The following is a 57,671-nucleotide window of genomic DNA, read 5'->3' as shown; positions in this document are numbered from 1 at the left end:
GGCGATCCGATGTCCGCCATGTCCGAACGGGGACACCCCGTCTCCGGCGTCTCCGCCTTTAGGAAGAGCACTCTCTGCAAGGATTCGGTCATAGTGAGACTGGTCATGGACCCGCAGGATGTCCGCTTCTGCAGCCGGCGCAGCATCGATCTGCTTCAGGGAGTCGATGAGTCCCGACGCTGAGATCAGCTCATGCATCCGGCGTTTGGTATCTGGGTGTGCCACATGGTGCCCGATCGGCTGGGTCAGGGAGTCGGTGCTGGGCGGGAGCAGCCCTCCACTCCCGGTGTCGGTCCAGCCATAGAGCGTGTTCCATATGTACCCCATGGTTGACGTCATGAGGTCGTTCCTCTCTTCTGGCCTGAGCGCCGGTGTTCGGCTGGTCTCAGCATCCGGCCGCGCTGCGGCGAAGGCATCGGCAGTTCTACTGATTTGAGTGAGCTCTTTCACAGGACACGGTGATGCTGGGCCTTCGAGGACTCAGCGCAATCAGGCCTCAGAGTGGGTGTCTTGGAACGCCGCTCGTCCGCCACGTGCGCCTGAGCGCGCAGCGATTTGTGGGTCATGGGGTCCCCAGCGTGCTGACCGCGCGATGCTAATCTCGGGCCATGCCGGTTCGTCACACTCGCCGCGCCCGCGCTGCGCGCCGGCGGAGCAGACGCGTCGCCGCCTCGGGCAGCGACCTGACTCAGGAGCAGTGGTTCCGCATCCTTGAGGCCTGGGCATGCTGTGCCTACTGCGGCACCGAGGGCGCTCCGCTCCAGAAGGACTGTGTCTCCCCCATCTCGCGGGGTGGCCGCTACACGCTGGAGAACGTCGTGCCGGCCTGCGCGTCCTGCAATGCGAGCAAGTCCAACGACGAGGTCACCTCCTGGATACGACGACGACGGCTCGACGAGCCGGCGTTCCTGCGACGGTGGGTCGAGATCACCCGCGCGCTGCGCGCGCAGGACGCGCCGAGCTGATCACGTCGCGTCCCCGAACCCATGTCATGGGGCGCTGAGGTCGGCGTGCTCGAAGGCTCGCGCCCGTGTCCCACCCCTGTGACAGAGTGGTCACGTGAGCATCTCCAGCACGAACACAGCCCGCCCTGACTCCTCCGCCGCCGAGCGTGATCCGGCCTTCTACACCGAGGCCCGCGAGCGCCTGGCCGCCCTCGCCGGAGCCGAGGTGGACTTCCGGGACGGCCAGTTCGAGGCGATCTCCGCGCTGGTCCAGGATCGACGCCGGGTGCTGGTGGTACAGAAGACCGGCTGGGGAAAGTCAGCGGTCTACTTCCTCGCCGCGCACCTGCTGCGCAGCCGCGGACGCGGGGTCAGCCTGATCGTCTCCCCGCTGATCGCGCTGATGCGTGACCAGATCGCCGCCGCCACTCGCGCCGGGGTGCGCGCCCAGGCGGTCAGCTCGGCGAACGCCCACGAGTGGGACTCCATCATGGAATCCCTGCGCAACGACGAGCTCGACGTGCTGCTGATCTCCCCAGAACGCCTGGCCAACCCGCGCTTCCGCGACGAGGTGCTCCCCGGGCTGCTGCAGCGCATGGGCATGCTCGTGGTCGATGAGGCGCACTGCATCTCCGACTGGGGTCACGACTTCCGGCCGGACTACCGGCGGATCGGGGAGATCGTGCGCAACCTCCCCGCCGAGGTCCCGGTGCTGGCCACCACCGCCACTGCGAACTCCCGGGTGGTCGATGACATCGCTGCCCAGCTCACCCCTGCGGGGGAAGCCTCGGGCGAAGCCGCCGCAGCTCAGGAGCCTGATCAGGAGGTCATGGTGCTGCGCGGCACGCTCAGCCGCGAATCCCTGCGCCTCGGCGTGCTCTCGCTGCCGGATTCCGAGCAGCGCATCGCCTGGCTGACCCAGCACCTGAAGGACCTCACCGGCAGCGGGATCGTCTACGCGCTGACCATCTCCCAGGCCACCGATCTCGCCGCGCACCTCAATGCCCACGGCTATCAGGTCGCGGCCTACACCGGGCAGACCGACCCGGATGAGCGCCAGCAGCTGGAGCAGGCGTTGAAGGACAACACCGTGAAGGCCCTGATCGCGACCAGCGCGCTGGGCATGGGATTCGACAAACCCGACCTCGGTTTCGTGGTCCACCTCGGCGCCCCCTCCTCCCCGGTCTCCTATTACCAGCAGATCGGCCGTGCCGGACGCGCCGTGGACAGCGCCGACGTGCTGCTGATGCCCGGCAAGGAGGACATCCGGATCTGGGAGTACTTCGCCCAGGCCTCGATGCCCACCCAGGAGCGCGCCGACGCCGTGCTCGGAGCCCTCTCCCCGGAGACCACGCTCTCGGTCGCCAAGCTCGAGGCCATGGTGGAGATCCGCCGCTCCCCGCTGGAGCTGCTGCTCAAGGTCTTAGAGGTCGACGGCAGCGTCCGCCGGGTCTCCGGCGGCTGGCTCTCCACCGGGCGCCCCTGGACCTACGACGCCGAACGCTATGACACCATCCTGGCGATGCGCCGGGCCGAGCAGCAGCTCATGCTCGACTACGAGCGGCTCCCCGCCGGGGTCTGCCGGATGGTCTTCCTGGCCCATGCCCTCGACGACGAGGAGGCCCAGCCCTGCGGTCGCTGCGACACCTGCGCAGACACCTGGTTCCCGCACGACGTCTCCCAGTCCGCGCTGTCCGAGGCCAAGGACAGCCTGGACCGGGTCGGTCTGGAGATCGCCCCACGCAAGCAGTGGCCCACCGGGCTCAACGCCCTGGGCATCGGACTCAAGGGCAAGCTGCCGGCGGAGGCGCAGGCCCAGCCCGGACGGGCCCTCGCCCGGCTGAGCGACCTCGGCTGGGGCACCCCGGTGCGCGAGGCGCTCCAGGGCGCCGACGCCGAGGTCTCCGAGCAGCTGGTGCGCGGAGCGATCCGGGTCCTGGCTGAATGGGGCTGGGCGCGGCGACCCGACGTCGTCGTCTCGATGCCCTCACGGAGGCATCCGGTGCTGGTGGACTCCATCGCCCGGGCGCTGGCCCAGGTCGGACGGCTGCCCTACGCGGGGGCACTGGAGTGGGCCGAGGGTGGCCCCACGAGCACTCCGGACACCAACAGCGCCTTCCGGCTGGCCGGACTGCTGGGGAAGTTCGCGGTGCCCTCGGCGCTTGCCGAGCAGATCGACGGCGCCTCGGTGCTGCTGGTCGATGACGAGGTCGTCTCGCGCTGGACGCTCACCGTGGCCGCCCGGGAGCTGCGCGGCGCGGGGGCGGCCGAGGTGTTGCCCTTCGCACTGGGCATGCGTGGCTGATCCGGGCTGATCCGAGCCGCCTCCGCGTGCTGCTGCGCGGGCGGTGATCCTGGATACTCCCAGGTCCAGCCACCAGGATGAGGACCATTGCCGGAGGTCAGCTACCGGCCACCGGCAGCCCCTGAGGAAGGACCACCTGTGAACTCGCAGACCCCGCACACCGCCCACGAGCCCTCAAACACGCACCGCTCGGTCTGGCTGGACAGCTACTCCCCCGAGTCCATCCCGACCGACTCCTTCACCGAGGGTGCGCACTATGACACCGTCGTCGCCGGAGCCGGGCTGACCGGGTTGACCACGGCGGTGCTCCTGGCCCGAGCCGGGCACAAGGTCGCGGTGCTCGAGGCCCGGGCGGTCGGCGTCGTCGCCACCGGCAACACCACCGCGAAGCTCTCGCTGCTCCAGGGCACCACCCTCTCCGACATCCGCAAGCACCACTCGGCTGAGGTGCTCCAGGCCTATGTGGACGGCAACCATGAGGGTGTTTCCTGGTTGGTGCGCTACATGCAGGAACACGGGGTGCCGTATCAGCAGCGCACGGCCTACACCTATGCCACCACCGAATCCGGCCTCTCCGCCGTGGACGCGGAGTTCGCCGCCTGCCAAGAGGCTGGGCTGCCGGTGACCTGGACCGATCAGACCGATCTGCCGTTCGAGGTCAGCGGGGCCGTGGCCCTGGCAAAGCAGACCCAGTTCCACCCCATGGAGGTGCTGGCCGCTCTGGCCGCCGAGCTGCGCGAACGCGGCGGGGAACTCATCGATGGCGTGCGGGTGACCGGGGCAACCTCGAACGGACCTGACGGTGACTCAGCAGGCACAGGTGCCGCAGCAGGATCCCACTCGGGAACTCCGCGGGCCTCTGCCGAGGACGACACCGAGGGCTCCCCGCTGGACCCGGCGGTGGATGAGGCGCCGCTGACCATCGAGACCTCACAGGGACCGGTGACCGCGGGTCGACTGATGCTCGCCACCGGGGTCCCGGTGCTCGATCGCGGCGGCTACTTCGCCAAGCTCAAGCCCCACCGCTCCTACGCGATGACATACCGGGTGCCCGGGGCTCCGGTCAGCATCCCGAAGGGCATGTACCTCAGCGCCGACACCCCAGGCCGGACCCTGCGCACCGTCCCGGTCCATGGCGAGGAGCTGCTGCTGATCGGCGGCAACGACCACGGAGTCGGCCGGTCACCCTCAGAGCGCGCCGCCGTGGATGACCTCGAGGCCTGGACGCAGGAGCATTTCCCCGGCGCCCAGCGCACCCACGTCTGGTCCGCCCAGGACTACCGCACGGCGCAGTACATCCCGTTCTTCGGCACACTGCCCCGCGGCGGCGGTAAGATCTACCTGGCCACCGGATACAACAAGTGGGGCATGTCCAACGCGGTGGCCGCCGCCCTGGCCATCTCTGCGCAGATCCTCGGCGGGCATATGGCCTGGGCCGAGACGCTGAGCGCACGTGCGGTCACACCCTCCGATGTGTTCACCGGGATCAAGGACAACCTCGAGGTCGGCGGAACCCTGGTGGCCGGCTGGGTCGGCGCCGAGCTTCACGCCCTGCCCGAGGATCTCCCTGCCGAGGGCGAGGGCCAGGTGGGCCGCGATCACGGGAAACCGGTCGGGGTCTCCACCGTGGACGGTCAGACCTGCAAGGTCTCCGCCGTCTGCCCCCACCTGGGTGGGGTGCTGAAGTGGAACGACGCGGCCCTGTCCTGGGACTGCCCGCTGCACGGCTCGCGCTTCGCCGCCGACGGGGAGCTGCTGGAAGGACCTGCGGTCACGAATCTCTCGCGACGGTGAAGACCGAGGGTTCATCGACCTGGAAGTCCCGCGGGTAGGAGGCCTGGGCGCCCACGCGAGTGGTTGCCGAGGCAGCAAACCGGGCGGCGATGGCTGATGCCGTCTCCAGGCTGTCCCCGCAGGTGATCCGCCCGAGCAGGGCGCCGGTGAACGCGTCACCCGCGCCGCTGGTGTCGACTGCCTGGACCTCCACGCTGGGCACCTGGACCGTCGCGTGGCCGCAAGCGTGGATGCTCGCCCCGGCCGCCCCGCGGGTGACGATCAGGGTCTCCAGGCCCAGCGCGGCTGCGAGGTCCTCAGGCTGAGAACCAGGCTCCGCCGCGCCGGCACCGGCCAACAGCGCGGCGGCTTCACCCTCGTTGACGATCACCAGGTCCACATCGCGCAGATCCAGCGGCTGCCCCGGTGACGGGGACGCGTTCAGCGCGACCTTGACCCCCGCAGCGCGGGCCCGCGCGGCGGTCTCCAGGACGGTGGCCAGCGGGACCTCCAGGCTGAGCAGGATCCACTCCGCCTTCTCCAGCAGGTGCTGCGGGCAGTCCTGCGCCCGGAGTTCCGCGTTCGCGCCGGGGACCACCACGATGGTGTTCTCCCCGTCGGTGCGCACGGCGATGAACGCCGTCCCCTGAGCCGCGCGGCCCGGGGTGACGGCGTCGACGTGCACCCCGACCTCGCGCAGCGAGCGCACCGCCTCGGCGCCGGCGGCGTCGGACCCGCAGCGCGCGATCAGATGCGCCCGGGCGCCGACCATCGCGGCGGCCACGGCCTGGTTCGCGCTCTTGCCGCCGGTGGCGGTCTCCGAGCCGGTGGCCAGCAGCGTCTCTCCAGGCTGCGGGAACTCCGGAAGCTGCGCGGTGATGTCCCGGTTCACCGACCCCATGACCAACAGCGTCATCTCTGTCCTCTCAGGGCCGCAGCCAGTTCGTGGAGAACGGGGGCGGCGGCCACGCTGCTCAGGAGAGCGAGAGGAAGAGCTTCTCGAGCTCCTCCACGGTCAGCCCGTCCTCGGTCTCTGCGGCACGCTCAGGGTCGGTGACGCAGAACTGCATCGCCGAGGAGACCACGCTGAACCCAGCCCGGTCCAGGGCGGTGGACACCGCCGCGAGCTGGGTGACCACATCGCGGCAGCTGCCGCCGTTCTCCACGGCGTTGATCACCGAGTCCAACTGACCGCGGGCCCGCTTCAGACGGTTCACGATCTTGCGCTGAGTCTCCGGATCGGCTTCTCTCATGGTTCTCTCCCTGCTCCTCGCACTGATTGGTCTCTATGATGCCAGCTGATCGCCGCGCCGGCGGTAGAACAAGGTCCCGAGCAGCGCCACGATGGCCACTGCTGCACCCACGCCGTAGGCGAGCGGCAGCTCCTGAAGGAACACCACCACGCCCATGGCCAGCACCAGATACCCGAAGGCCTTCTTCAGCGCCTTCTCCGGAACGTGCTTGCCGATCGCGGTCCCGATCAGGGCGCCGATCACGGTGATCACCGTGATGATCAGCACCGGACCCCAGTCGATGCTCACCGAGGTCAGATAACCGGCGAGTCCGGTGAAGGACTTCATCGAGATGATCAGCAGCGAGGTGCCCACCGCGGCGGGCATCGAGAGCCCACCCAGCAGCACCAGCGCCGGGACCACCAGGAAACCTCCCCCGGCGCCGACCATGCCAGTCACCAGCCCGACCACGAGTCCTTCGATGATGATCTTTCCCAGCGGCAGCTTCTTCCGCGGCGCCCCGGCCGGCTTGGCCCGGCGGTCCAGGATCATGGCCAGCGCGGTGGCGACCATCATGATGCCGAAGGCCACCATCAGCACGACGCCGGGCAGCCGGCTCCCCAGCAGTCCGCCGCCGAAGGCTCCCGCCATTGCGGCTCCGCCGAAGATGAATCCGGTGCGCCACTGGACGTTGCCCCGCTTGGCGTGAGCGACCACGCTGACCGCCGAAGTGACTCCGATGATGAACATCGAAGCGGCGATCGCTTCCTTCGGCGGCATCCCGGCCACATACGTCAGCAGCGGGACCGCCAGGATGGTGCCCCCGCCGCCGAGCAGGCCCAGCGATATGCCGATCCCGACGGCGAGGATCATCGCCAGGATGAGGCCGGTGCTCACCCCCGCGGCGCCTGGATCTGGGTGGAGCGTGGGATCCCCGCCAGGAACTTCTCGACGGTCGGGTCAGCTTCCACCTTGTTCCACGGCATCTTGTTCAGCGCCGCGGCCATCGCACAGGAATCGGTGAGCGCGGAGAAGGTCAGCCCGGCACCGATCGCGCCGGCCAGGTAGCCGACCTTCGGTGAGATCAGCTTCCCGCCCAGGAACCCGGTGAGCACCAGCGACCCTGCGACCATCCGGACCTGACGGTCCATGGCCCAGCGCTGCTGACCACGGTGCGTGTGCTGGCTGTGCTGTGCTTCCATAGCGACGACGCCGCCCTCGAGCACCCGTGCGGAGTCCACTCCTGCGGCGCGCAGGTGCTGCAGGGCCTGGTTGGCGCGGTTGCCGGTCTGGCAGATCAGCACCACCTCGCAGTTGAACTGCTCGGCCAGGGTCTCCTTGTTCTTCTGCAGCAGATCCAGCGGGACGTTGTGGGACCCGGGGACCCGCAGCGACTCATGCTCCGCGGGGGTGCGGACGTCGACGAGCAGCGGGGCGTCCTGTGAGCGGAGCTTCTCGGCAAGTTCGGTGGGGCTCATCGGGGATGCGGCCGCCGTCGTCGTCGGGGTGGTGGTCGTGGTGGTGTTAGCCATAGGGCTGGTGGTTCCTCTCGAGAAGTGTGCGTTTCTTGTCAGACCAGAACAGCTGGTCAGTGCGATGTGTTCCAGTCCGACCAGCCGGCGTAGCTGCCGACGAGTTCGCGAACGTCGTGGCCGGCCCGGCGCAGCGCGCTGGCTGCCACGGAGTTCCGGACACCGGACTGGCAGTATGTGACGATCGGGCCGCTGGCAGGCAGCTGATCCTGGTGCCACAGCACGCGTCCGGCGCTGAGCTGCTTGGAGCCGGGGACGTGGCCTGCGGAGTGCTCGGACTTGTTGCGCACATCCAGCAGCAGTGCCGGCTCGAAGTCTTCCAGCTCTGCGGGGGTGATGGTGGCGGGCTGGGTCTGCGGCAGGTCAGCGAGGCTGATCGTGTAGCCCTTGACCGCATCGATGCCGACTCGCATCAGGTGGTTGCGCATGTCCTCGGCCTGATCCTGATCCTCGGCCAGGAGGATCAGGGGCTGCTGCTCCTTCTCCGGGTCGTAGGCCCAGGCGCCGTAGCTGGCGAACTTGCCGCCGGCGGGGATGTTCAGTGCGGCGAGGACGGTGCCCTTCTTGACCTCGTCGTTGGTGCGGGTGTCCACGAAGATCGCACGGTCCTCTTCCAGTGCGCTGCGCACCTGGTCCGAGGTGAAGGCCTGCAGCGGGCTCAGCGGGCCGAGCACTGCGGGGCCTTCCTTGTTCTCGCGCTTCATCCGACCGAAGTAGGCGTGCGCGTCTGGCTGGCCGTCGAGGAGCTCATCGATGAAGCCCTGCTCGTCGTCGTTGCGCAGGTGCTTGCCCCACCAGGCGTTGGTGCGCTCGTAGCCGACCGTGGTGGCAGGCAGCGCGCCCAGCGCCTTGCCGCAGGCGCTGCCGGAGCCGTGGCCGGGGTAGACCAGCACGTGATCGGGCAGGGTGAGGAACTGTTCCTTCAGGCTGCGGAAGAGCTGCTTGGCCCCCTCGAAGCGGGTGTCCACTCCCCCGGCTGCCTCATCGAGCAGGTCGGGGCGGCCGAGATCTCCGGCGAAGACGAAGTCTCCCGAGATCATGTAGCCGGGATCGTTGCTGAAGGCGCCGTCGGTCACCAGGAACACCAGGTGTTCGGGGGTGTGACCGGGAGTGTGGCGGGCCTCGATGGTGATGTTGCCCAGGGTGATCTTGTCCCCGTGGTTCAGTCGGGTGGCGTCGAAGCCGTACTGCCAGTCCTCGCCGCCTTCGCCGGAGACGTAGGCTTCCGCGTCAGCCGCGGCTGCCAGCTCGCGGGTGCCGGAGAGGTAGTCGGCGTGAATGTGGGTCTCGGCCACGGCGGTGATGCGCATGCCGTGGCGCTCGGCGAGCTCGAAGTATTCGCTGTTGTCGCGGCGGGCGTCGATGACGATGGCCTCACCCTTGGACTGGCAGCCGATGAAGTAGCTGGCCTGGGCGAGGTCCTCGTCGTAGATCCGTTCGAGAAGCATGAGATCCCTTCCTGTGAAAGTCAATGGATACCCCGGGGGGTATGTTCCCACTCTGACACATACCCCCTGGGGTATACAAATCTGCGTGGGTCAACCCGATTTCTGGTCGGCCCCGGTGTGCCGTGTGTGCGCCGCATGTGCGGTCGTGTGCGCGGTCGCGTGTGATCTGAGAGACGAAGTTCACACGGAGGAAACATGAGCCGGTACGCTGGTGATCTGCCCTCCCCCGGGACCGCCGAAGCGGCGACCTGCGCGCGGACGCAGCAATCTTGTGTATCTACCTGATTCCAGCGACAGCCCTCGGGCACGTCGGCGGGGTCAAGGCGGCACTGAGCACGCCAGAGCCGACACCGGAGGATCCCCACATGCCCGCGAAGAAGCACGACGCCGAGCAGCCGCGCGCCGCCCAGACCGACGCCCAGCCTGAGAGCCCCTCCGCGGCGGGGTCGCCGGCCGCAGGGTATGCGGCAGCGGAGATCCCGGCGGCAGGGTCGCCGGCTCCCGCGACGGCCCGCGAGACTGCCTCCAGCTTCCCCGGCGCCGACCCGCAGCCGACGCTGCGCGGCGTCGTCGGTCCCGCCTACTTCCCGGTGGCCCTGCTCGCCCGCTTCCCCTACGCGATGATGGTGGTCGGGGTGCTCACCTTGGTGGTGGCCGCTCGGGACTCGATCAGCCTGGGCGGACTGACCTCAGCCATGGTGGGTCTGGGCACAGCGATCTTCGGCCCGCTGATCGGGGCCGCGGCAGACCGCTGGGGGCAGCGCCGGGTGCTGCTGATCGCCGGATCCGCCAGCAGCCTTTCGCTGCTCGCCATGGCCTGGGTGGTGTACAGCCCCCTCGGCACCTGGGCCGTGCTGATCTCGGCCTTCCTGGTGGGCGCCACCGCTCCGCAGGTCCCGCCGATGTCGCGCAGCCGCCTGGTAGGCGTGATCTTCCGCGAGCTGCCTCCGGCGCGCCAGCAGAAGACGATGAACTCGACCATGGCGTATGAGTCCGCGGCCGATGAGATCACCTTCGTGTTCGGCCCGGTCATCGTCGGTCTGCTCGCCGCGACCCTGGGTGGGGCGGCTCCGATGATCGGCGCCGCGATCCTGACCCTGTGCTTCCTGATCACCTTCGCGCTGCACCGCACGGCCGAGGCGGTGCCCAAGAACGCCGCCACCCACCAGGAACCCGCGCCGGTGAGGGCCCTGTTCGCGCCGCGGCTGCTTGTGCTGATGGCCGGGGCACTGGGCATCGGGCTGATCTTCGGTTCCACGCTGACCACGCTGACCTCCTTCATGGCCGACCTCGGCTACGCCGAACGCGCCGGACTGGTCTATGGCGCCATGGGCATCGGCTCGGCGGTCTTCGCCCTCGCCGCGGCCCTGTTCCCGGCCAGCTTCAGCCTTCAGGCGCGCTGGCTGAGCTTCGGCGGGGTGCTGCTGCTGGGCACCATCGGGCTGCAGTTCGCCTCCGCCCTGCCGGTTCTGCTGCTGGTGCTGCTGGTGATGGGGGTCGGCATCGGCCCGACCCTGGTCACCCAGTTCAGCCTGGTGGCCGAACGCAGTCCGCGCGGTCGCTCCACCACGGTGATGTCCCTGCTGACCACGGCGATCGTGATCGGACAGTCCTCCTCCTCGGCGATCACCGGGTACCTGGCTGAGAGCTTCGGCACCCAGACCGCGGCCCTGGTCCCGCTGGTCGCAGCGCTGCTGATCATTCTGGCCGCAGTGGGCAACGCGCTGGGCGTGAGCAACGCGCGGGACTACTCGGGAGACTACTCAGGCCACTGATCCTCGGCCGGGACAGCACCAGCGGGCGCGGGCAGCGGGCGCGGGCCGGGGTGTGCGCCGCTGGAACCGAAGCTCGCTCATCCATTGGTCGATCCAGGGGATTCTGAGGCGCTTTCGAGGCCCGAAAGTCCCTTGAATCGACCACTCGATGCAACGGGCGGCTCCCACGGCGGGACCAAGCGGCAGGAGGCCCTCGGAAGAAGGCCCGGCGCACAAAAACGGCCGGCGAGGCCCCGAAAGGGAACCTCACCGGCCGTCCTGGTGGCTCAGCTTCTCAGCTGGAACCGATCAGCAGAAAACCGATCACGCGTCGTCGTTGCTGGACTCCGAGGAGCCATCACCTTCGACGACGGGGGCCAGGCTGAGCTTTCCGCGGTCATCGACCTTGGAGATCTCGACCTGGATGCGCTGGCCGACGCTGACAACGTCTTCGACGTCGTCCACGCGCTTGCCCTCGTTGAGCTTGCGCAGCTCGGAGATGTGCAGCAGGCCATCCTTGCCCGGGGTCAGCGAGATGAACGCGCCGAACGTGGTCAGCTTGACCACGGTGCCCAGGTACCGCTCGCCGATCTCAGGGACCTGCGGGTTGGCGATCGCGTTGACCGCGGCGCGGGCTGCCTCAGCAGCTTCGCCGTTGGTCGCGCCGATCAGCACGGTGCCGTCATCCTCGATCGAGATGTCGGTGCCGGTGTCCTCCTGGATCTGGTTGATCATCTTGCCCTTCGGGCCGATGACCTCGCCGATCTTGTCCACGGGGACCATCACCGAGATGATGCGCGGTGCGAACTCGGACATCTCATCCGGGGTGTCGATGGCAGCGGCCATGACGCTCAGGATGTGCAGGCGAGCCTCGCGGGCCTGCTTCAGCGCTGCGGAGAGCACCGAGGCCGGGATGCCGTCGAGCTTGGTGTCCAGCTGGATGGCTGTGACGAACTCGGAGGTGCCGGCGACCTTGAAGTCCATGTCGCCGAAAGCATCTTCGGCGCCGAGGATGTCGGTCAGGGCGGCGTAGCGGGTCTCACCGTCGACCTGGTCGGAGACCAGGCCCATGGCGATGCCTGCCACCGGAGCCTTCAACGGCACACCGGCGTTGAGCATGGACAGCGTCGAGGCGCAGACCGAACCCATCGAGGTGGAGCCGTTGGAGCCCAGGGCCTCAGAGACCTGGCGGATCGCGTAGGGGAACTCCTCGCGGGAGGGCAGCACCGGGGTGATGGCGCGCTCTGCGAGAGCACCATGTCCGATTTCGCGGCGCTTGGGCGAACCCACGCGGCCGGTCTCACCGACCGAGTACGGCGGGAAGTTGTAGTTGTGCATGTAGCGCTTGGTCTTCACCGGCGACAGCGAGTCGATGTTCTGCTCGAGCTTAAGCATGTTCAGCGTGGTGACACCCATGATCTGGGTCTCGCCGCGCTCGAAGATGGCCGAGCCGTGCACGCGGGGAAGGACCTCGACCTCGGCGGTGAGCTGGCGGATGTCCGTCAGACCGCGTCCGTCGATGCGGACCTGATCGCGCAGGATCCGCTGGCGGATGACCTGCTTGGTCACTGCGCCGAAGGCCTTGGCGACCTCGCCGCCGCGACCCTCGAACTGCTTGCCCTCGCCGGCGAGATCCTCGCGGACCTCGGCCTTGAGCTCGGAGTCCGCCGCGTCGCGCTCCTGCTTGTCGGCGATCTGGTAGACCTTGCTCAGACGCTCGGAGGCGGAGGACTCCACCGCTGCCAGCACGTCGTCCTCGTAGTCCACGAAGGTCGGGACGTCGATGGCAGGCTTGGCGGCGCGAGCTGCCAGGTCTGCCTGCGCGTCGCAGAGGACCTTGATGAACGGCTTTGCCGCTTCCAGACCCTCGGAGACGATGTCCTCGGTCGGGGCGGTGCGGCCCTGCTCCTTGATCAGCTTCCAGGAGTCATCGGTGGCTTCGGCCTCGACCATCAGCACGGCGATGTCGTCATTGACGACCCGACCGGCGACGACCATGTTGAACACGGCGTCCTTGAGCTGCGAGTGCTTCGGGAAGGCCACCCACTGGGCGCCGGATCCGTTGTCGATGAGCGCCACGCGCACTGCACCGATCGGGCCGGAGAACGGCAGACCGGAGAGCTGGGTGGACATCGAGGCGCCGTTGATGGCGACCACGTCGTAGAGGTCATCCGGGTTGATCGAGAGCACGGTCTCCACGACCTGGACCTCGTTGCGGATGCCCTTCTTGAACGCGGGGCGCAGCGGGCGGTCGATCAGGCGGCAGGCCAGGATCGCGTCGGTGGAGGGGCGACCCTCGCGACGGAAGAAGCTGCCGGGGATGCGACCTGCGGCGTACATGCGCTCTTCGACGTCGACCGTCAGCGGGAAGAAGTCGAAGCCCTCACGGGGGGACTTGCCCACCGTGGTGGCCGAGAGCAGCGTGGTGTCTTCGTCCATGGTGACCAGGACGGAACCGGCGGCCTGCTTGGCGAGGCGGCCGGTCTCGAAGGAAATCGTGCGTGTACCGAATGATCCGTTGTCGATCACGGCTTCGGTGTAGTGAATCTCGGGACCCTGCATTACAGGTGTCTCCTCTCAGTTGCGTGCATTACTGGCGAGCCAGTGAGAGGAAAGGATCTGCGTACATATGGTCGGTCATCGATCGAAGCCCACGGGCCTGGCACGTCTCGTGCCTCCCGGAGGCTACTACCGAGGACCGGAACATATGAGTTCGATCCCTCTCACTGGCGGGAGCGCCACCCACTATCCTCGCATACAAAGCAGGCGGCTCCTACGGCCGTGAAGACCGTGTGAGGAGCCGCCTGTTTCGTTGCTTGGTGATCAGCGTTTGACGCTGAAGCTCATCGGCGAATACCGAGACGCTTGATCAGCGAACGGTAGCGCTCGATGTCCGTAGCAGCAAGGTACTTCAGCAGACGACGACGGCGACCCACCAGGATCATCAGACCACGACGGGTGTGGTGATCATGCTTGTGCACCTTCAGGTGCTCGGTGAGGTCGGAGATCCGACGCGTCAGAACCGCAACCTGAACCTCGGGTGAACCAGTGTCACCCTCGGAAGTTGCGTACTCCTTGATGATCTCCTGTTTGACAACGGGATCTAAAGCCATGGAAGAGCTCCTTCATTGTTGTACCGCGAACAGGACCGGGCTTTGCCCCAAAAGGGCCAGGGACCAGTGTCAGCCACCGCGGACTGCAGCATGACGATGTCGCCGAAGCGACCTTTCTACGATACAGGAGCCCCCGGCACACGTGAAACGCTGGTGTGCAGCACGGTGAGGTACGGCAGCGCCACCGGCTCCCCCGGGGTCAGGGCGAGGTGCTCGTCCAGGTACCAGTCCAGGTTGCTCCGGCGCCGGGCCCGTGCGGACTCATCGGCGGAGAGCCAGGAGCTCAGCGTGGTCCCGAGCTCGCGGATCTGCTCCGGCGTGATCCCCCGCTCCCAACGCGTCAGCGTGGTCTCCCAGGCGCTGAAGTGGGCGGGGTCCACCAACGGGGTCCAGCCGGGCCGGTAGACGTCCCCGGCGCGCATGATCCTGGTCAGCCGGTGCACCCAGGGCACAGAGGTGTCCAGGTAGTTGGCCAGCACGGCGAGCACTCCGTGCGGGCGCAGGATCCGGCGCACCTCCTCCTGGACCAGGTCGTCATCGAACCAGTGCCAGGCCTGGGCGGCGACGACGACGTCGCAGCTCGCCTGGCTGAGTCCGGTCGCCTCCGCCGTGCTCAGGTGGACCTGCAGCCGGGGGTCCTCGTGGCCGGGCTCTTTGCCAGGTTCGTGGCGAGGCTCGGGGTCGGGCTCTTGCCCGGGCTCGAGGCCAAGCTCGCGGCCAGGCTGATTGCGCTGCTGCTGATCGGCGCTGCGGGCGCGCAGCACCTCGGTCATCGCCGCTGAGGGTTCCACCGCATGCACCCGGGCTCCGCGGGCCAGCAGCTCCCGGGTGAGGATCCCGGTGCCGGCTCCGAGCTCGGCGATCACCGGCTCCGCGGGGGAACCGGAGTGCCCCGCCGTCTCGAGCAGCTGATCCAGCAGCGCCTGCGGGTAGCGCGGGCGCAGCGCGTCATAGCGCCAGGCCTCCTCGAGCGAGGTGTCATCGGTGAAGGCGGCGCCGAGCCGGCGGCGGCGCTCAGGGTCGGTGATCAGCGCCTGCTGAGCGGGGCGGGGCTTGGGGCGGGAGGGCACCGGTGGGACCCGGAGCTACTCGGCGCGGAGCCGGGCGAGGACCTCGCGGGTCTGCTCCACGTCCAGGTACATCTGTTCCACCAGCTTGGCCACACCCTTGTAGGCGACCATTCCGCGCAGCCGTTCGACGAACTCCACCCGCACGTGCTGGCCGTAGAGGTCGAAGTCCTCCACCGCCTCGGTGGGACGGTCGATCACGTGGGATTCCACCACGCGCTCCACGCCATGGAACGTGGGATTCGAACCCACGGAGATCGCGGCGGGCCAGCGGGCGCCGGCCGCGTCGACCAGCCAGCCGGCGTAGATGCCGTCGGCGGGGATCATGCCCTCGGAGTCACGGCCCAGGTTCGCGGTCGGGAAGCCCAGGTCACGTCCGCGGGCTGCCCCGTGGACCACTTCGCCGAGCACCGCGTGGGGGCGGCCGAGCACCTCGGCGGCGGCCGCGACGTCCCCGGCGTCGAGGGCCTCTCGCACCCAGGTCGAGGAGCAGCGGCGCTCGGTCTCGGCCACTGAATGTCCGGTCAGCGCAAAGTCGTCCACGCCGAGCACCGCGAAGCCGTAGCGACGGCCGAGTTCGACCATGGTCTCGAAGTTCCCGGAGTTTCCGCGGCCGAAGCGCACGTCGTGGCCGATGACCACCACGGCGGCGTTCAGCGTGTCCACGAAATAGGTCTTGACGAACTCCTCAGGCGTCAACCCGGCGAGGTCGAGGTTGTAGTGCAGCACCAGCAGCGCGTCGATGCCGGTCTCGGCCAGGCGCTGAAGCTTCTCCGCGGTGCCGGTGAGCATCACCGGGGACTCCTCGGGGCGGTGGACCTGCAGCGGGTGCGGGTCGAAGGTGATCGCCACGGCCTGAGGGTGCGGATGCTGGCCGGGCTCGGCCTGCTCGTGGGCGGCGGCGACCAGGCGGGTGAGGACCTCCTGGTGGCCCAGGTGGACGCCGTCGAAGTTGCCGATGGTCACTGCGGTGGGTCCGAGCCCGCGGGGGACTTCTTCAAGACCATTCCAGAACTGCACGTCAGTCAGTTTATCGCTCATCCTGCGGTGTCCCGCGCGGCCTCGGTGCCGGGACGGTGCCGCAGCAGCCAGAACAGGCCGATGAACGGCAGCAGCAGCGGCACGAATCCGTAGCCCTCACCGAAGTGGGACCACACGGTGGCCTCGTTGAACAGCTCCGGATCCAGGTAGGTCCAGAGGCCGACGGCGAGCACGCCGGTGAGCTCCAGCAGCACCGCGATCAGCGCCACCAGCCAGGCGCGGGGCCCGATCTTGGCCAGGGCCAGGCTGGCGACGATGTAGACCGTCGCGGCGAAGGCGCTGAGTGAGTAGGACACCGGGGAGGCGTCGAAGTCGGTGAGGATCTGATACAGCGCCCGGGCGAAGGAGGAGACCGCGAAGATGCCGTAGGCGGTGATGATCAGCATCCCGACTCCGCGGTTGCGCGGGGTCGGTGAGGCGTTGCCCGGCGTCTCCTGCGGCGATTCGGTCATAGCGCGCTTCCCCACCAGATCTCCTCCAAGCGGTAGACCATCACGAATACGACGAGCCCGACGAAGCTCATCACCAGGTTGGACCAGCGGGTCTTGTCGATCATGGCCCAGATGAACACTCCGACCGGCAACAGGAGTGCAGTGAGAATATAACCCCAGAACTCCCAGGCCTCGCCGGAGACCGAGGCGCCGCCGAGCTGCCGGATCCCGGCGTAGATGCCGTAGGCGATCAGGTAGAGCTCGATGGCGGCCAGCGAGATGATCGAGGAGTCCGCGGGGTGATCCCGGGCGGCGGTCATCACCCAGCAGACCAGCACGGAGAGCCCGCAGACGAAGGCGCCTATGAGGAACATCACCGTCATCCGGCGGTTCCCCCCGCCTGTGTGCCCTCAGCTTCGGGACCTCGGGTGCTGGTTCCGGCAGCCGGAGCACCGGACCCAGAGGCCTGGCCTCCGGAGGCCCGGGCTCCGGAGTCAGCCGATCCGCCGCCGGTGGTGATCAGGAAGACCAGCTCGGGCTTGGCCTGGTAGTCGGTGGATCCAGAATCCGCCGCGTGGGCGGCGTCCGGGGAGGCCGAGGCGCCCTTCTTGGCGGGCACGTCGGCCAGCAGCGCGACCAGCTTCCCATCGGGGGCGAAGGCGGCGGTGAGCTGCGGGTCCACGCCGGTGCCGGAGGCGGTGATCCGCCGGCCATAGCCGAGGTTCTCCACCTCTTGGAGCGTGAGCTGACGTTTCGGGAAGAGCTGCTCGGCGGCCTCAGCCAGGCCGATATAGCCGAAGTCCTCCCCCAGCTGGTCCAGGGTCAGGGTCTGGTCGATGCTGTAGGAGCCCACCGCGGTGCGGCGCAGCGCGGTGAGGTGACCTCCGACGCCGAGCGCCTCACCCAGGTCCCGGGCCAGGGCGCGCACGTAGGTGCCGGAGGAGACCCGGACCTCGATGTCGACGTCGACCAGCTTGCCGCCGTCGATCCGCCGGACGTCGAAGACCTCGAAGTGGTGCACGGTGACGCTGCGCGACTTCAGCGCGACCTCCTCGCCGGCGCGGACCCGGGCATGGGCGCGCTGGCCGTCCACCTTGATCGCCGAGACCGTGGCGGGGACCTGCTGGATCGCACCGGTGAGCTCTGCGACCTCGGCCATGATGGCCGCCGGGGTCACCGCATTGGCGAACCTGCTCTGCAGGACCTCGCCCTCGGCGTCGTCGGTGGAGGTGGACTGGCCCAGCCGCACGGTGGCGGTGTAGGTCTTGTCCACCCCGACGATATGGGTGAGCAGCCTGGTGGCACGGTTGATCCCGACCACCAGGACCCCGGTGGCCATCGGATCCAGGGTGCCGGCGTGGCCCACTTTGCGGGTCCCGGCGAGCTTGCGGATCCGTCCGACCACGTCATGGCTGGTCAGGCCGGCCGGCTTGTCCACCAGGACAAGTCCGGAGCCGACCTCCAGCTCTTCAGGCTTCTGCTTCTTGCCCATGGGTGTTCCGCCTCAGCTTCCGTGCGCTCAGCGATCCGCGGAGCTGGACCGGCCGGCGTCCTCGGAGCTGGAGCGTCCGGCGTCCTCGGATGCGGCCGGCTCCTCCTCGACCTGCCAGCGGTAGGGCTTCTCCTCCGAGGCGGGCTGGGCGTCCTTGCGCAGGGCTGCGACCTGTTCGTCCTGCTCCCGGGCCTTGCGCAGCAGGTCCTCCATGTGTGCGGCCGACTCTGGGATCTCGTCGGCGACGAACTCCAGGGTCGGGGTCAGCCGTATGTTCAGCTGCCGGCCGAGCTCGTAGCGCAGCGTGCCCTGGTTGGCGGCCAGGACCGCCTCGGCTCCGGCTCGGGACTCCTCGTCCGGGGCCATGACGGTGTAGTACACCGTGGAGTGCTGGAGATCATTGGTCACTCGGGCGTCGGTGACCGTGATCAGCTCTGCGCGCTCATCCTTGACCCGGCGACGCAGCGCCTCGGCCACGATCACCTTGATGCGCTGCGCCAGTCGTGCGGCGCGTGCTGGATCTGCCATGATGCGCTCCTTTCAAAAAACTTCTGGGTCCCGGACCCGGTCTCGCGCTGCGGCGTCACCGGGTGGGTATGGTCTGCGGACAACTCCGGGGACCCCGCCTGTGGCAGGGTCCCCGGAGCGCTCACCGGTAGAACCGGCGGGCCTGGTCAGGAGCGCGGGATCTCGCGCATCTCCCAGGTCTCGATGCTGTCACCTTCGCGGATGTCGTTGAAGGATCCGAGGCCGATGCCGCACTCGAAGCCGTCGCGGACCTCGGTGGCGTCGTCCTTGAACCGCTTGAGCGACTCGATGGTGAGGTTCTCTGCCACCACGTTGCCATCGCGCACCAGGCGCGCCTTGGCGTTGCGGCGGATGAGACCGGAGCGGACGATCGAACCGGCGATGCTGCCGAACTTCGAGGAGCGGAAGACCTCGCGGACCTCCGCGGTGCCCAGTGAAGCCTCTTCGTACTCGGGCTTCAGCATGCCCTTCAGGGCTGCCTCGATGTCGTCGATCGCCGCGTAGATGACCGAGTAGAAGCGCATGTCCACGCCTTCACGCTCGGCCAGGTCATTGACGCGCTCCGCAGGACGGACGTTGAAGCCGATGATCACTGCGTTGTCCACAGTGGCCAGGTTCACGTCGTTCTGCGTGATCGCACCGACGCCGCGGTGGATGACGCGCAGCTGCACATCGGCACCCACATCGATCTTGAGCAGCGCATCTTCCAGGGCCTCCACGGCACCGGAGACGTCGCCCTTGAGGATGAGGTTGAGCGTGTCGATCTTGCCGTCGGCCACAGCCTGGTCGAAATCTTCCAGGCTGATCCGCTTGCGGCGCTTGGCCAGCTGAGCGTTGCGCTCCACCGCCTCACGCTTCTCAGCGATCTGGCGAGCGGTGCGGTCATCGGAGGTGGACAGGAAGGTGTCACCGGCGCGAGGCACCGAGGACAGACCCAGAACCTGCACCGGCCGAGAGGGCACGGCCTCCTTGACGGTCTCGCCGTGCTCGTCGAACATGGCGCGGACTCGTCCGTGGGCGGTGCCGGCGACCATGTTGTCACCGACCCGCAGCGTGCCCGACTGAACCAGCACAGTGGCCACGGCGCCGCGACCCTTGTCCAGGTTCGCTTCGATGGCCACGCCGCGAGCTGCCTTGTTCGGGTTCGCGGTGAGCTCCAGGGCTGCGTCTGCGGTGAGCAGCACGGCCTCGAGGAGCTCGTCGATGTGCAGGTGCTTCAGCGCGGAGACGTTGACGAACATGGTGTCGCCGCCGTACTCCTCGGGAACCAGACCGTATTCGGCCAGCTGACCGCGGACCTTGTCCGGGGAGGCGCCTTCCTTGTCCATCTTGTTGACCGCGACGACGACCGGCACGTTGGCGGCCTTCGCGTGGTTCAGCGCTTCGATGGTCTGGGGCATGACGCCGTCATCGGCGGCCACGACCAGCACCGCGATGTCGGTGACCTTCGCACCACGGGCACGCATGGCGGTGAACGCCTCGTGACCGGGAGTATCGATGAAGGTCAGGCCGCGCTCGACGCCCTCGTGCTCGACGTGGACCTGGTAGGCACCGATGTGCTGGGTGATGCCGCCGGCTTCGCCTTCGGTGACCTTCGCGCTTCGGATGGAGTCCAGGAGTCGGGTCTTGCCGTGGTCGACGTGACCCATGACGGTCACGACGGCGGCACGTGCGAACAGCTCCTCGGAGCTCTCGGCTGCCAGCTCATCTTCGATGTTGATGTCGAAGGTGTTCAGCAGCTCGCGGTCCTCGTCCTCCGGGGAGACGATCTGGACCGGGTAGCCCAGCTCCTCACCCAGCAGGTGGAAGGTCTCTTCGTCGAGGGACTGGTTGGCGGTGGCCATCTCACCGAGCTTCATCAGCACGGTGACCATCGCTGCCGGCTCGGCATTGATCTTCTCGGCGAAGTCGCCCAGCGAGGAGCCGCGACGCAGCCGCACGACGGTGGTGCCGTCTCCCTTGGGAACGCGCACACCGCCGATCTCGCGGGACTGGCGCTGCTCCATCTCCTGGCGCTTTGCGCGCTTGGACTTGCGAGCCTTGGCCTTGGAGCCGCCGCGACCGAAGGCGCCTGCTGCGCCGCCACGACGAGGACCGCCGCCGCGACCGCCGCGTGGCGGACCACCGGCAGGCGCACCCGGACGACCACCGGCGGGCGCCGGGGCCTGGCTGGGCATCATCGAGGGCTTGGGACCGCCCGGACGTGCCGGTGCGGGGCGGGCTGCGCCGCCTGCTGCGGGAGCACCTGGGCGTGACCCGGCCGCACCTGCTGGGCGGGGTGCGCCCGGACGCGGTGCGCCACCGGGGGCACCCTGACCGCCGCGGGGGCGGGGGCCGCCGCCGCGCTCGGTGCGCATGCCCTGCTGGGGTGCGAACGGGTTGTTGCCCGGGCGCGGACCGGCCGGCTTGGGTCCGGGGCGGGGGCCTCCGGTGCCGCCGGGACGTGGGGCCTGGCGCTCGGCGCCCATGCCCTGGCTCGGTGCGTAGGGGTTGTTGCCCGGGCGGGGACCGCCGGGCTTGGATGCTGATCCGGCGGGCTTGGATGCCGGCTTCTCAGACGGTGCCTCGGTGCTCGCAGCGGGCTTCTGCTCGGCCTTCGGCGTCTCAGCCTTGGGAGCTTCGGCCTTCGGCGCCTTGGGGGCAGCGGCGGCCGGAGCTTCGGGCTCGGGGGCGGCAGCAGGCTTCGGTCCGGGCCGGGGCCCGGGCTTGAATCCGCCGGGCCGAGGCGCGGAGGAACCTGTCGCGGCCGGGCGGGCCGGGGCCGAGCTGTCAGCGGCGGGCTCGGAGGCCGCGTCGGACTGCTTCGGACCGGGACGAGCGGCGCCGTTGGACGCGGAGGCGTCGGAGGCTGGCTTGGCGTCAGGGAAGGCCTGACGCAGCTTCTTCGCCACCGGGGGCTCCACGGTGGAGGAGGGCGACTTCACAAATTCGCCCATGCCCTGCAGTTTCGCGAGGGCTTCTTTCGAGGTGATGCCGAGCTCTTTGGCGAGCTCGTGTACGCGGGCCTTGGCCACATTTCTCCTTAATCTGGCCCGCGCATTCCCACTGGCACCAGCGGGGCTGATGTCAGCGGTTCATCGGCGCAGGCCGTTTGAACTGTTCTGAAACCGTGACGGAGTTGCCGTGATGGGTCATCGCTGCGAACTCATGCGTCAGTCTTCATCGGGGATCCATCTCTCTGAACCCGCTTTCTGGCTTCCTCCACCTGATCCGCCGCATTGCTGCGAGGAGGGGCGATGTCAGCCGTTAGTGCCGATAATGTCGTGCAGATCGAGCGTCCTCGAATCCACGGTCCGGCGGAAGGCCCGGTTGAAGGCCTTGCGCTTGATCGCGGTCTCGAAGCACTCGCGCTGCGGGTGCAGCCAGGCGCCTCGTCCGGGAAGAACCCGGGCGGTGTCCGCCACCACCAGAGGCGGTGCTGGATCGGCGGTCTGGGCCACGTCGAGTGCGAGCCTTATTGCCTTGTCCTGCGCGACCTCACGACGACAGCCGATACAGGTACGCACTGGAACCATGACAGTCTACCCCTTCCGGCGGCGTCGAGCAGAAACGTCGGAGTCGGCGGCGCTCAGGGCGCCGCGAGGGTCGCGTCGGAGACGATGTCGATCCGCCAGCCGGTGAGCTTCGCGGCGAGCCGCGCGTTCTGACCCTCCTTGCCGATGGCCAGGGAGAGCTGATAGTCCGGGACCACGACCCGTGCGCTGCGCGTGGCCTCATCCAGGATGGTCACCGACTTCACCTTCGAAGGTGAGAGCGCGTGGGCGATGAACTCGGCCGCGTCGTCGGAGTGATCGATGATGTCGATCTTCTCGTCGTTGAGCTCGTTCATGACCGCCCGGACGCGGGAGCCCATGGAGCCGATGCAGGCTCCCTTGGCGTTGATCCCCGACTGGTGGGCGCGCACCGCGATCTTCGTGCGGTGCCCGGCCTCACGGGCGATGGCGGTGATCTCCACGGAACCGTCGGCGATCTCTGGGACCTCGTGCTCGAAGAGCTTCTTCACCAGGCCCGGGTGTGAGCGGGAGAGCGTGATCGAGGGCCCGCGCATGCCGCGGTGGACGTCGACGACGAAGGCTCGGATCCGGTGACCGTGGACGTACTCCTCACCGGGCACATGCTCCTGTGGGGGCAGCAGCGCCTCGACGCTGCCCAGATCCACCTGGATCATCTTGGGGTTGCGGCCCTGCTGGATGGTGCCGGAGATCAGCTCGCCCTCGCGGCCCTTGAACTGGCCCAGGACCTGATCGTCCTCGGCGTCGCGGATCCGCTGCATGATCACCTGGCGGGCGGTGGAGGCCGCGACCCGGCCGAAGTCTCTGGGGGTGTCGTCGAACTCCCCGATGAAGGTGCCGTCCTCGTCCTGCTCCTTGGCCCAGACCGTGACGTGTCCCGTGGACTGATCGATCTCGGCACGGGCGTGCTGCAGTGCTCCGGGCGATTTGTGGTAAGCCAGCACCAGCGCCTGTTCGATGGCGGGGATCAGCCGCTGCAGCGGGATCTCGCGCTCTTTGACAAGCATGCGCAGTGCGCTCATATCGATATCCACTTGTGCCTCCGGTTAAGCCAGTATCTACTGCGTATGGGAAAACTCTACCTGCACTCGTGCCTGGTCGATGGCCGAGAGATTGATCCGTGCGGGGTCTCCGTACTTCACCGGCATCCCCTTCTTGGGGCTCGGCTTCTGCTCGACCACGGTGATGGCGCCGTCCTCGATCGACTGGAGCCGGGCCAGGATCGGGCTGTGCCCAGTCTGGGTGATCTCCAGCAGCCGCCCCAGATTGCGCTCGAAGTGCCGCTGTGTGGTGAGCGGGCGGGTCGCACCGGGGGTGGAGACCTCCAAGTCGTAGCGCTCCAACTCGGGAAGGACGTCGTCCTCGTCGAAGCGGGCGGAGATCGCCTGGGAGAGTTCGGCGATGGTGTCCAGATCCACCTGTTCGGTGCCGGTGAGCAGATCCACCGAGAGCTTCAGCGTGGTGGTGGACCCGTTGGCGACGAGCTCGATCTCTTCGAGGTACAGCCCCTGGGCGGTGATCGTGTCAGTGATCAGCTCGGCGATCTTTGCGGTGCGGGCGTCCTTGAAGCGCTGATCGCCGGTGGGGCGGGGGGCGGTGGCCATGACGGTCCTATCAGTGGTGGTCTGCGGTGCGTCTCTATTGTGCCTGAGACTCAACGCACCGCCTACCGGCCGATGTGCTGAGGCGGCAGTGGGCCGGGTGGTGGGGTGGTACCAGCGGCTCAGCGGCTCAGCGGCTCAGCGGCTCAGCGGCTCAGCGCAGCAGCTTGGCCTTGCCGGCCGCGAACTCTTCCTCGCTGAGAAGTCCGGATCGTCGCAGCTCGGCCAGCCGCTGCAGGTCATCGAGCAAGCTGGTGCCGCCCGAGGCAACGAGCGGTGCCGGTGTTGCGGGGGCGGGCGCAGCGGCATGGGCCAGCGCCGCCAGCGCGGCCGTCTCGATGCGCGCCTGCTGGTGGGCGGCAGAGTACTGCTCCTGCTCCTCACGGTCCTGGGCCCGGCGCTGTTCGTAGACGTCGACCTGGCCGGCCAGGGCCGGCGTGGCTCCAGCCAGCGCCGACGTGCGCGCAGCCAGTCCGATCAGGCCCGGGCGTCCTACGCGGTCCATCGTCATGGCGAGGTTCCTTCCACCGGGTCATAGAGATCGATGAGTGCATTGACCACCGGAGCAGGTATGTGCGCGCTGCGCAGCACCTGTGCCCGGCTCGGGGCGAGCCGCTCCGCCAGGGCAAGCTCGACTCTGAGCTCCAGTGCCAGCACTGCCGCGCAGGATCCGTGATCCAGCGGCGCGGCAAGGTCGGCGAGGTCCTCCTCACCGATCAGCCCCTCGGTCACGGGGTCGGGCCCCACTGTCGGGTCCAGCGGATCCAGGCCCGGCCGATCCAGGCCCGGTCGAGCCGGGCCCAGCCGATCCGGGCCCAGTCGAGCCGGACCCAGCCGATCCTTGCCCAGTCGAGCCAGACCCAGGAGGTCCCGGCTGGGGAGATCGAGCATCATCACCTCGCCGCTGTCGTTCTTGCTCACGGCGACCAGATCCAGCAGTCGGACCGTTCCGGAGGAGAGCATCTCCACCAACGGCGCCAGGCAGCCGGGTGCGGGCTGCTCGGTGTCGAAGACGATCAGATAGAGCTCCACTGGTCCATATCGGAAGTCGGACATGACCTCATCCTCTTCGGTGGTCTCCTTCGTTCTGGCAGAGTCCTGCAACGCATCAAGCGTCTGACCCGATGCTCGCAGAGCCGAAGACGCGGCTGGGTTCTGCTCACCCAGAACGGGTGAGCGTGGGCCCGCTCGTCCTCGGTCTGTGTGACCCTCAGAGTGTCAATCCTGACGAGAACGGCATACCGCACAGAAGGGCAGTGTCATGGAATTCTGGGAATCGTTCTGGTCCATCATCTGGTGGTTCGTATGGGCCTTCGTCTTTGTGGCCTATCTGATGGTCCTGTTCAGCATCATCGGAGACATCTTCCGGGATCGGAAGCTCGGCGGATTCTCGAAAGCCGTCTGGGTGTTCTGTCTGATCTTCTTCCCCTTCATCACGGCACTGGTCTATCTCATCGCTCGTGGCAGCGGCATGGCCGAGCGTGGAGCCGCCGCGGATCAGCAGCATCATGAGGCGCTGCTGGCTCGGCTGCGGGAGGTGGGCGTGAGCAGTCCCAGCGTCGAGATCGAGAAGGCGGCTCAGATGCGCGAACAGGGCACCATCACCGAGGATGAGTTCCAATCCTTGAAGACCCGGGCCCTCGCCTGATCCTGGCGCGATCGCAAGCCCCGCCGTCAGGGCTGGCGCGTTCAGGGCCTGAGCTAGGGTGCGAGCTGCTGAGCCTCCCGGCGGGTCCGGACCCCCAGCTTGCGATGGATCGCTCGCTGGTGGGTCTTGACCGTGTTCACCGAGACCGTCAGCGCCTCTGCGATCTCCTGGATGGTCATGGAGGTCTGCAGCAGGCGGTAGACCTCGACCTCCCGGCCGGACAGGGCGGCGAGAAGCCCTTGACTGCTCTGTTCGGCGGTCAGGGCGCCGGCGATGAAGGCCTCGTGCGACGTGCGTCGGGTCAGGTGCTCCGTGAGCAGCAGGCGGAGCTTCAGGTCCCCGTCACAGAATGGCGCTCGCATGTCTTCACGCTCCGCGATGTCCAGGGCGTACTCACAATATTCGTGGGCCACCTCGGGCTCTCCATGCATCCTGTGGACCAGGGCGGCCGAGATTCTCGCGGAGATCGCCACATAGGAGACCCCCATGAACGCGCGATGCCGCGACAACAGGCGGAAGGCGCCCGCAGGATCCCCGGCTCGACGAAGAATCCCGGCCAGCACGACCCCGATCATCGGAAGGTCCGCCGACTCCGAGTGTCGCGCCACCAGCGCCAGCGCCCTCGGCCGGTGACCAGCGGCTTCCGCCAACACGGCATGCGCCGCATCCCGGAAGATCGGCCACTGGGCTCCCTGGACCTCCTCCGGGGACACCGCCTCGAGCTCGGTGGCGGCGCGTCGGCACAGGGCCGGATCTCGGGCGCCGGCCGCGCTGAAGGCCAGGAATGCGCGCACCGCACCACCCAGCGGAACCGGGAGGTCTCCCGCCTCAAGGATCCGACCGAACCAGGCAGCCGCGTTCTCGAAGTCCGCGGACCAGTAGGCCAGCAGTCCCGATGCGGTGCCCAGCGCACTGCCCGCGTAGGCGGTCAATGTCGCGGCCGAGGCCTGAAGCGGCGCGTCGACCTCCCGCAGAATGCGCCGGGCCCGGGAGTTTCTCCCGTCGCACAGATGAATCATGGCGAGACTGCCCAGCGCGCTGCGCTCCAGGTGGGTCTCGTGCATCGCTGCCCACTCGCGAGCGGCGGCAGACATGATCTCGGGGGCAGAGGCGGGGTGCAGCCGGAGCCGCAGCTCGGTCCAGGTCAGCAGGAACAGCACCGCGACCCGCTCCCGCCCCTCGTACTCCCCCGCCACCGCCAGCCGCGCGTGGACATCCCTGGTCGCCTCCAGCGCCGCCTTCGGGTCATCGGTGAGCAGAAGCCGCGCCACCCGGAGGATGGATCCGACCTCCTGACCCCTCGGGTGATCGGGCAGCGAGTCCAGCACCCGGTGGAACCGGGCGCGTGCCTCCTGGTGTTCACCGATGGCCTCTTCGGCGCAGGCCAGAATGAGCTGCGCCGCGGCGGCGCCGGAGAGCCGCCGCGGGAGGACCGCGCAGAACGTGGCGACCTGAGCGGCGTGATCCCCGATGATCAGCTCCAACCAATTCTCGACCAGGACCTCCATGGCACGATCGTGGTCATGAGCGGCCTCGAAGTGGCGCAGCGCCCTCATGGGTTCGGTGGAGCACAGATACTCCCCGGCCCTGCGGTGGATGAGGTTCAGCGCCGTCGGATCCTGGCGGAGCAGGATCTGGGTGCACTGCCGAGCGAAGATCGGGTGCCACCGGTAGACCGGGGTCTCATCCGATCCGCAGTGCCGGCTCAGAAAGATGCCGCGGTCGACGAGTTCCTCCAGCACCGCAGCCGCCTCCTGCCGACCGGACATGGCGGTGGCGAGCCCGGCCGTCAGCTCGGTGCAGGCGGTCGTGGTGAGCACGAAGACGGCGAGCGAGTCGCCGAGCCCATCCAGGATCTGGGTCTGATCGTAGCTGCGCAACAGGTCCTCGAGACTGTCCTGCGCTCCCGGGGGCCGCTGGCTGGCCAGCGCTGCCACCTGCACGGCTATCGGCCAGCCCTGCGTGTCCTCGAGCACCTCGCGCGCGTCCAGGCGACCGCCGAATCGCTTCAGCAGACCCTCGGTCTCGGAGCGGTCGAAGGCCAGATCCTGCGCCGAGAGCTGGACGGCCGAGCCCTCCAGAAGCTGCTTCGCCAACCAGCCCTCGATCGGAGTGGTTCCCAGGAACACCAGTCGCAGGCTCTCTGGTGCCTCGTCGAGGAGCATGCCCAGCAGTCCCGCCCCGAGCTGGCCTGCGGCTCGCTGAGCGTCGTCGACCACCAGGACGCAGACCGCTCGGGCCTGCTCGAAGGTCCGGCAGATCTGGTTATAGAGCCTGTTCACCTCGGCGCCGGGATCCAATCGGCCCAGTGCCTCGCCCAGTTCCTGCTGGGCGGGCAGCAGTCCGCGCAGCGCGGTGACCACGCCCGAGGTGAGCACGGCCGGGTCGTCGTCGGTCGGGCCCAGGCAGAGCCAGGCGACGGGGCGCGGCTGCAGCGCTGCCCATTCGGCCGCCGCCCGGGTCTTGCCGTGACCGCTGGGGGCGCTGATCACGCTGATCCGGTGGCCTGAGACCGCCGCTTCGATGGCCGCGCTCACGCGGGGACGTGGCAGTGCATCCGGTCGACTCGCCGGAATGCGATAGCGGGCCCATGGCACAGTCGGATGCGCTGGCCTCGAGACGGCCACGCTCGGAGTATATCGACGCCGCGCGGCGGCACGGCAGGGTTGCCCGACGACCGGTGGAAGTCCAGCTGCGAGCGCCCCTTAGACTTGGGCCGGTAGAAGATCCCTCACCGGAAACGAGTTCACCTGTGCCGCTCCGCCTGTCTCACCTGTTCCTCCGCACGCTGCGCGACAATCCGGCCGACGCCGAGGTCGCCAGCCACCAGCTGCTGGTCCGCGCCGGCTACATCCGCCGCGCCGCCCCGGGCGTCTACACCTGGCTGCCGCTGGGGCTGACCGTGCTGCGGAAGATCGAGGCGATCGTCCGCGAGGAGATGAACCGGATCGGCGCCCAGGAGGTGCACTTCCCCGCCCTGCTGCCCAAGGAGCCCTATGAGGCCACCGGCCGCTGGGACGACTACGGCGACGGGATCTTCCGGCTCAAGGACCGCAAGGAGGCGGACTACCTGCTGGCGCCCACCCACGAGGAGGTCTTCACCCTGCTGGTGAAGGACCTCTACAGCTCCTATAAGGACCTGCCGCTCTCGATCTACCAGATCCAGACCAAGTACCGCGACGAAGCACGCCCCCGGGCCGGGCTGCTGCGCGGTCGCGAGTTCATCATGAAGGACTCCTACTCCTTCGCGCTCACCGAGGAGGACCAGAGCGCCGCCTACGCCGCGCACCGCGAGGCCTACCTGCGCATCTTCGACCGCCTGGGCCTGCCGGTGGTCCCGGTCAACGCGCAGTCGGGTGCTATGGGCGGCTCCGCCTCGGAGGAGTTCCTCTTCCCGTGTGACATCGGCGAGGACACCTTCGTGGAGTCCGAGGGCGGCTTCCGCGCCAACGTCGAGGCCGTCACCACCCCTGCCCCGGAGCCGCTGGACTTCTCCGAGCTGCCAGCCGCCCAGGTGCACCACACCCCCGGCACCGACACCATCGCCACCCTGGTCGAGGCCGCGAACACCCACCAGCCCCGGGCCGACCGCGCCTGGACCGCAGCAGACACGCTGAAGAACGTGGTGGTCGCGGCCGTGCTGCCCGACGGCACCCGCCGGATCGTGGTGCTCGGCGTGCCCGGAAACCGCGAGGTGGACCTGAAACGGGCCGAGGCCACCATCGGCGGACTGCTCGGCGTCGGCGGCGAGGTCGCCCTGGAGGCCGCGAACGAGGCGGACCTGAAGAAGCACCCAGGACTCGTGCGCGGCTACATCGGCCCCGGTCTCTCCCTGGACGCCCCGGTCCTCGGCGACGCTGGCAGCGCCGGCGTCAGCTACCTGGTGGACCCGCGCGTGGTCTCGGGCACCAGCTGGATCACCGGCGCGAACGAAGCCGATCAGCACGTGTTCGGCCTGGTCGCCGGGCGTGACTTCGGCTGGGACGGCGTCATCGAATCGGTGGTCGTGGAATCCGGTGACCCGGCTCCGGACGGTTCCGGTCCGTTGCGCACTCGCCGCGGCATCGAGATGGGCCACATCTTCCACCTCGGCACCCGCTATGCCGAGGCGCTGGGCCTGCAGGTCCTCGACGTCAACGGCAAGCTCGCCACGGTGACGATGGGCTCCTACGGCTTCGGCGTGACCCGCGCCCTGGCTGCGATCGCCGAGGCCACCCACGATGACAAGGGCCTGATCTGGCCCGCCGCCATCGCCCCGGCCGACGTGCACCTGGTCGCCACCGGCAAGGGCGAAGAGGTCTACGCCGCGGCCGAGGCGCTGATCAGCGAGCTCGAGGCGGCCGGCCTGAGCGCGATCTATGACGACCGCCCCAAGGTCTCCCCGGGAGTGAAGTTCGGTGACGCCGAGCTGCTCGGAGTCCCGATGCTGGTCACCGTGGGCCGCGGTCTGAAGAACGGCACCATCGAGCTCAAGGATCGCCGCTCCGGTGAATCCCGTGAGGTCCCGGTGGCCGAAGCCGCGGCGGCGGTGCTCGAACACGTCAAGGGCCTGCGCTGAACGAAGCCCTCGAGGCCGCTGCTGATCTCGTGATCGGTGGCGGCCTCGAGATCACCTGGGTGACGCTGCTGCTGCTGATTCTGGCAGGCTTCGCGGCCGGGTGGGTGGACGCCGTCGTCGGCGGCGGCGGGCTGCTGCAGCTGCCGGCGCTGCTGATGGTCCCGGGGATCACCCCGGTCCAGGCGCTGGCCACCAATAAGCTCGGCTCCATCTTCGGCACGACGACGTCGGCGATCACCTACGCGCGGCGGGTCAAGCCCTCCATGACCACGGCCCTGCCCATGGCCGCAGCCGCCCTGCTGGCCAGCTACGGCGGCGCGGTGGTCGCCGCCTCGCTGCCGGAGCGGATCATCCTGCCGCTGATCCTGCTGGCGCTGATCGGCGTGGGGGTGTTCACCGCGTTGAAGCCGCACGTCGGCCAGCTGGAGAGGCTTCGCCATGTCGGGATGGGCCACCTCGCGCGCGCGGTGAGCATCGGGCTGATCGTGGGCTTCTACGACGGGGTGCTCGGTCCCGGCACCGGCACGTTCCTGGTCATCGCCCTGGTGACGGTGCTGGGCTACAACTTCCTGAACTCCTCGGCTCAGGCGAAGGTGGTCAATGTGGCCACGAACCTCGGCGCGCTGCTGTACTTCTTCCCGGCCGGACATGTGTTCATCGGCCTGGGGCTGGTGCTGGGTGCGGCGAATATGGCCGGAGGCTACCTGGGCGCGCGGATGGCCATCGCCAAGGGTTCGAAGTTCATCCGGGTGGTGTTCCTGGTGGTGGTCTTCGCCCTGGTGATCAAGCTGGGCTACGACGTGGCCATGGACCTCTTCGGCTGAGCAGGACGCCCAGATCTGGGTCCGGGGGCCCTGCGCCGAAGCTCAGTCCAGGCTCTCGAGCAGATCGACGGCCTCGGCCTCAAGCTCTTCAACGGCGACCTCAGCCTCGTCCTCGGAGAGCCCTTCGCTCAGCGGTACCGTCACCGTGACGATATGTGAGCCGCCGCGCAGGGTGACCGCGGCGCTGTCCTCACGGTCGCCCTCCGAGCTGATCCGCGTGGTGGTGCCCAGTGCGGCGTCGGCCTCGGAGGAGACCTCCACCAGGTCCACCGAGGTCGAGGTCTCCACGGAGTCCTCTCCCCCGCGGCTGGCGGTGTAGGAGTCGCAGGACTCCAGTCCGTCCTGCTCCGCGGCGAGGTGCGCGTCGGCGGCGCGCCAGTCCCGGAAGCTCAGGATCAGGGCCTGGCGCTGCTCCGGCAGGTCCACGGTGACCGGCTCGGGCTCCTCCTCATCATCGGAGTCACCGTTCTCGGAGTCGCCGTTCTCAGAGTCACTGTTCTCGGGTTCACTGTTCTCAGAGTCGCCGTCCTCAGAGTCGCCGTTCTCAGAGTCGCCGTTCTCGGGGTCGTCTTCCGCAGACTCACCGTCTGTGGAGTCGTCCTCCTCGGTGCTGGCCAGCTGGATCTGCGCTTCGGGGTCGTCTCCCCCGGGCTGGTGCGCTCCGGCCTCGGGATCACCCTCGGACCCACCGGGCTCCTCGCCCTGACCCTCGCCCTGCTCCTCGGACTGCTGCTCCTCGCCCTGGTCCTCGGCCGCTGCGGTCGTCCCATCGGCAAAGGCCACCAGCGCGCCCGCCGGCACCGGGACCGCAGAGCGCACGACGAACTGCTTGCACTCCGGAGGGTCCACCACCAGTCGCTGGAGCTCGGTCTCGACATCCCGCAGCCCCGCCCAATAGTCCGTGGTGTCGCTCAGCGCGGCATCCGGGTAACGGGCTTCCAGCTGCTCACGCATCTCCTCGTGGGAGAGCTGGTTGCCGGAGGGCTCCGGGACCTGCTGGCCGACGCCGCCGCTGCTGGTGCCCGGCTCGGCCGCAGGCGTGCCCGGCTGCTCCGCGGGCGTGGCGTCACAGCCGGTGAGCAGCAGCGCCCCGAGGAGTCCGAGCGAGGCGCCGGCTCGGCGGCGCGCAGCAGGAGAGGAGGGGAAGAAAGTCATCTAGAACAGTATGGTCGCGAAGGTCCCCACCTGGGTGAATCCAACACGCTCATAGGTCCGAATCGCCGCCGTGTTGTAGCTGTTCACGTACAGGCTCACCGTGGGCGCCAGCCTGAGTCCGTGCTCGATGACGGCGGCCATCCCAGGACCGGCGAGGCCGCGTCCGCGGTGGCTCGGCCGCACCCATACGCCCTGGACCTGGACCACTTCGGGGCTGACCGCGCCGAACTCGGCCTTGAACACGAGCTCGGAGGTCCCAGGGTCCACCGCGATGATCGAGTGCCCGGCGTTGATGAGTCCGCGCACGCGCTCCCGGTACTGGCTTCCACCCTGGGCGTAGGGAGAGAATCCCAGCTCTTCGGTGAACATCGCCGCGCTGGCCTTCTCCAACCGGGGGAAGTCCCCGGATGCGGAGAGCCGGGCCCCTGCCAGCGGCTCCACCGCAGAGGGCGCAGTGATCGCCATCAGCGGCTGGTCGGGCCTGACGTCGCGGGCGCCGGTCCAGCCGGTGGCCTCGAAGAGCGCCAGGCTGGCCTCGGCCTCGCCGTAGATGGACGCCACCCGGCGGCGCATCGCGGCGACGGCCTCGCCGAAGAGCACCCCCTGGGCGGCGGTGGCCCCGACGGGGATGATGTTGCTTCCGGTCCAGCAGGCCGCGAGCAGCCCGTTCTCGCCGTCGATGCCGAGCACCACGGCACCGTTGCGTCCCTTCCCGGGGCCGGCAGAGCGGCGGGCACGCACGGTGGAAGCAACGGAGACGTTGGCCACCGGGTCGGCTGCGAGCAGCTTCTCCAGCGCCGGAGTGTCTCCGTGTCCGAGCACGCGGACGCCGCCGCGGGTGGCGCGGTGCACGCGAGCAGCTGCGGCGTCAGCTGACGGAGACCACAGGGGCACTCGCTGCCTGAGCATCTCCATCGGATTCGCGTTCCATTTCTTCGGCCAGACGGTTGGCTTCTTCGATCAGGGTCTCGACGATCTGGTCCTCGGGGACGGTCTTGATGACCTCGCCCTTGACGAAGATCTGTCCCTTGCCGTTGCCCGAGGCCACGCCGAGGTCCGCGTCGCGGGCCTCACCGGGTCCGTTGACCACGCAGCCCATGACGGCCACGCGCAGCGGCACGGTCATGCCTTCGAGTCCGGCGGTGACGTCGTCGGCGAGGGTGTAGACATCGACCTGAGCGCGTCCGCAGGAGGGGCAGGAGACGATCTCGAGCTTGCGCGGGCGCAGGTTCAGCGATTCCAGCAGCTGGTTGCCCACCTTGACCTCTTCGGCCGGCGGTGCAGAGAGCGAGACGCGGATGGTGTCGCCGATGCCCTGGGCGAGCAGCGCGCCGAAGGCCACGGAGGACTTGATCGTGCCCTGGAAGGCCGGTCCGGCCTCGGTGACGCCCAGGTGCAGGGGCCAGTCGCCGCGCTCGGCGAGCATCTGGTAGGCCTGGACCATGATCACCGGGTCGTTGTGCTTGACCGAGATCTTGAAGTCATGGAAGCCGTGCTCCTCGAACAGCGAGGCCTCCCAGACGGCGGACTCGACCAGCGCCTCGGGCGTGGCCTTGCCGTACTTGTCCATGACCCGCTTGTCCAGGGACCCGGCGTTGACGCCGATGCGGATGGAGACGCCGGCGTCGCTGGCAGCCTTGGCGATCTCGCCGACCTTGTCGTCGAACTGGCGGATGTTGCCGGGGTTCACGCGCACAGCCCCGCAGCCCGCCTCAATGGCGGCGAACACGTATTTGGGCTGGAAGTGGATGTCGGCGATGACCGGGATCTGCGACTTCATCGCGATGATCTTCAGCGCCTCGGCGTCCTTGTCCGTGGGGCAGGCCACGCGGACGATGTCACAGCCGGAGGCGGTCAGCTCGGCGATCTGCTGCAGGGTGCCGTTGATGTCGTGGGTCTTGGTGGTGGTCATCGACTGCACCGAGACCCGGTGATCACTGCCCACGCCTACTGATCCGACATGGAAGTTGCGCGTCTTCCGGCGCGGCGCCAGCACTGGCGGCGGCGCGGAGGGCATTCCGAGGTTGATCGCGGGCACAGACTCTCCTGATGGATCTTGGGCTTCGACGTCGGTCAGACGCCGTGATTCTTGTACATCTTCTTGGCGCATCGGCGGGGGTCACCCGCCTACTCCATGGTACCGCCCGGCGTGGACGCTGCTACTCGAAGAGACGGATCGGGTTCACAATGTCCGCATAGATCAACAACACGCCCATGACCAGGAGCATTCCGGCGACCACATAGGTCAGCGGAAGCAGCTTGGAGATGTCGAAGGGGCCCGGATCCGGACGGCCCAGCAGCTTGGCCAGGCGCCGGCGCAGACCCTCATAGAGCGCCCCGGCCACGTGGCCGCCGTCGAGCGGCAGCAGCGGGATCAGGTTGAACACCATCAGCGCGACGTTGACCCCGGCCACCAGGGAGCTCAGCGAGGCGAAGCGGGACTCCAGCGGGATCTCCTCCTGCGCGGAGAGCTCCCCGGCGATCCGGCCCACACCGACCACCGAGAGCGGCCCGTCGGGGTCCCGCTCAGCGGAGGTGAAGGTGGACACCGCCACGTCGTAGAGGCGCACCGGCAGGTTCGCGACGACGGCGCCCACCGCCTTGGACTGCTCCCACACCATCGGCCCGGCCTCCCAGAACGGCTGCTGGACGATCTCCTGATCGGCGCCCATCCCGATGAAGCCCACCGGTTCGGTGATCAGCGCGCCGTCGTCGTCGCGCTGCGCCCGGCCCAGTCCGTCGCTGATCGGGCGCTCGGTGAGGATCGGGGTCAGCGTGGTGGTGGTCTCTTCGCCGTCGCGGACGTAGCTGACCTCGCTGGACTCATCGGCGGATTCCCGGATCAGCGCGGTGAGCTCATCCCAGGTCGCCACCGGCTCACCGTTGAAGGCCAGGATCTGGTCCCCCGGACGCAGGCCTGCCTCAAAGGCGGGTCCGGCGGGATCCTCGGTGGTGCATTCGGTCTGCCCGGCGTCGGCGGCCTCGGCGGAGACCACGCACTCAAAGACCTCTCGGACCGTGGTGTTCGGCTCGGCGGTGCCGTGGAAGGAGATGATCCCGGCGGTCAGCGCCAGCGCGATCAGACCGTTCATGGCCGGGCCGCCGAGCATGATGATGATCCGCTTCCAGATGGGCAGCCGGTAGAACATCCGGTCCTCGTCCCCGGGCTGCAGATCCTCGGCGGCCACCTCGCGCGCTTCGGTCGAGAGCTGCTGGAAGATTCCGGTGGACTGCGAGCGCACCGTCTTGGTCGCCGTGCCGGTTCCGGCAGTCCCACCCTCGGTCCCGCCCTCAACCCCTTCGGTGAACCCGCCGGCAGCGGTTCCTGCGGCCGGGGAGGACGCCGCGGGGGCGCCGTACTGGGCTCCGACCTGGCGCAAGTATGGATCCCGCGGGGAGTGGTCATTCCGTGCGGGATCCTCGGCGGCAGGAGTCTCCGAGGATTCATGCTCACCCTCGGCGGGGTGGTTCAGCGTCCCGGTCTCATCCGGCGGCGGGTACATCCCGATCATCGCGACATAACCGCCCAGCGGGATCGCCTTGACCCCGTACTCGGTCTCGCCGCGGCGCCGGGACCACAGTGTGGGGCCGAAGCCCACCATGTACTGGGTGACACGGACCTTGAAGAGCTTGGCGGGCAGCAGATGCCCGATCTCATGCAGCGCGATGGACAGCGCGATCCCGAGGGCGACGATCACGATGCCAGCGATCATCAGCAGCGCGATCATGCGCGCACCTGGACCGATCCGGCGGCGATGCGCTCCTCGGCGGTGCCTCTCGCCCAGCGTTCCGCGTCGAGGACCTCCTGGAGGGAGGGGGCGGCGGAACTGCTGGCGGGCTGGTAGCACTCCAGGGTCGCCTCCACCGTGGCCACGATTCCCGGGAAGCCGAGCCGTCCGGCGTGGAAGGCCTCCACGGCCTGTTCGTTGGCCGCGTTGTAGACCGCCATATGGGTCGGCGAGGCGGCGCAGGCGGCCTTGGCCAGGGCCACGGCGGGGAAGGCCTGGTCATCCAGCGGCTCGAAGTCCCATTGCATGGCCTGGGTCCAGTCGATGGGCGCGTCGATCTGCTCGAGCCGTTCGGGCCAGGACAGGCCCAGCGCGATCGGGATCAACATTCGAGGGTGACCGGCCTGGGCGATGGTGGAGCCGTCCTGGAACGTGACCATCGAGTGGATCCACTGCTGCGGGTGCACCACGGTCTGGATGTCTTCCAGCGCGATGTCGAAGAGCAGATGCGCCTCGATCACCTCAAGCGCCTTGTTGACCATGGTGGCGGAGTTGGTGGTGACCACTCGGCCCATCGCGTAGTTCGGGTGCTTCAGCGCCTGGGCCGGAGTGACCTCGGCGAGCGCCGCGGCGTCCCAGCCGCGGAAGGGCCCTCCGGAGGCGGTGACCACCAGGCTGGAGACCTCTGAGGTCCCGCTGAGCCGGGTGGTGCCGTCTGCGGGGACGGAGCAGAGCCCGCGCTCATGCCGGCCGGAGCTCAGAGCCTGGGCCAGCGCCGAGTGCTCGGAGTCCACCGGGACCAGCTGCCCGGGACGCTGCAGCGCCTCGGCGACCAGCGCGCCGCCGACCACCAGGGACTCCTTGTTCGCCAGCGCGAGGGTGGCGCCGGAGCGCAGCGCGGCGAGGGTGGGGCGCAGACCGATGGACCCGGTCATCCCGTTGAGCACGACGTCGGCACCGGACTCCGCGGCGATCTGCACGGCGGCCTCTTCACCGGTGAGGATCTCGGGGCGGCCGGCCGGGTGTGAGGAGTCGGCCCTGCCGGGATCCGCCGCTGAGCCCGATCCGCCGGCGGTCAGCGCGGCGCGGAGCTCGCTGGCCGCGGCGTGCTCGGCGATCCCGACCAGGCGCGCGCCGGTGGCGGTGGCCTGCTCGGCCAGCAGTGCGGCGTTGGAGCCGGCGGCGAGCGCGACGACCTCGAATCGGTCCGGATGCGCGGCGATGACCTGCAGCGCCTGGGTTCCGATGGAACCGGTGGAACCGAGGATCGCCACGCGGCGCTTGGGGGAAGCCATAGGCACCATTATGGCGCACCGAGGTCGCCCGTGATGGGCGTGCACAGTACGCTGGTCACACAGCAGTTGCAGACCCATGCGGCCACAAGCCGATGAAGGAGCCTCACCGATGATCACACTGCGTGCAGTGGAGACCGAGGACCTGGAACAGTTCTTCGTGTTCCAGCAGGATGCCGATGCCGCCCATATGGCCGCCTTCGCCTCGACCAACCCCAAGGACCGCAGCGTCTTCGATCACCATTGGGGCGAGCTGCTGAACTCCGATGACATCATCGTGCGCACCATCGAGAGCGACGGCCAGCCCGTGGGCTCGATCGCCGCCTTCGAGGACGAGGCCAGCCGGGAGATCACCTTCTGGATCGAGAAGCGCTTCTGGGGCCAGGGCATCACCACCGAGGCCGTGCAGAAGTTCCTCACCGAGTTTCCCGAACGCCCGGTCACCGCACGGGTGGTGGTGGACAACCTCGGCACGCTCAAGATCCTGGAGTCGCTGGGCTTCACCGAGACCGGCGAGGAATCCAGCTTCTCCAACGTGCGCGCCAAGGTCGTGCAGGAGAAGATCCTGCAGCTGGGCTGAGCCCCGCGGTGCCCCTGCCTCGGCACCACTGAACGCCATCTAGCAGCGACATGAGCACGACATTGTCCTGACCTGGGGATACCATGTGTTCAACGCCGCTGAAGGTGGCGCGTTGAACCCGACGGGGGTCATGCATGTGAAAGCATCAGCTGCCAGAATCGTGATTGGGCGGGACTCGGAGCGCGCCAAGGCGCTGCGCGCGATCCATCGCACCCTTGCCGGGCACAGCGGTGTCTGCTTCCTCGAGGGAACCGTAGGCTCCGGGAAGTCCGCACTGGCCTCCGAGGCGCGGGAACGCGCCGCCGGCGCTGGCCTGACAGTGCTCTCACTCGCGGATCTGACCCCTTTCCGGGGGATGTGCGAGTCCCTGCAGACACACGGGACCGGCCCCTACTGCTTGGTCGTCGATGACCTCCACCGGTCCTCGGCTGAGGCGAAGCACGCTCTGGAACAGCTGGTGGATCAGGCGTCGCTGACCCGCAACGCCGATTCCCCGGTGCTGATCCTGCTGACCTCCTCCCCCACGGTCGATCCGCTCACCCGCAGGCTGGCGAGGATGTCCGCGCACACCGGAACTCGGGTCACGCTGCGCGGCATCACGCGCCATGAGCTGAGCAGGTTGCTGCGCCAGCACGGCCACCAGCTCAACGAAGAGACCGTCGCAGCGGTGCACATGAGAGCGGCGGGCAACCCCGGCGTCGCCCTGCGACTGGCCGAGGCCGGGGTGCACACCGAGGCCGAGGAACAATCCGCGATCTCGCGGTCATTCCTGCGGCCCGAGCTCGAGCGGATGGAACCCTGCCTGCGGACATTCCTGGAGGTCCTGGCTCTGGACACCGGCGACTCCCGGGCCGAGGTCGCGGCCGAGGCCGCCGTCCTCGCGCTGAAGGCCGCTCGTCCCGACCTTGCCGCCCCGGTGGACGCCGATGACCTGGTCGACGCGCTGCACCCGATCCTGAGCGGCAACGGACGCGAGGTGAGACTGGCCGACGAAGCATGGCGGCAGACGGCCCAGGCACTGATCGAGCCTGCCCGCCGCCAGCAGCTGCACGAGCTGCTTGCTGAGCGCACGACCGGTCTCGCTCGATCCCGCCACCTCAGCGCCGCCTCCTCATCTGACGGAGATCCAGGGCTGGGTGACGAGTTCGAGGTCGAAGGGCTCAAGGCGCTGGAGGCTGGGGACTATTTGACCAGTGCGGAGTACCTCTCCATGGCCATGAACGTCAGTCGCGGGCCCGAACGTGCGCGCCGGATGCTGACGGCGAGCCTCACAGTTGCTATAGCGGAGGACCCGCACGGCGTGCTCGACCTCCATACGGAGATCGGCCTGCTCGAAGACCCGGTCATGGTGACGCTGTTCCAGGCGGGTCTGGCCTTCTTCACCGGTCAGCTCGCCGAGGCCCGGCGGCTGCTGCACAGCGAGCTGCGCGCGCCCGGGGCCGGGCAGCACATCGAGAGCCTCACCCATTGGCGGATGCTGATCCTGCTGTGCACCGTGGAGATCGCCGCCGCCGATGCACAGGCCGCACAGGCCGCCGTGGCCGAGCTGCGGCTCCTCGGGATCACACCCTCTACTCCCATCGACAAGGTGCTGGGCCGCGTGCTGGCCATGCATGAGATCTACGCGCTGTGGAACTCGGGGGTGGTCGAGGAGTCCATCGCGCGCCTGGATGATTTCCTGATCCAGGCAGCTGGTACCGCCGAGCACACGGACGCGCTCTATTTCCGCGCCAGGGTGCACTACTACGCCGGTCATACCGCCGCGGCCCTGGACGATCTGGAGCGCGCCGAGGAGGGAAGGCACCACCGGGTGGTCCCAGCTGCGGCGCAGCGCGGAATGGCCGAGCAGGCCATGATCGAGTTTCAACTGGGTCGCTGGAGCGATGCGATCCTGCGCGCGGAACGGGTGATCTCGATGGCCCGGGCCAGCTACGACTGGCGCGGCCTCGCCAGTTCTCATGCGGTGCTGGCCATGGCCGCCGTCGCCCATGCCGATGAGACGGCGGCCGCGGAACACACCGACTGGCTCAGCCACCATGTGACGACCTCGAGCTCTCTGCCGCTCTACAACGTCATGACCGCCATGGCCTGGACGGCTCGAATGTCCCATGACCATGCGCGGGCCCTCGACGTGATCGCGGCCTTCAGGCGCAGCAGATTGAGCACCTGGGCCGAGGAGGTGGGTCTCATCGGCTGGCGTGCCCTGGAGATCGAGGCGCTGTTGGACCTCGAGAACCCCAGCGGGGCCCGGATCGCCGAGGCTGGCCGACTCCTGGAGGTGTTCTCGAAGCAGGTTGCGCTGCAACCTGCGCTGCCCCTCCCCTATGGCCATCCGCAGGCCCTGCGGGCGAAGCTCGCCGCACAGCGCGGGGACTTCAGGGCGGCGGTGGCGGACTACCGGGCAGCGATCTGGCTCGCCACAGACTTCCCGCACACCAAGGCCCGGCTCCACCACAGCCTCGGGATCGCGCACCGCGAATGCGGCGAGCATGCCGAGGCCGACGAGCAGCTCGAGGCGGCGCGAGACATCTTCGCCCAGCTCGGCGCTTCTCCGGAACTGGGCGCGGTGAAGAGCAGGCTGCTCTCCGTGGCCGGCCGCTACGCCTCGTTGACGCCCCGGGAGCGGGACATCGCCCACCTGATCTCCCAGGGACGCACCAATCGTGAGATCTCCGAGAGCCTGTTCGTGTCGAAGAAGACCGTGGAGTATCACGTGTCCAACCTGCTGCCGAAGCTGGGGATGTCCTCCAGGCGGGAGCTCTGGACCTCCGCGGCAGTGGCCTCCCAGCGCACCGCCCCGCCCGAGCAGGCGCCAGGGTTCTCCCCCGGGGTGCGCGGCATCTAGCGCAGCGACTGCAGCGCGGTGGTCTCAGCGCCATCGCGAGCCCCATCACCGAGCGTCTTGCGCAGTGACCTCAGCCCGTAGTACATCCGGGTGCGCAGCGTCGCGATCGGAATGCCGGTGCGCTCCGAGAGCTCCTGGTAGTCCATGCCGTCCAGCTTGACCGCCACGATCACCTCGCGGTGTTCAACACTGAGCCCGGCCAGGGCCTCGTAGATGGCCAGCCGCTCCACGATGAGCAGGTCCTCGGTCACCGGTTCGCTGGCCGATTCGATCTTCTGCTCTCCCGAGGGCGACGGACGCCGGGAACGAGACCGCAGCGCGTCGATGATCAGGTTCCGCTCGATGGCGAAGAGCCAGGTGCGCACCGAGCCCCGCGAGCTGCTGTAGCGCTCCCTGCCCTTCCAGGCCCGGATGAACGCCTCCTGGACGCAGTCTTCGGCGTCGGTCCGGTCACCCAGTCCGTTGAACGCGAACGCGAAGAGGGCGGCTCCGTGGGCGGCGTAGGCCTCGCGCACGTCGAAGGGCGCGTCCTCGGCGGCCTGCTTCGGCGGCGCCGCGACATGGGAAGTCTTGGTGCCCAGGGCACCTGCGGGCCGGCCGATGATCTGGCTGAGAATGGGGGCGCGCTTCGGGTTGAAGGCGGGAGGGGTGGCGAGAGGAGAGATAGACATTTGAGACATCCCGTAGCTAGGTGTAAGAGGGCGTGACGTTATTGACACGGGCCGGGACCAGAGGGATCTTGCAGGGGGGCGGGTCCGCCGGGGAACGGCCGGCGGGCCCTGGTGCTACATAGAGACTAAAGTCCATACCTGTGCGTACGCCCTGGGGTGCGGCCCTAGGTTTTCCGGGGTCCACGGACTTCTGTCCGACACATGTGGCTCGACAAGCCGCGCGGCGTGGCCGTCGGGCCGATTCCGGGCGTCCGCGAGCAGAAGCGGCCCCTGGGTGATCCCGCAGGATCCTCCAGGGGCCGCTTCTGTCGCCGAGGCAAGACTGCTACTCGGCGTCCTCTGCGTCCTCCGAGTCCTCCGAGTCCTCCGAGTCCTCCGCGGCATCTTCGGTGACGTCTTCGGCGGTCAGCGGCACCCATGGCGAGCTGTCCGGGTCGCCCTGTGAGGCGTCCGGACTGTCTCCCTCGGTCCACCACTTCGCCTCATACGGCGTTCCCTCGGCGAGCACCCGGTCACCCTTGTCATAGGAGGTCGAGCCCTTCCAGGCCGGGTAGGTGCCCTTCTCCACGGTGAAGACCGGCAACGGGGTCTCCCCGGGCAGGACCGGTCCGATCAGCTCCCATGGGGTATCCCAGGCTTCGAGCACCGGGTTGTCCGGGAGCTCTCCGCGGGTCCACCACTTCGCCTCGTAGACGTTGCGGTGCCAGACGATCTTGGTGCCTTCCAGATAGGACGCCTCTTCGGTCCAGATGGGATAGGGACTGGTCTCCGGGTCATCCTCGGCCGGGGCCGCGGCGGCCGGATCGGGCGTGGTGGTGGCCGAGGCGGCCTCCGCAGCATGACCGGTGTAGCTCTGGCTGAGCACCTCCGCGAAGCGCAGCTCCCCCTGATCGACCCCGCTGCAGGCGTCAGAGACCCGTGAGGTGTCTGGATAGTTCGGCCCGCAGGTCGCATCCCGGTTCAGCGACCACATGGACATCCGTCCGACCCCGTTCTCCACGGCGAACTCGTTGAAACGTTGCGCATCATCGACCGTGAAGACCTCGTCCACCACGTCGTTCTGCCCGACCATGGGAGTGGCGCCCAGCTTGCCCCACAGTGAGGCGCTGCTCAGCGGGATCCCGGCCTGCTCGTACATGATGCCCAGCTGGCGGTGGGTGGCGTGCAGGGACGCTGCGGAGGCGTCGAACATGGAGCGTGAGTCGCGCGCCTGGCCGTAGTTCATGGTCATCAGGTTCACCCCGGCCAGGTCGGCGCCCGAGTCGAGCATCCCGATCACGACGTCGCGCCCGTCGGCGGTCAGCCCGCTGGGGATCACCGGCAGCGTGAGCCACACCGCGAGCGGCTTGCCCGCGGCAGCGAGCTTCTTCTGCAGCAGCGCCACCGCTTCGGCGCGCAGCGCGTTGCTCTCAGGGTCCTCGAGTGCGGGTCCTTCGATGTCCAGATCGATGGTGTCCAGGTCGTAGCGCTCGATCACCGCCAGGTAGGCCTCGGCGAGCTCCTCCGGAGACTCGCAGACCGTGGCCAGCTCCTGATTCATGGCGCCGCCGAAGGAGACCACGACTCCGGCCCCCTGTTCACGCAGCCGCTGGATGCGACGGTCCAGGTCGAGCTCCGCGCCGGCCTCCTCGAGGCCGTAGTACGTCCCCCAGCTGGGCGTGCAGCTCCCGGCTTCATCGGCGACGATGAAGGAGAGCACGACGTCGGACACGTGGCCCTCGGCGTCCACCGACCCCTCCTCGAACGCGTAGCTCGGAGTGGCGGTGACATCGACATAGCCGGCGAACCAGTGGGAGGCCGGCTCCTGTGCTGCTCGAGCTTCGTACATGCGGACTCCTAGAACGCCGGCCACCGCGGTGGCGAGCACAATGATGACGGCGAGGGTAACTCGCCACGGTGAGAGTCGTGCGGTGCTGCTCATGCGTTTTCCTCCTGGGCGCTGCGGGATCGGTCTGCCGACGGCCGGGCGAGCGACAGGGGCTGATAGGTGAGCTTCTGGCTGGTCAGCGGGCGCAGCACCGCGAGCGAGGCGGAGCCGTTGCGCTTCGGGTGACCCTCGGCCTGGGGCCCGCGAGGGGCTGAGCCCGCGCCGAGGATGCCTTCATCCAGGACCAGTCGCCAGTCGAGCTGCCCAGGGACGGGCGGCGTGGCGTGAGCCTTCTTGGAGCTCCTGGCTGGTCGCCGGGAGGTCTTGACGTCTTCGACGTAGAACCAGCTGCGGATCGCGAGCACCACATCCATGAACGCGTTCCAGGGTCCGATATACGCGATGAACGCCCAGGTGCCCCAGAAGGCGTTGAAGGCGGCGAAGGCGGCGTTGCCCCAGTTCTGCTGCCCGATGTCGCGCCAAAGGGTCAGAAGCGAGAACCCCACGATCAGCACCGGTGCGACCGCGTAGATCCAGGGTGCAGCGGTGCGATCCTTGACCTTCGGGGTGCGGGCGAAGGGGATCTTCTCTCCGGTCAGCGCCTGCTGCAGGGATTTGATCACCCCGGCCAGGTTCACCGGGAGCAGGATCAGGTTGAACCCATAGATCCGGAAGATGTCAGAGAACCGGTACCCGCACTCCCGCAGGTCGGCTCCCATGGTCAGGAAGTAGGGCAGCGCTGCCAGCAGGATCAGCGGGCTGAGCAGCCGAGAGTCATAGGGGTAGGCGAGCAGAAAGATCAGCCCCAGGGAGGCCCAGGCGATCGAGGCCATGTAGTTCAGCCGCAGCATCACCTCGGTCAGCCGGATCTGCTCCCCCCGACGACGGCGGGCGCGCAGCTCGCGCACCAGCTTGGGCAGGATCAGCAGTCCACCGTTGGCCCAGCGGCGCCGCTGAACCACGAGGGAGCCGAAATCCGGCGGGGTGGCGCTGTAGGAGAGCCGCTCGGGGTAGTTCATCAGGGTCCAGCCGTGGGTTCCGAGGTCGATGCTGGATTCGGTGTCCTCGATGACCGTGCGGTCCTGCACGAAGCGCTTGACCAGCACCCCGTTCTCCCAGCTGGTCTCGGCGATGTCTTGCAGCGCCGCAGTCCGGATGACCGCATTGGCCCCCACCCAGAAGGTCGCCCCGGCGTGGCTCATCCCCTGGTGGAGCAGGTGCTGGATGTCGGTGGTCGCCCCGGCCAGGCGCTCGATCCGTGTGCCGGCGCCCCGGAAGGACGAGTACGGAGTCTGGGTGACCGCGATCCGCTCGTTGCCAGGCTGTTCCAGCAGGTGGACCAGGCGCAGGCAGTATTCCGGCAGCAGCAGCGAGTCGGCGTCGAGGGTGAGCACGAACTCGGCGTCGGCCACGCTGAGATCCGCAGTCTCTCCGGGCTGGACCGGACGCAGCGCGGTCCCCGAGAAGCTCAGCTCCGCCTTGTACTCCCCGCCGAGGAGCCCGAGGTAGGCGTTGAGGTTCATGGCCTTGTTCGCCTCGTGGGAGAGGTTCGTGTAGCTCTTGCGCTCGAAGTTGCTGAGCTCGGCGTTGAAGATCCAGGCCAGCCGACGGTGCAGCTGCAGCATCCGCTCTGCGGAAGGCAGCTCCTGGGCCGTGGCGGCCATCACGAGGGCCTCTGCGGTGGCCGCGAGCTCGGCGGAGAGGCCGCCCAGGACCTGGTTGCAGAAGAAGTCGTCCACGTGATCGACGCGGGACTCCTCAGCCGCCATCTGGCGCAGCCAGTCCGCACCCCAGGAGTAGTGCCCGGCAAGGGTCAGCACCTGCAGCGAGTTCACCGGCTGGCCCTGGGAGAGTCCCATCTCGTAGATGACCTGGGCGTCCGACATCCTGGTTCCGGGCTTCTTCAGGGCGGCCTCGATCTCTGCGGCCAGGCCTCTGGTCCGCTCCAGCGCAGGACTCTGCGAGTCAGGGGCGTCGTCGATGAGCAGCACCACGTGGATCTCGGGGTATTCCTGCAGCGCCGCGGACCACAGGGTCTGACGCACCACGCCTGGCTCCTCTGCGTAGGAGGGCACCAGCACGACCATCGGGGAGTCGACCTCGGAACGCTGCGAGACCGCGCTCTGCCCGCTGAAGTGCGCGTCGAGCTCCACCCGGGAGGCCCGGCGGTGGGAGCGGAAGCGCAGCAGCGCGCCGTGCCGGGCCACGAGGTACATCAGGGCCGAGAAGGTCAGCATGGTCACCACCAGCAGGTAGCCCACGGTCTCCATGGTGAAGCGGAAGTTCTGCGAGCCGTACTCCAGGAACTGCCAGAGCACGGTGCTGACCACGTACCCGACCCAGGCCAGCATGGTGGCGAGGATCGCCAAGCGGCTGAGCACGATACGGCGCAGGCTCGGCCGCGGATGCACCACCGACAAGGGTTCGGTGCGCCGCTCGGCGCCGAGCTGACGACGACGTCGCGGGCTCGCCGAGGGCCGCGTGCGGGACTCGGCAGCCGAGCTGGAGGTGGAGGAGCTGGCGGCGGTCAGGCCGTCGGCAGACACGGAGGAGCTGGGAGGAACAGTCATGGTGGGCTTCCCGGAGGTCGGGCAGGAGATCTGCAGAGGGTGGGTCCGCCGGGGAACGGGCCGGCGGACCCTGGTGCACTCTATAGACTAAAGTCCACACCCCCAGGGCGCCCTGGGGTGCCACCCTAGGATTTCTCCGCTGTGCGGACCGCTGTCCGGATCAACCGGCTCAAGAAAACCCCTCCTCGGTGTATTCTCAGGCCCATGACTGTGAGCCAGGCAACATCCGCGTTCCCGGAAGACTTCCCCACCGACCCAGCCCGCTCCCGCGAGTCTCCCGGCGGGACCCCCGGCGGGACCCAGCACGAGGCAGATCCGGTGACCCCGGCTCCGACTCCGCGACGCCATGGTCTGCGCTGGGGCATCCTGGCCACCGGGTTCATCGCCGGACAGTTCACCGCCGACGCCCTGATCGCCGGACTCGACGTACGCGCCGTGGGCTCCCGCTCCGAGGAGTCCGCGCAGCGCTTCGCCGATACCTATGGGATCCCGCATGCCCACGGCTCCTACGAGGCGCTCGTGGCCGATCCTGAGGTCGACATCATCTATGTGGCCACACCGCATCCGATGCACCGCGAGACCGCGGGGATGGCGCTGGAGGCGGGCAAGCATGTGCTCGTGGAGAAGCCGTTCACACTCAACCGGGCCGAGGCCGTGGAGCTGCGTGAGATCGCCGCGCGCCACGGGCTGCTGGTCATGGAGGCCATGTGGACCCGATACCTGCCACATATCCGCCGGATCCGCGAGATCATCGCGGCCGGCGGCATCGGCGAGGTCCGCACGGTCTTCGCCGATCACACCCAGTCCCTGCCCACCGACCCGGAGCACCGGATCAATGCGCCGGGTCTGGGCGGAGGCGCCCTGCTGGACCTGGGCATCTACCCGATCTCCTTCGCCTGGGACATCCTGGGTGAACCGATCAGCATCCAGGCCGCGGCCCACTTCGGCGCCACCGGCGTGGACACCGAGGTCGCCACCTTGATGACCCACCTCTCCGGGGCGCTCTCGACGACGACGACCTCATCGCGCGCCAAGGGTCCCAACACCGCCCATATCGTCGGGACCGAGGGCCGGATCGACATCGACGGGGTCTGGTACACCTCCGCGGACTTCAGCCACCGCGCCGCAGACGGCACGCTGCTGGAGCGCTATGAGTCCGCCCGTCACGGGGTGGGCATGCAGCATCAGGCGCTCGCGGCGCAGGACTATGTGGCCCGCGGGCTGCTCACCTCGGAGCTGCTCAGCGTGGATGACTCGGTGCGGATCATGGGCACCCTGGACGAGATTCGCGCGCAGATCGGGCTGCGCTACCCCGGCGAGCCGCGACGGCGCTGAGGTTCGCCGGGCCTGAGGTTAGGCGCCGCATCTCGCGCAGGCCGAGGCGCGGGGCGGGGCTCGAGGCGGGGTTCGGTGCGGGCTGACCTCACAGGTTCTGCCGCGCCGCCGCGATCTCCGGGGTGTGCAGCCGAGCCATCACGGCCTCGGTGTGGCTCGGCGGCTGCCCAGCTCCGAACCGGCTCACCAGCACCGTCACCGCGAAGGCCAGCGGGACGCACCACAGCGCCGGGGACACCAGCAGCTGCAGCGGGCCGTCCTGGACCGGTCCCTCCCCCAGACTCAGGCCCAACACCTGCGCGGCCAATGAGCTCACAGCTCCCAAGGCCATCCCCCAGAACGCACCCTGGGCGGTGAGCCCGCGCCACCACACCCCGAGCAGCATCACCGGGGCGAGCGCGGAGGCGGTGAAGGTGAACACCATCGCCACCGCACCGGCCAGCGCGAGCTCCGAGGTCGCAGATCCCACCACCAGCGGGACCGCGATCGCCAGCAGCGCGCCGAGCCGGAATCCGCGCACCGTGCCGGAGAAGAACTCCTGGGAGAGCACCCCGGAGACCGAGACCACCAGCCCCGAGGTGGTCGAGAGGAAGGCCGCGAAGGCTCCCCCGGCGATCAGCGCGGTCAGCAGATCGCTGGCCAGGCCGTCGAACACCGCGGCCGGCAGGCGCAGGATGGCGGTGTCGTGGCTGAGCCCGCCGGTGCCCGCCAGCTCGCTCGCCGCCGTCGTCGTTCCCCAGACCATCCGGGCGATGACTCCGAGCAGCACCGGCAGCAGGTAGAACAGCACGAGCAGCCCCAGCAGGAAGGTGGTGGTGCGGCGGGCGGCGGCGCCGTCGGGGTTGGTGTAGAAGCGGACCAAGACATGGGGCAGCCCGAGGGTGCCCATCATCAGCGCCACGAGCACCGAGAGGCTTCGGGAGAAGTCCCCCAACTGGTCCCCGGATCCGCTCAGCGTGGCCAGCCCGGCAGACCAGGTGCCGTGGAACTCGGGCAGTTCCAGCCGCTCCCAGAAGCCGACCTGGAGCAGGATGAACACCGTGGGCACCAGCAGCGCGGTCAGCTTCACCCAGTACTGGACCGCCTGGGCCAGGGTCACCGACCGCATGCCGCCGGTGAGCACCACGAAGAGCACCACCAGGGCCACCAGCAGCGGCCCCACCCAGCCGGGCGCGCCGCCGGTGGCCGAGAGCGCGATCGAGGCGCCGTGCAGCTGCGGGACGATGTAGAGCCAGCCGGCGGCGACCACCACGAGGACCGTCATCCGGCGCATCATCGCGGAACGGAAGCGCAGCACCACGAAGTCCGGGATCGTATAGGCCCCGGACCGGCGCAGCGGGGCGGCCATGAAGAGCAGCACGATCAGGAAGCCCGCGGTATAGCCCACCGGGAACCACAGCCCATAGGTCCCGTGGGCAAGGATCAGCCCGGCCACGCCGAGGAAGCTGGCCGCGGAGAGGAACTCCCCGGCGATCGCGGAGGCATTCATCCAGGGCGGGACACGGCGGGAGGCCACGAAGAAGTCGCCGGTGCTGCGCGAGAAGCCAGGACCACCCAGCAGCAGGGTCACCGCGCACACCAGCGCGACGGCGGCCAGGACGGCGATCTGCTCCCCGGTCACCGTGGGGCCCCTGATCCGGGACGGGCCGTCGGGGTGGCCGTTGAATCGGAGCTCTGCAGACTGAGTCCCAGGACCTCAGCCCATCGCTGCTCGTTGGCCTCAGAGTGTCGACGGAAGTACCCGGCCAGGACCAGCAGCACCGGGAAGAACCCGAGGCCGGGCACGGCCCAGGCCAGCGGCACGCCCCAGAGCGTGAGCGCCCCGAACCCGGTGGTGACGAGCAGCAGGCTGATCAGCACCACGGCGCAGAAGAACCCGACGCCGAGGATCAGCGCGAGCCGCAGCTGGGCGCGCATCAGGCCCCGCACCGCCTGGTCCCGCTGGTCGGAGTCTGCACCGGCGGTCCGTGCGTGATCGGCCGCCTGACTGCGGCTCAGCAGCGCCTCGCGCACGGTGGGCTCCGCCTGGGGCCCGCGCACTGAAGTCCGCGGCGGGGACGGCTGCGCGGCCGGGTCGGCGGCTGGGTCGGCGTCGCTCATCAGCGGCCGGCCTCCAGGCGCTCGCGCGCCTGGGGCATCAGCCGCCGGCTGACCTCGAGCTCGGCGCCGGGAACTTCGATCAGCATCCGTCCCTGCCGGCGGGTCACCCGCTGCACGTGGATGACGTTGACCAGCGAGGAACGGTGGGTCCGGATGAACCCGTGCTCCTGCCACTCCTCCGCCAGCTCCGCCAGCGGGGTGCGCAGCAGGTAGGTGCCGGCCTGGGTATGGAGCCGGGCGTAGTCACCATGTGCCTGGACCCAGCGGATGTCCTGCAGCTTCACCAGCACCGTGGAGTCACCCTGAAGCACCGAGACCCGGACCGGTTCGGGGCGATCCTGCGCGGCGGCCTCTCGAGCCGCCGTGGCCCGCCGCAGCGCCGCGGCGAGCCGCGCGGCGCGCACCGGCTTGAGCAGATAGTCCCGAGCCTCGAGCTCGAACGCCTCCACCGCGGGATGGGCGTCCGCGGTCACGAAGATCACCTGGGGTCCGGCCTCGGCCTGCGGTTCGGCCGCCGGAAGATCTCGCAGCCTGCGGGCCAGCGCCAGTCCGCTCATGCCGGGCATATGGATGTCGAGCAGCACCACGTCGATGCGCTGCCGTTGCAGCACCTGTTCCGCGCTGCGTGCATCCGCTGCCGTGAAGACCTCGCCGGCCTGGGGCTCGGCGTCGAGCAGCCACTTCATCTGAGACAGCGCCAGCGGCTCGTCGTCGACCACCAGGACACTCAGTCCCTGCGAAGCCGTATTCGCTTCCATCAGGTTCCTTCCTGGGGCCGGGTCGGTTCGTGCTGGGGCAGTTCTTGCCTGGACGGGTCGGGTCGGAACGGGTCCGGCTGGAACGGGTCGGGCTGGAACTTCGGGATCCGCATGGAGACCTTCATCCCGGCTCCGGGAGCGGTCTCCACCACGAGCCCGGCGGCTCCGCCGTAGGCCTGGCGAAGCCGCAGGTCCACGTTGCGCACCCCGATGTGGGCGTTGCCGGCCTCCCCGTGGAGCACCTGCCGCATAGCTTCCGGATCGGCGCCCTGACCATCGTCCTCCACGCTGATCTCCGCGTGGGTCGCGGTGTCCGCGGCGCGCAGCCAGACCGTGCCGGAGCCGGCCTCGGAATCCATCCCATGGCGCACCGCATTCTCCACCAGGGGCTGCACCGCAAGGAAGGGGATCCGCACGCCGAGCACCTCCGGGGCGATCTGCAGCTTCACCTGGATGCGATCACCGAAGCGCGCCTTCTCCAAGAGCACATAGCTCTCGACGGCGGCCAGCTCCTCGCGCAGCGTGGTGAACTCGCCTTCGGCGCGCAGGCTGTAGCGGGTGAAGTCCGCGAAGTCGAGCACCAGCTCTCGCGCTCGAACCGGGTCGGTGGGGATCGTCGCGGCGATGGCGTTGAGGCTGTTGTAGATGAAATGCGGGGAGATCTGCGCGCGCAGCGAGCGCAGCTCCGCCTCCACGAGCTGGCGCCGCAGCGCCTCCTCCACGGGCGCCTCACTCAGCTGCGCCCGGACCTCCGGACTGATCACAGCCTCCCGAGCGCCGGCGGGCCCGGCGTCGTCGTGGGTGCGGTAGAGCAGGACGGCAGCCAGGATCACCCCGACCACCAGGGCCAGGGCGAGCACCAGGGGGGCGAGCTCGGTCAGGAAGTCCATCGTGTTCATCCTATGAGGGCGCGGGCCGATCTGTTGCACAGCTCACCATTCCTCCTCGCGAGCGCCCGAGCGACCACTCGTCGCTAATCTGGTGCCGCTCGTCGCATGAGCATGCCCTCAAGTCGATCGTGACCCGGATCACACTGCACTCTTGAAGTACACACACGTGACCGAGGCCCGCATCCGCGGGCCGACGCTACTGATGAAGGAGCCGACATGACCCAGGTCAATACCCCCAACGCGGGGCCCGTTGACTACCAGGAGGTGCAGGCGCGCGAAGACTTCCAAGAGCTTCGTAGGACGCACCGGAGCTTCGTCTTCCCGATGACCGCTTTCTTCCTCATCTGGTACATCGCCTTCGTGATCACCGCCGCGTTCTTCCCGGACGTCATGGCGATTCCGGTCTGGGGCAACATCAACCTCGGCCTAGTGCTGGGGCTCGCGCAGTTCGTCACCACCTTCGTGATCACCGGACTCTATGTCTGGTTCAGCAACTCGAAGATGGACCCGAAATCCACCGCCATCCGACTCGAGCTCGAGGCCCGAGGCGCGGGCCTTCCTGAGGAGGACAAGCACTGATGAACTCCCTGATCAACGCATCCACCATCGAGGCAGGCTTTGCGCCGCTGGCCACGGCCGCCGCCGAGGCAGGCTCCGACGTCGGCAGCCCGCTGGCGAACATCTCCATCTTCCTGGTCTTCGTGGGCGTCACGCTGTTCTTCGTGATCCGGGCGTCGAAGAACACCAGCACCGCCGCGGACTACTACGCCGGCGGACGTTCCTTCTCCGGCACGCAGAACGGCACCGCCATCGCCGGGGACTACCTCTCCGCGGCATCCTTCCTCGGCATCGTGGGCGCCATCGCGATCTACGGCTACGACGGGTTCCTGTACTCCATCGGCTTCCTGGTCGCCTGGCTGATCGCGCTGCTTCTGGTCGCCGAGCTGATGCGCAACACCGGCAAGTTCACCATGGCCGACGTGCTCAGCTTCCGCCTGCGCCAGCAGCCGGTGCGCATCGCCGCGGCCATCTCCACCCTCGCGGTCTGCCTGTTCTACCTGCTGGCCCAGATGGCCGGTGCGGGCGCACTGGTCGCGCTGCTGCTCGGCATCGAGAGCGGGCTCGGACAGTCGCTGATCATCGCGGTGGTCGGCTCACTGATGATCTTCTACGTCTTCATCGGCGGCATGAAGGGCACCACCTGGGTCCAGATCATCAAGGCCACGCTGCTGATCGCCGGTTCCGCCGTCATGACCATCTGGGTCCTGGCGCTCTACGGCTTCAACTTCTCCGAGCTGCTCGGCTCGGCCGTGGAGAACACCGGTGAGGCGGCTCTGCTCGAGCCGGGTCTGCAGTACGGCGCCGACCTGTTCACCAAGCTGGACTTCATGTCCCTGGGCATCGCGCTGGTGCTGGGCACCGCCGCCCTGCCACACGTGCTGATCCGCTTCTACACGGTCCCCACCGCCAAGGACGCACGCAAGTCCGTCGTCGTGGCCATCGCCCTGATCGGCGCGTTCTACCTGTTCACCCTGGTGCTGGGCTACGGCGCAGCAGCACTGCTGGACACCGAGACGATCCTGGCAGCACCGGGCGGGCAGAACTCTGCGGCACCGCTGCTGGCCTACGAGCTCGGCGGCACGTTCCTGCTGGGCTTCATCGCCGCCGTCGCCTTCGCCACCATCCTCGCGGTGGTCGCCGGACTGACGATCACGGCCTCGGCCTCCTTCGCCCATGACGTCTACGCCCAGGTCATCAAGAAGGGCAAGATCGACTCCGCCGGCGAGGTCAAGGCAGCCAAGATGACCGTGATCGTGGTCGGCATCCTCGCGATCCTCGGCGGCATCAGCGCACAGGGTCAGAACGTGGCCTTCCTGGTGGCGCTGGCCTTCGCGGTCGCCGCCTCCGCGAACCTGCCCACGATCCTGTACTCGCTGTTCTGGAAGCGATTCACCACCCGTGGCGCGCTGTGGTCCATGTACGGCGGACTCGGCTCGGCGCTGCTCCTGATCGCCTTCTCCCCCGTGGTCTGGGGCCGGGACACCTCGTTCTTCCCGGAGATCGACCTGGCGCTGTACCCGCTGACCAACCCCGGTCTCGTCTCGATCCCGCTGGCGTTCCTGCTGGGCTGGCTCGGTTCGATGACCTCGAAGGTCTCCGAGGATCCGGCCAAGCAGGCCGAGATGGAGATCCGATCGCTGACCGGTGTGGGCGCCGAGAAGGCCGCCGAGCACTAAGCGGCCGCTCCACCACCCGTCCCATCGTTGAGGGGCGGATTCTACGAGTACTTGATGCCGGGAACGGCGTCAGATGCTCGGAGAATCCGCCCCTCAACTGTGTGTGGTGGGTCTTTCCGGACGCCACCCTTGTTGGATCAGGGCGCGCTGGATGCGTTGGATCGCGCGGCGCCCCTGGTCCGCCATATGGTCCGCAGTGATCCTGACCTCGATCCAGCCCAGCTGCTCGGTGATCTCACTGCGCCGCACATCCTTGCGCACGCTGTGCGGGGTGGAGTGGAACTCCTCCCCCTCGTACTGGATGGAGACGCGGAACGTCGGAATCGCCAGATCCGGCTCGAACCACGGATATCCGCTGGGATGCCGGATCACCGGGTTCACCAGCGGCTCCGGCAGGCCGGCGAGGTGCATGAAATACCGCAGCCGGGACTCCTGCGGGGAATCGACGCCTTCGCGGATCAGCCCCAGCGCCTCCCGCACACCCCTGATCCCCTTGGTCCTTCCCCGGGCTCGGACTGCTTCACGGAGTTCGGAGATGCTGGCCAGCTGTCTGCCGGTCTCGCCGTACTCTCCGCGCGGAGGCCGCACCACCTGATCACCCAGGATCACGGCACGCGCCACCTCACCACCCCGAGGGCCCTTGGGACCCGTCGGGCCATCCAGCGCCAGGTCCAACCAGGTCCAGGCCGGACTGGTCACTCGGATGCCGCCGAGGTCGAGCACGAACTGCTCCGGAACCGTGATCCGGTGACCCACCACCAGGTGCGGGCGTTGCACGCGGGCGCCGCCTGCGGGGCTGCTGATATGCAGCGGCGCTCTGAGCTCACCGGGGATCAGCCCCCACAGCCGGGCTGCCGTCTCGAAGCTGATCACACGCGAGGTCGACTCGGTGAGGCCCTGCAGCAGCGCGCGGACCGGATCGGCCTCTGGCTCGTTCGGCAACCCCGTGCCCGCATAGATGCCGTGGGTGAGCTGATGCAGAAGATCGTTTGCCCGGGAATGCTCGAGATCGCGTCGCGCCATCCCCTCGGCCTGGAGGCGCGCCCGTCGTCGTCCCGCTGGGGGCACGAAGATCCCGGGGCGACGACGGCCGTCTTGAGGTGTGCTCAGTGACTCCACGGGATTCAGTGCACACCGGATTGCGGCTCAACCGGGGGCAGCCGCCGAGGCTGTGAACGGGAGGCTGGTAACTAGATCCTGGGGAAAACTCCTGGGCTCTGGGCCCATACGCGTTGAGGGGCGGATTCTCCGAGCATCTAGGGCTAAAAACCCCATGAGATACCCGCAGAATCCGCCCCTCAACGAAAAGGGAGGGAGGGAGGGTCAGCCGACGGAGGCCATGATCTCGGTCATCTTGTCCAGAAAGGCGTCCACCTGGGCCTCGTCGTAGCCATTGTGCCCATGGGCGCCGCTGAAGGTGATCGTGCGGACCTCGTCCACGCTCATCGGGTTCTCCCCGTCGAGGTACTGCTCGAGCTGACGGCACAGCTCGTCCACCTGCTCCTTGCGGTAGCCGTTGGAGGAGGAGTGCGCGGGCTCGCGGAAGCGCTTGCCGTCCGGGCGGGAGAGCCGACCGCGCAGCGGCTCGGCACGTTCGGCGAGCATCTCGTACCAGGCGTCCTCGCCGTGGGCATCGACGTACTTGTCCCGCTCGGCGCTGGCGAAGGCGTCCTCGAGCCGGTCCAGCGCGCCGTCGACCTCAGCCGGATCGTAGCCGCCCCCGATCATGGAGAAACTCACGTCACGGATCTCCGAGAGCGCCATGCCCTCCCCGGAGTCATAGGCCACACGGGCCCGTGCCATGAACTCGTCCACCTCATCGCGGTTGTACCCCTGCTCCTGATCGTTCAGGAGCGTGAACAGTGCCGTCTCGTTCGCCATGGTCATAATCCTAGTGGCACTCCCCCGGCATCCCCGTTGAACGCCACGACCACGAAGAACGCGGTGGGCATCGCGAAGACCAGGGAATCCAGCCGATCCATCACGCCGCCGTGTCCCGGCAGCAGCCGAGACATGTCCTTGATGCCGAGTTCACGTTTGACCATCGACTCGGAGAAGTCACCCGCGGTGGAGGCGATGACCACGGTGACCGCGAGCACCGCACCGATGTAGACCGGTTCCTCGAAGATCAGCCAGGAGGCCAGCACCCCGACGCCGGTGGCGCCGAGCAGCGAGCCGCCGAAGCCCTCCCAGGACTTCTTGGGACTGATCTTCGGCGCCATCGGGTGCTTGCCGAAGAACACGCCGAAGATATAGCCGAACGTGTCATTGGCGACCACCAGCAGCACGACGACGACGAGCCGCCAGTCGCCCTGCTCGAGGTTCAGCAGCAGCACCGCGAAGGACATCATGAACGGCACCCAGCTGGCCACGAAGATCGAGGACAGGATGGACCGGCCAGGATCGGAGACCTTCCACAGGGCGGCCGCGACGACGATGGCCAGTCCGGTGGCGATCAACGCCAGCGTCAGCGCCTCCACCCCGCCGAAGTAGGCGGCGGTGGGCATGGCGATGGCGCCGAGGAACAGCGGAATCTTGGGAAGCCGCAGCTGGTGTCCGGTGGGGGCGACGCGCGTCTCGAGCGCGCGAGCCACCTCCCAGACACCCATCGAGAGCAGGATCGTCCAGACGAAGATCAGCATCAGCTCGAAGAAGAAGATCCCGAGCAGTGCGGGTACCAGCAGGACGACGCCGGTGATGATGGCTGCGGGCAGATTCCTCCCAGCTTTTCCCGCCATCAGACCTCGAGCAGCTCAGCTTCCTTGCGCTTGCTCATCTCGTCGATCTTCTCGACGTAGGTCTTGGTGAGGATCTCGAGCTCTTTGGTGCCTCGCTCGCCGTCGTCCTTGCCGACCTCGCCGTCCTTGATGGCCTTCTCGATGATCTCCTTGGACTTGCGCCGGGTGTTGCGCACCGAGACCTTGTGGTCCTCGCCCTTGGACTTGATCAGCTTCACGTACTCCTTGCGGCGCTCCTCGGTGAGGTCCGGGATCGTGATGCGGATCTGCTTGCCGTCGTTGGAGGGGTTGGCACCGATCTCCGAATCCGAGAGCGCCCGTTCGATGTCGCGCATCGCAGAGATGTCGAAGGGGGTGATCAGGATGGTCTTGGCGTCCGGGGTGGCGAAGGAGGCCAGCTGCTGCAGCGGTGTGGCGGATCCGTAGTAGTCCACCAGCACGCGGGAGTAGATCGCGGGGTTGGCGCGGCCGGTGCGCACGGTGCTGAAGTCGACCGAGGTGGCCTCGACTGCTCGTTCGAACTGCTCCTTGGCGTCTGCCAGGGTCTCATCAATCACGGGGGTCTCCTTAAGGGATGACGTTGCGGATGGAGTAGGGCTTCAGTCTAGTCGGGGGCACCAGGTCAGGGGGTGACCAGCGTGCCGATCTCCTCGCCGAGCAGGGCGCGGGTCACGTTGCCCTCCCCCTCCATGCCGAACACCCGCATGTTGAGGTCATTGTCGTTGCACATGGTCATCGCGGTCTGGTCCATCACTCGGATGTTCTTGCGCAGCGCATCCCCGTAGGTCAGGTGATCCAGCTTCTGCGCGTCGGGATTGGTCTTCGGGTCAGCGGTGTAGACCCCGTCCACGCCGGACTTGGCCATCAGGACCATGTCGGAGTGGGTCTCCAGGGCTCGCTGGGCGCATACGGTGTCGGTGGAGAAGTAGGGCATGCCCGCACCGGCGCCGAAGACGACGACCCGGTCCTTCTCCATGTGGCGCACGGCGCGCAGCGGGATGTAGGACTCGGCGACCTGACCCATGGTGATGGCGGTCTGCACGCGGGTGGGCTGGCCGGCCTGCTCCAGGAAGTCCTGCAGCGCCAGCGCGTTCATCACGGTGCCCAGCATGCCGATGTAGTCGGCGCGGGCCCGGTCCATGCCGGCCCGGGAGAGTTCAGCGCCGCGGAAGAAGTTGCCGCCGCCGACGACGACGGAGACCTCCACCTGACCTTTGACCGCCGCGATCTGCTCGGCGATCCCGCGGACCGTGGCCGGATCGACTCCCACTGCGCCTCCGCCGAAGACCTCTCCGGAGAGCTTCAGGAGCACTCGGCGGCGGTGTGTCGGTGTCTCTGCGGTCATGGGTGTCCTCCAGGGGATCGTGGGGCGGGGCGTTGCGGTTGCGGGACGCTGCCGGGCACCCGGGCGGGCGGGCGCAGGCACGGAAAAGGGGGCGACCACCTCATCTGAAGTGGTCACCCCCTTGACGTCTGAACTGTTGAGCTGCGACCAGTCTAATGGTCAGCGGCTCCGCACTTCAGCTGCGTTGAGTCTCAGCTGTTTTGAGTCTCAGGCTCCGACGCGGAAGCGAGCCAGACCCTTGGCGGACGTGCCGGCGGACTCGAGGACCTGGGTGACGGTCTTCTTCGGGTCCTTGGCGAACGGCTGGTCGACCAGCACGTTGTCCTTGAAGTACGCGTTGGTGCGTCCTTCGATGATCTTGGTCATCGCCTGCTCGGGCTTGTTCTCGGCCCGGGCGGTCTCCTCGGCGATGCGGCGCTCGTCGGCCACGGTCTCCGCGGGGACCTCGTCACGGGTCAGGAACTGCGGGGACAGCGCGGCGGCGTGCACCGCGATGTCGTGGGCAGCCTCCTTGGCCCCCTCCGAGTCGGCGTCGACGGCGAAGAGCACGCCGACCTGAGCCGGAAGGTCCTTGGAGGTCTTGTGCAGGTAGGCGTCCACGAAGGCACCCTCTACCGTGGCAAGACGACGCACGACGACCTTCTCGCCGAGGATCGCACCCTCTTCGGTGACGAAGTCGACGAGCTTCTTGCCCTCGACGTCGGCCTCCAGGAGTGCCTCCACAGTGGTCACGTCGTGGGCGACTGCGGTCTCGAGG

At 68.4% G+C, this 57,671-nt stretch carries 51 protein-coding genes (2 of these 51 cut by a window edge); 12 read left to right on the top strand and 39 right to left on the bottom strand.

Annotation, left to right across the window (positions count from 1 at the left end):
• On the bottom strand, nt 1-339 hold the start of the coding sequence (locus EV640_RS10935; protein WP_133726425.1) for a class II histone deacetylase. Its footprint begins 780 nt before the window's first position; the window shows 339 of its 1,119 coding nt (coding positions 1-339); it begins with the start codon at nt 337-339; its stop codon lies off the left edge, out of view.
• 269 nt (nt 340-608) lie between these two features.
• Between EV640_RS10935 and EV640_RS10930 the strand changes: the two genes are divergently transcribed.
• From EV640_RS10930 to EV640_RS10920, 3 genes are all read left to right on the top strand, one after another.
• Nucleotides 609-965, top strand: coding sequence for an HNH endonuclease (locus EV640_RS10930; protein WP_036473955.1), 357 nt, complete (start codon nt 609-611; stop codon nt 963-965).
• 100 nt (nt 966-1,065) lie between these two features.
• On the top strand, nt 1,066-3,249 hold the full coding sequence (locus EV640_RS10925) for a RecQ family ATP-dependent DNA helicase (protein ID WP_208292200.1): 2,184 nt from the start codon (nt 1,066-1,068) through the stop codon (nt 3,247-3,249).
• A gap of 138 nt (nt 3,250-3,387) precedes the next feature.
• The gene (locus tag EV640_RS10920; protein ID WP_051500879.1) at nt 3,388-5,043 is read left to right on the top strand and encodes an FAD-dependent oxidoreductase; all 1,656 of its coding nucleotides are present in this window, start codon (nt 3,388-3,390) and stop codon (nt 5,041-5,043) included.
• On the opposite strand, the gene EV640_RS10915 is transcribed toward EV640_RS10920, so the two are convergent.
• From EV640_RS10915 to EV640_RS10895, 5 genes are read right to left on the bottom strand one after another with little or no spacing between them, the layout of a single operon-like run.
• Nucleotides 5,021-5,938 (bottom strand): ribokinase, encoded by a 918-nt coding sequence (locus tag EV640_RS10915; RefSeq protein ID WP_133726423.1) that lies wholly within the window; start codon nt 5,936-5,938, stop codon nt 5,021-5,023. The genes EV640_RS10920 and EV640_RS10915 overlap by 23 nt on opposite strands.
• A 58-nt stretch (nt 5,939-5,996) precedes the next feature.
• On the bottom strand, nt 5,997-6,275 hold the full coding sequence (locus EV640_RS10910) for a metal-sensitive transcriptional regulator (RefSeq protein ID WP_036473958.1): 279 nt from the start codon (nt 6,273-6,275) through the stop codon (nt 5,997-5,999).
• Between the two features lie 33 nt (nt 6,276-6,308).
• Nucleotides 6,309-7,151 (bottom strand): sulfite exporter TauE/SafE family protein, encoded by an 843-nt coding sequence (locus EV640_RS10905; RefSeq protein ID WP_036473960.1) that lies wholly within the window; start codon nt 7,149-7,151, stop codon nt 6,309-6,311.
• Nucleotides 7,148-7,786 carry a rhodanese-like domain-containing protein gene (locus EV640_RS10900; protein WP_133726422.1) on the bottom strand — a complete coding sequence of 213 codons (639 nt, stop codon included), beginning with the start codon at nt 7,784-7,786 and terminating at the stop codon, nt 7,148-7,150. Before EV640_RS10900 ends, EV640_RS10905 begins: the two co-directional genes overlap by 4 nt.
• A gap of 56 nt (nt 7,787-7,842) precedes the next feature.
• Nucleotides 7,843-9,234, bottom strand: a complete 1,392-nt coding sequence (locus EV640_RS10895; protein WP_036473961.1) for an MBL fold metallo-hydrolase — start codon at nt 9,232-9,234, stop codon at nt 7,843-7,845.
• Between the two features lie 365 nt (nt 9,235-9,599).
• On the opposite strand from EV640_RS10895, the gene EV640_RS10890 reads away from it, so the two are divergent.
• Nucleotides 9,600-11,009 carry an MFS transporter gene (locus EV640_RS10890; protein WP_084479362.1) on the top strand — a complete coding sequence of 470 codons (1,410 nt, stop codon included), beginning with the start codon at nt 9,600-9,602 and terminating at the stop codon, nt 11,007-11,009.
• 303 nt (nt 11,010-11,312) lie between these two features.
• On the opposite strand, the gene EV640_RS10885 is transcribed toward EV640_RS10890, so the two are convergent.
• The 14 genes from EV640_RS10885 to EV640_RS10820 all read right to left on the bottom strand — a co-directional run bounded on the left by EV640_RS10885 (nt 11,313) and on the right by EV640_RS10820 (nt 24,829).
• Nucleotides 11,313-13,550 carry a polyribonucleotide nucleotidyltransferase gene (locus EV640_RS10885; protein WP_036473964.1) on the bottom strand — a complete coding sequence of 746 codons (2,238 nt, stop codon included), beginning with the start codon at nt 13,548-13,550 and terminating at the stop codon, nt 11,313-11,315.
• Between the two features lie 281 nt (nt 13,551-13,831).
• Nucleotides 13,832-14,101: a 30S ribosomal protein S15 gene (gene rpsO, locus EV640_RS10880; RefSeq protein ID WP_036473966.1), complete on the bottom strand. Its 270-nt coding sequence runs from the start codon at nt 14,099-14,101 to the stop codon at nt 13,832-13,834.
• Between the two features lie 116 nt (nt 14,102-14,217).
• Nucleotides 14,218-15,171 carry a class I SAM-dependent methyltransferase gene (locus EV640_RS10875; RefSeq protein WP_051500882.1) on the bottom strand — a complete coding sequence of 318 codons (954 nt, stop codon included), beginning with the start codon at nt 15,169-15,171 and terminating at the stop codon, nt 14,218-14,220.
• Between the two features lie 15 nt (nt 15,172-15,186).
• Nucleotides 15,187-16,209: a bifunctional riboflavin kinase/FAD synthetase gene (locus tag EV640_RS10870; RefSeq protein ID WP_036473968.1), complete on the bottom strand. Its 1,023-nt coding sequence runs from the start codon at nt 16,207-16,209 to the stop codon at nt 15,187-15,189.
• Nucleotides 16,206-16,661 (bottom strand): hypothetical protein, encoded by a 456-nt coding sequence (locus EV640_RS10865; RefSeq protein ID WP_036473970.1) that lies wholly within the window; start codon nt 16,659-16,661, stop codon nt 16,206-16,208. Before EV640_RS10865 ends, EV640_RS10870 begins: the two co-directional genes overlap by 4 nt.
• A complete protein-coding gene (locus EV640_RS10860) occupies nt 16,658-17,023 on the bottom strand; it encodes a hypothetical protein (protein WP_051500883.1) in 366 nt (121 codons plus the stop codon). Before EV640_RS10860 ends, EV640_RS10865 begins: the two co-directional genes overlap by 4 nt.
• Complete coding sequence (gene truB, locus EV640_RS10855) at nt 17,020-18,132, bottom strand: tRNA pseudouridine(55) synthase TruB (RefSeq protein ID WP_084479363.1); 1,113 nt, start codon at nt 18,130-18,132, stop codon at nt 17,020-17,022. Before truB ends, EV640_RS10860 begins: the two co-directional genes overlap by 4 nt.
• 27 nt (nt 18,133-18,159) lie before the next feature.
• Nucleotides 18,160-18,660, bottom strand: a complete 501-nt coding sequence (gene rbfA / locus EV640_RS10850) for a 30S ribosome-binding factor RbfA (protein WP_036473971.1) — start codon at nt 18,658-18,660, stop codon at nt 18,160-18,162.
• A gap of 146 nt (nt 18,661-18,806) precedes the next feature.
• Nucleotides 18,807-21,674 carry a translation initiation factor IF-2 gene (infB, locus tag EV640_RS10845; RefSeq protein WP_036473972.1) on the bottom strand — a complete coding sequence of 956 codons (2,868 nt, stop codon included), beginning with the start codon at nt 21,672-21,674 and terminating at the stop codon, nt 18,807-18,809.
• 225 nt (nt 21,675-21,899) lie between these two features.
• Entirely contained in the window at nt 21,900-22,175 is a 276-nt protein-coding gene (locus tag EV640_RS10840) for a YlxR family protein (RefSeq protein ID WP_051500884.1), read from the bottom strand.
• Between the two features lie 53 nt (nt 22,176-22,228).
• Entirely contained in the window at nt 22,229-23,206 is a 978-nt protein-coding gene (gene nusA, locus EV640_RS10835; protein ID WP_036473974.1) for a transcription termination factor NusA, read from the bottom strand.
• 24 nt (nt 23,207-23,230) lie between these two features.
• Complete coding sequence (locus EV640_RS10830; RefSeq protein ID WP_051500885.1) at nt 23,231-23,776, bottom strand: ribosome maturation factor RimP; 546 nt, start codon at nt 23,774-23,776, stop codon at nt 23,231-23,233.
• A gap of 151 nt (nt 23,777-23,927) precedes the next feature.
• Nucleotides 23,928-24,284, bottom strand: a complete 357-nt coding sequence (locus EV640_RS10825) for an SHOCT domain-containing protein (protein WP_036473977.1) — start codon at nt 24,282-24,284, stop codon at nt 23,928-23,930.
• Nucleotides 24,281-24,829 carry a DUF6325 family protein gene (locus EV640_RS10820; RefSeq protein WP_133726421.1) on the bottom strand — a complete coding sequence of 183 codons (549 nt, stop codon included), beginning with the start codon at nt 24,827-24,829 and terminating at the stop codon, nt 24,281-24,283. The genes EV640_RS10825 and EV640_RS10820 overlap by 4 nt, the downstream gene beginning before the upstream one ends.
• A gap of 205 nt (nt 24,830-25,034) precedes the next feature.
• Here EV640_RS10820 and EV640_RS10815 point away from each other — a divergent pair, with 205 nt between their 5' ends.
• Nucleotides 25,035-25,421, top strand: coding sequence for an SHOCT domain-containing protein (locus EV640_RS10815; RefSeq protein WP_036473982.1), 387 nt, complete (start codon nt 25,035-25,037; stop codon nt 25,419-25,421).
• Between the two features lie 53 nt (nt 25,422-25,474).
• On the opposite strand, the gene EV640_RS10810 is transcribed toward EV640_RS10815, so the two are convergent.
• Nucleotides 25,475-27,958, bottom strand: a complete 2,484-nt coding sequence (locus EV640_RS10810) for a helix-turn-helix transcriptional regulator (protein WP_133726420.1) — start codon at nt 27,956-27,958, stop codon at nt 25,475-25,477.
• A 215-nt stretch (nt 27,959-28,173) separates the two neighbouring features.
• On the opposite strand from EV640_RS10810, the gene EV640_RS10805 reads away from it, so the two are divergent.
• A complete protein-coding gene (locus EV640_RS10805) occupies nt 28,174-29,979 on the top strand; it encodes a proline--tRNA ligase (RefSeq protein ID WP_133726419.1) in 1,806 nt (601 codons plus the stop codon).
• A gap of 29 nt (nt 29,980-30,008) precedes the next feature.
• On the top strand, nt 30,009-30,803 hold the full coding sequence (locus EV640_RS10800) for a TSUP family transporter (protein WP_036473986.1): 795 nt from the start codon (nt 30,009-30,011) through the stop codon (nt 30,801-30,803).
• Nucleotides 30,804-30,845: 42 nt separating this feature from the next.
• Here the strand turns inward: EV640_RS10800 and EV640_RS10795 are convergent, their stop codons facing one another.
• From EV640_RS10795 to dxr, 5 genes are all read right to left on the bottom strand, one after another.
• Nucleotides 30,846-31,958 (bottom strand): hypothetical protein, encoded by a 1,113-nt coding sequence (locus EV640_RS10795; protein WP_036473987.1) that lies wholly within the window; start codon nt 31,956-31,958, stop codon nt 30,846-30,848.
• Nucleotides 31,959-32,810 (bottom strand): GNAT family N-acetyltransferase, encoded by an 852-nt coding sequence (locus EV640_RS10790; RefSeq protein ID WP_051500886.1) that lies wholly within the window; start codon nt 32,808-32,810, stop codon nt 31,959-31,961. It abuts the gene before it with no gap.
• A 16-nt stretch (nt 32,811-32,826) separates the two neighbouring features.
• Entirely contained in the window at nt 32,827-33,975 is a 1,149-nt protein-coding gene (gene ispG, locus EV640_RS10785) for a flavodoxin-dependent (E)-4-hydroxy-3-methylbut-2-enyl-diphosphate synthase (protein ID WP_369797177.1), read from the bottom strand.
• 142 nt (nt 33,976-34,117) lie between these two features.
• A complete protein-coding gene (locus tag EV640_RS10780; RefSeq protein WP_036473996.1) occupies nt 34,118-35,686 on the bottom strand; it encodes a M50 family metallopeptidase in 1,569 nt (522 codons plus the stop codon).
• Nucleotides 35,683-36,981, bottom strand: coding sequence for a 1-deoxy-D-xylulose-5-phosphate reductoisomerase (gene dxr, locus EV640_RS10775; protein ID WP_133726417.1), 1,299 nt, complete (start codon nt 36,979-36,981; stop codon nt 35,683-35,685). The genes EV640_RS10780 and dxr overlap by 4 nt, the downstream gene beginning before the upstream one ends.
• A gap of 109 nt (nt 36,982-37,090) precedes the next feature.
• On the opposite strand from dxr, the gene EV640_RS10770 reads away from it, so the two are divergent.
• Both EV640_RS10770 and EV640_RS10765 read left to right on the top strand, forming a co-directional pair.
• Nucleotides 37,091-37,558: a GNAT family N-acetyltransferase gene (locus EV640_RS10770; RefSeq protein ID WP_051500887.1), complete on the top strand. Its 468-nt coding sequence runs from the start codon at nt 37,091-37,093 to the stop codon at nt 37,556-37,558.
• 160 nt (nt 37,559-37,718) lie between these two features.
• Nucleotides 37,719-40,403 carry a LuxR C-terminal-related transcriptional regulator gene (locus EV640_RS10765; RefSeq protein WP_161634787.1) on the top strand — a complete coding sequence of 895 codons (2,685 nt, stop codon included), beginning with the start codon at nt 37,719-37,721 and terminating at the stop codon, nt 40,401-40,403.
• Here the strand turns inward: EV640_RS10765 and EV640_RS10760 are convergent.
• From EV640_RS10760 to EV640_RS10750, 3 genes are all read right to left on the bottom strand, one after another.
• Nucleotides 40,400-41,074, bottom strand: a complete 675-nt coding sequence (locus EV640_RS10760; protein WP_051500888.1) for an RNA polymerase sigma factor — start codon at nt 41,072-41,074, stop codon at nt 40,400-40,402. The two genes, EV640_RS10765 and EV640_RS10760, sit on opposite strands and share 4 nt — an antisense overlap.
• A 325-nt stretch (nt 41,075-41,399) precedes the next feature.
• Nucleotides 41,400-42,995 carry a chitinase gene (locus EV640_RS10755; RefSeq protein WP_051500889.1) on the bottom strand — a complete coding sequence of 532 codons (1,596 nt, stop codon included), beginning with the start codon at nt 42,993-42,995 and terminating at the stop codon, nt 41,400-41,402.
• Entirely contained in the window at nt 42,992-45,511 is a 2,520-nt protein-coding gene (locus tag EV640_RS10750; RefSeq protein WP_084479364.1) for a glycosyltransferase family 2 protein, read from the bottom strand. Before EV640_RS10750 ends, EV640_RS10755 begins: the two co-directional genes overlap by 4 nt.
• 318 nt (nt 45,512-45,829) lie before the next feature.
• On the opposite strand from EV640_RS10750, the gene EV640_RS10745 reads away from it, so the two are divergent.
• Nucleotides 45,830-46,846 carry a Gfo/Idh/MocA family protein gene (locus tag EV640_RS10745; protein WP_036474228.1) on the top strand — a complete coding sequence of 339 codons (1,017 nt, stop codon included), beginning with the start codon at nt 45,830-45,832 and terminating at the stop codon, nt 46,844-46,846.
• A gap of 88 nt (nt 46,847-46,934) precedes the next feature.
• On the opposite strand, the gene EV640_RS10740 is transcribed toward EV640_RS10745, so the two are convergent.
• From EV640_RS10740 to EV640_RS10725, 4 genes are read right to left on the bottom strand one after another with little or no spacing between them, the layout of a single operon-like run.
• On the bottom strand, nt 46,935-48,467 hold the full coding sequence (locus tag EV640_RS10740) for a sodium/solute symporter (RefSeq protein WP_235180940.1): 1,533 nt from the start codon (nt 48,465-48,467) through the stop codon (nt 46,935-46,937).
• Entirely contained in the window at nt 48,464-48,946 is a 483-nt protein-coding gene (locus EV640_RS10735; RefSeq protein WP_133726416.1) for a hypothetical protein, read from the bottom strand. Before EV640_RS10735 ends, EV640_RS10740 begins: the two co-directional genes overlap by 4 nt.
• Nucleotides 48,946-49,704 carry a LytR/AlgR family response regulator transcription factor gene (locus EV640_RS10730; protein WP_133726415.1) on the bottom strand — a complete coding sequence of 253 codons (759 nt, stop codon included), beginning with the start codon at nt 49,702-49,704 and terminating at the stop codon, nt 48,946-48,948. Before EV640_RS10730 ends, EV640_RS10735 begins: the two co-directional genes overlap by 1 nt.
• Entirely contained in the window at nt 49,704-50,594 is an 891-nt protein-coding gene (locus EV640_RS10725) for a sensor histidine kinase (protein ID WP_051500891.1), read from the bottom strand. Before EV640_RS10725 ends, EV640_RS10730 begins: the two co-directional genes overlap by 1 nt.
• Before the next feature lie 216 nt (nt 50,595-50,810).
• Here EV640_RS10725 and EV640_RS10720 point away from each other — a divergent pair, with 216 nt between their 5' ends.
• Both EV640_RS10720 and EV640_RS10715 read left to right on the top strand, forming a co-directional pair.
• Nucleotides 50,811-51,173: a DUF485 domain-containing protein gene (locus tag EV640_RS10720; RefSeq protein WP_036474007.1), complete on the top strand. Its 363-nt coding sequence runs from the start codon at nt 50,811-50,813 to the stop codon at nt 51,171-51,173.
• Complete coding sequence (locus EV640_RS10715; RefSeq protein WP_133726414.1) at nt 51,173-52,831, top strand: solute symporter family protein; 1,659 nt, start codon at nt 51,173-51,175, stop codon at nt 52,829-52,831. The genes EV640_RS10720 and EV640_RS10715 overlap by 1 nt, the downstream gene beginning before the upstream one ends.
• A gap of 93 nt (nt 52,832-52,924) precedes the next feature.
• Here EV640_RS10715 and EV640_RS10710 read toward each other — a convergent pair whose 3' ends face one another.
• From EV640_RS10710 to tsf, 6 genes are all read right to left on the bottom strand, one after another.
• On the bottom strand, nt 52,925-53,950 hold the full coding sequence (locus tag EV640_RS10710) for a hypothetical protein (protein ID WP_133726413.1): 1,026 nt from the start codon (nt 53,948-53,950) through the stop codon (nt 52,925-52,927).
• A 204-nt stretch (nt 53,951-54,154) separates the two neighbouring features.
• On the bottom strand, nt 54,155-54,712 hold the full coding sequence (locus EV640_RS10705; protein ID WP_036474010.1) for a DivIVA domain-containing protein: 558 nt from the start codon (nt 54,710-54,712) through the stop codon (nt 54,155-54,157).
• A 2-nt stretch (nt 54,713-54,714) separates the two neighbouring features.
• Nucleotides 54,715-55,569, bottom strand: a complete 855-nt coding sequence (locus EV640_RS10700; RefSeq protein WP_051500893.1) for a phosphatidate cytidylyltransferase — start codon at nt 55,567-55,569, stop codon at nt 54,715-54,717.
• A complete protein-coding gene (frr, locus tag EV640_RS10695; protein WP_036474012.1) occupies nt 55,569-56,126 on the bottom strand; it encodes a ribosome recycling factor in 558 nt (185 codons plus the stop codon). Before frr ends, EV640_RS10700 begins: the two co-directional genes overlap by 1 nt.
• Before the next feature lie 65 nt (nt 56,127-56,191).
• On the bottom strand, nt 56,192-56,914 hold the full coding sequence (pyrH, locus tag EV640_RS10690; RefSeq protein ID WP_036474018.1) for a UMP kinase: 723 nt from the start codon (nt 56,912-56,914) through the stop codon (nt 56,192-56,194).
• 207 nt (nt 56,915-57,121) lie between these two features.
• A protein-coding gene (tsf, locus tag EV640_RS10685; protein ID WP_133726412.1) for a translation elongation factor Ts crosses the window boundary here: on the bottom strand, nt 57,122-57,671 show its 3' portion. It continues 290 nt past the right edge of the window; only the last 550 of its 840 coding nucleotides appear in the window; its start codon lies off the right edge, out of view; it ends in the stop codon at nt 57,122-57,124.

It is taken from the genome of Nesterenkonia aurantiaca (assembly GCF_004364585.1).
Taxonomy (GTDB): Bacteria; Actinomycetota; Actinomycetes; order Actinomycetales; family Micrococcaceae; genus Nesterenkonia; species Nesterenkonia aurantiaca.
This window is presented reverse-complemented; position numbering and strand designations above follow the sequence as displayed.

Coding starts and splice junctions, on each gene's coding strand:
- EV640_RS10735 (WP_133726416.1), bottom strand. CDS start 48,946: ATGAGCGACGCCGACCCAGCCGCCGACCCGGCCGCGCAGCCGTCCCCG.
- EV640_RS10795 (WP_036473987.1), bottom strand. CDS start 31,958: ATGACTTTCTTCCCCTCCTCTCCTGCTGCGCGCCGCCGAGCCGGCGCC.
- EV640_RS10705 (WP_036474010.1), bottom strand. CDS start 54,712: ATGGCGAACGAGACGGCACTGTTCACGCTCCTGAACGATCAGGAGCAG.
- EV640_RS10820 (WP_133726421.1), bottom strand. CDS start 24,829: ATGTCCGACTTCCGATATGGACCAGTGGAGCTCTATCTGATCGTCTTC.
- EV640_RS10815 (WP_036473982.1), top strand. CDS start 25,035: ATGGAATTCTGGGAATCGTTCTGGTCCATCATCTGGTGGTTCGTATGG.
- EV640_RS10900 (WP_133726422.1), bottom strand. CDS start 7,786: ATGGCTAACACCACCACGACCACCACCCCGACGACGACGGCGGCCGCA.
- EV640_RS10840 (WP_051500884.1), bottom strand. CDS start 22,175: ATGGTTCCAGTGCGTACCTGTATCGGCTGTCGTCGTGAGGTCGCGCAG.
- EV640_RS10755 (WP_051500889.1), bottom strand. CDS start 42,995: ATGAGCAGCACCGCACGACTCTCACCGTGGCGAGTTACCCTCGCCGTC.
- EV640_RS10750 (WP_084479364.1), bottom strand. CDS start 45,511: ATGACTGTTCCTCCCAGCTCCTCCGTGTCTGCCGACGGCCTGACCGCC.
- EV640_RS10700 (WP_051500893.1), bottom strand. CDS start 55,569: ATGGCGGGAAAAGCTGGGAGGAATCTGCCCGCAGCCATCATCACCGGC.
- EV640_RS10885 (WP_036473964.1), bottom strand. CDS start 13,550: ATGCAGGGTCCCGAGATTCACTACACCGAAGCCGTGATCGACAACGGA.
- EV640_RS10865 (WP_036473970.1), bottom strand. CDS start 16,661: ATGACCGAATCGCCGCAGGAGACGCCGGGCAACGCCTCACCGACCCCG.
- EV640_RS10830 (WP_051500885.1), bottom strand. CDS start 23,776: ATGGCCACCGCCCCCCGCCCCACCGGCGATCAGCGCTTCAAGGACGCC.
- EV640_RS10860 (WP_051500883.1), bottom strand. CDS start 17,023: ATGACGGTGATGTTCCTCATAGGCGCCTTCGTCTGCGGGCTCTCCGTG.
- EV640_RS10730 (WP_133726415.1), bottom strand. CDS start 49,704: ATGGAAGCGAATACGGCTTCGCAGGGACTGAGTGTCCTGGTGGTCGAC.
- truB (WP_084479363.1), bottom strand. CDS start 18,132: ATGGGCAAGAAGCAGAAGCCTGAAGAGCTGGAGGTCGGCTCCGGACTT.
- EV640_RS10910 (WP_036473958.1), bottom strand. CDS start 6,275: ATGAGAGAAGCCGATCCGGAGACTCAGCGCAAGATCGTGAACCGTCTG.
- EV640_RS10930 (WP_036473955.1), top strand. CDS start 609: ATGCCGGTTCGTCACACTCGCCGCGCCCGCGCTGCGCGCCGGCGGAGC.
- EV640_RS10770 (WP_051500887.1), top strand. CDS start 37,091: ATGATCACACTGCGTGCAGTGGAGACCGAGGACCTGGAACAGTTCTTC.
- EV640_RS10780 (WP_036473996.1), bottom strand. CDS start 35,686: ATGATCGCGCTGCTGATGATCGCTGGCATCGTGATCGTCGCCCTCGGG.
- rpsO (WP_036473966.1), bottom strand. CDS start 14,101: ATGGCTTTAGATCCCGTTGTCAAACAGGAGATCATCAAGGAGTACGCA.
- EV640_RS10825 (WP_036473977.1), bottom strand. CDS start 24,284: ATGACGATGGACCGCGTAGGACGCCCGGGCCTGATCGGACTGGCTGCG.
- rbfA (WP_036473971.1), bottom strand. CDS start 18,660: ATGGCAGATCCAGCACGCGCCGCACGACTGGCGCAGCGCATCAAGGTG.
- EV640_RS10725 (WP_051500891.1), bottom strand. CDS start 50,594: ATGGACTTCCTGACCGAGCTCGCCCCCCTGGTGCTCGCCCTGGCCCTG.
- ispG (WP_369797177.1), bottom strand. CDS start 33,975: ATGCCCTCCGCGCCGCCGCCAGTGCTGGCGCCGCGCCGGAAGACGCGC.
- EV640_RS10870 (WP_036473968.1), bottom strand. CDS start 16,209: ATGAGCGATAAACTGACTGACGTGCAGTTCTGGAATGGTCTTGAAGAA.
- EV640_RS10720 (WP_036474007.1), top strand. CDS start 50,811: ATGACCCAGGTCAATACCCCCAACGCGGGGCCCGTTGACTACCAGGAG.
- pyrH (WP_036474018.1), bottom strand. CDS start 56,914: ATGACCGCAGAGACACCGACACACCGCCGCCGAGTGCTCCTGAAGCTC.
- EV640_RS10760 (WP_051500888.1), bottom strand. CDS start 41,074: ATGTCTATCTCTCCTCTCGCCACCCCTCCCGCCTTCAACCCGAAGCGC.
- EV640_RS10890 (WP_084479362.1), top strand. CDS start 9,600: ATGCCCGCGAAGAAGCACGACGCCGAGCAGCCGCGCGCCGCCCAGACC.
- EV640_RS10915 (WP_133726423.1), bottom strand. CDS start 5,938: ATGACGCTGTTGGTCATGGGGTCGGTGAACCGGGACATCACCGCGCAG.
- EV640_RS10715 (WP_133726414.1), top strand. CDS start 51,173: ATGAACTCCCTGATCAACGCATCCACCATCGAGGCAGGCTTTGCGCCG.
- EV640_RS10895 (WP_036473961.1), bottom strand. CDS start 9,234: ATGCTTCTCGAACGGATCTACGACGAGGACCTCGCCCAGGCCAGCTAC.
- dxr (WP_133726417.1), bottom strand. CDS start 36,981: ATGGCTTCCCCCAAGCGCCGCGTGGCGATCCTCGGTTCCACCGGTTCC.